Source organism: Pseudomonas sp. FSL R10-0056, from assembly GCF_009600105.1.
In the GTDB taxonomy this organism is placed as follows: domain Bacteria; phylum Pseudomonadota; class Gammaproteobacteria; order Pseudomonadales; family Pseudomonadaceae; genus Aquipseudomonas; species Aquipseudomonas bubulae.
In genome coordinates this window covers 1-51,833 of sequence record NZ_WIWL01000183.1, presented here as the reverse complement: position 1 = coordinate 51,833, position 51,833 = coordinate 1, and the positions used below count along the sequence as shown (strand labels likewise).

Sequence of the window (51,833 nt, the reverse complement as noted above, 5' to 3'; positions counted from 1 at the left end):
CTGGTTGCTCATGGCACCTCCTAATGGGCCTCATTTTAAGGCTTGGAGGTGTCTACGAAACTAGGGGCGATTCACAAATGCGGGGCTTTTTGTTGGAGCAGAAGAATGACGCCCGTTTTTCGCATCGTTGCCGATGGCAGCGATATCACCCGCCTGGCACGGCAGCACGACTGCGCGGCCAAGGTCGCGGACGGCCTGCCGCCGATGCATACCGATCGGCATATCCACCCGAACAAGACCGCCGCCGAACAGGCAGCCAAGGCGTGCTTGGCGGCGTTCAACCGCTCGACGGCGGGTGTGCGGCTGGAAATGCCCGGGCGATCTGATCTGTTCGCCGAACGGATGATCAACCCCCAAGGCGTCAAAAACGGGCTCGATGGCGAGTATCTGGTGGACTCCCGGGAGCAGGTATTCACCCAGTCTGGCTGGTCGACGACGATCGAGTATGCTGTTCACTCAAGGGATTTCTGCCCGCTCCCACACTTGAGCAGCGTTGCTCTTAAGTGAACTGCATTGCGCCTTGTGCGGGCTTTTTCATGAGGGCAACTCATGTCGATTACCCAGCAACAACTGCTGCAGATTCCCCCCAACGCCGGCCCGGTTGCCGGCGTTTCTGTGCCGTTACCTGCACGTTATACCCGTCGCTGATTGAGCGCGACAAGGACGGAGACGGCTGGCATCTCACTCCAAACTCGCAGGTGACGTACAAGGGTGAAGGGTCGACCGCCAAAACCCATTACAACAATAGCCACTTCGAAGATCTCAATGACCATCCACCAGCGCAGCTTTATCCCGGTATAGACGTTTTATAAAAAGGAGCAGTTCGGTGGATATCAGAAAGTACTGGTTAACGCTCGGCGAACGAGCATCAGAAGACCTGTTCGCATGGTCGGCGTTTGTCGCGCAAACGGAATTCCTGTGGCAAGACGCTACTTTGGTCCAGGACGCCGTCGCTTGGCAGGCTCTTTGGTTCGAACTGGAGATAATCAACGGGCTTGCGTTGGCCCAATGGGACGATCAGGGAAGGCCGGATGATTGGTCATGCGCCTGGAACAAAGACTATCGAAAAGATGCGGCTGCACTGGCGACTGAACTGGCAGCCATGGTTTGCGATGCAGATTTATCTGCCGTCTGATCCAGGCCGCCTGGCATCATCAGTCGGATCTGCCACTGGAATCAGGCGTGAAGGACTACGACATTTTTTTACTTCGACACGGATCTGTCCTGGGAGGCCGTGAGCGACGTTATTGTCCGTACCCGGCAGCTTTTCCAGGATCTGGACGCAAAGGTCGATATCAAGAATCAGGCCCGTGTCCATCTCTGGTACGGCGAATGCTTTGGCAGGGCTTATCCTCGGCTTGAGTCGGCGAAGCACGGAATTGAAAGGTATCTCGTTGCGGGTACCTGCATTGGTCTGGACCCTGGCACGGGTGAGGTGTATGCGCCTTATGGGTTGGATGATGTCGCAATGGGTTATTTGCGACCCAAGCCCAAAAATATCCAGCCTGACTTGTTCCATCAAAAAGCTACAAGCTATCAGTTGCGCTGGCCGTGGTTACGGATCGTTTAGTCCAGAGCATATGGCTAGGTGGGTTCGGCCCACGGTTTGATGCCCATGGTTGGCTCTCCTGACGGCTAAATTGGACTACAATCTGCCTATACACAGCTCGAGGAGGCTCAGTTCAATGGCAGTCATCAGCCTTGAGGCCAATAAAGCCTACGCAGTCAAAACGCGCCAATCCAACTATGCGGCCAGCCTTCGTCTTGAAGGGGCAAAGGGACTATTGCCGCCACCGAGCGCGAAACTGTCTTCGCATGAAGACGTACTGAAGTCTTTTACCACGACAGGGGCGTGATGTCAGATAACTACGGAGTTGGTGAAGAGTCCTATTGTTGTCTTGGCTAGCTCCTTTATTAAAGTCGAATGACTTACTTTGAATCTTTAATTTTCAAAGTGATCCATGACTCATGTGGCCTTTGAACATGTTCATGGCCTAAAGCAGCCCTTCAAGCCAGCCTTGGCGGCTTGGAAATTTAGACAGTGATGGAGTGTTTATGAAGAATAAAATGAATAAAAAGCATTATTTCACTCTTTTTCTTGTGCTGTTCGCAGTGTTTAGTTTTCTAATGGTTAACTGGGATCAGTCATTGTGAAATGGGGAGTTATCAATCTTGTCGCCTCAATCAATCCCAGGCACTACGCAGGGTTAATTGCGAATGAAGTACGTGATCGATAAACAAAAATTTCAGGGCGACTGAAACGTCAGCCCTGAAAGTAGATAAAAATAAACTGACTCAATTTTCGTTTGCAGACGGTCAATAATTTTATTATTTATTTGGCTGGTATCTTCAGCGGGCTCAAACCTAAATTCGTACAGAAATCAGTTTTCGGCGCAGGGCCTACTGGGGCTTTTTGATGATTAAGCTGAGCCTGGAACATTCTCCACTCACGGGCAATAATCGAGAAAGGGACAAAGATACTCACCCTCTTGGCACCTCTTAAACCGGACTGAGCAGCAATATCGTGCGGTGTGACCGAGTAGTAACCGGCATTAATACCCACAACACTGCCGTCACTGCCGATGACCGGCCCTCCCGACATCCCTTTGATCAGTGGGCCATCGTGGATGCCATAAAGGTCACCGCTATTTTCCTTTAAGTTGAGGAAGGGGGTTTGATACACCTTGCCCTTGCCCGTGGTGGTCATGATATAGGGGCTCATCCCAACAGCAGTTACGTCCTCGCCCAGACAGGGGGCGCGCCAGGAAGGAAGGTGGCCGTCTGCTTTGTGCTTGATAAAGGCAAGGTCACAGCCTGTACTGCAGGTGTAGGCGACATCGGGCAAGAATGGAGTATGTCGGGTCGTTACGGCGTAATCCTCGTTCCACTGCACGGCCGAGGCCGTATAGAGAAAGGGGGCTGGAAAGCCTGAGTAGACGACAAAGTATGAGTCATTAACGGGGCCCGAAAAATCAGGTTTTACGAAGCCGTTGCATCCTGCGGTGGAAAGTGCTACCAACAAGATACAGGTTATTTTGATCATTATAAATTATCTGCTCATAGAAATAATGCAGTCGAGTATGATTGTCAGTAATTTGACAGCGTAGGTGATAGCGCCTAATTATTTGTTTTAGTGGCAGCTGCATTACTTATAGTCGAGTTTTTAATAATGCGAATTACTAATTGATTTCTGGAGTACCCATGCCCGGTAAAACGCTGCGCTTGCGGATAGTCAGTGTCTCGGCGCAGAGTGCTGAGACAGGACACTAGATGGCCCGGGCAGATCGCATTCTGACTGAAAATGGCCGCTCGCTCTCAGCATGACTTTTATAGAAGCGTAAACCCGGTTGATGGCTATACGCCGCGTACCCTCAAGGCTTGCTCGCAAAGCGCCGAGCTGTTTATCCGCATGGTCTCTGTGCGGCGCGAGTAAGGAGGCACGCCTGAGCCTGCCCGCGGCTTTATCCCTGGGCTTGGCGGTCAGTGGCAGCAAAGCGCAGCCCACTACGGCGGTGATCGGAGCCTGCGAAAGCGCGGCCAGAGCCAAGTCCCCCCCAACCTGCAGATAGTGCAGTGGTGCCGGGAGTCATACGGCATTACTCAGGAAGGTGACTTATTCGCTCATCAGTCGGAAGAACGGCTCGTTGCGAAGGGCAATGCTTTGCTCATAACTGCCTTCGCGATCACTGCGTAATTCATTTCGATAGCTGGTGAACTGCCAGTGGCAAGGGCGAACGTCAGAGTCCGGGTGCTGCCCGGGTTGTATATTGTGTTCGGTCATGACCGACTCCAATCGTTCCACAAAATGACGAATGCTGTGCAGAGCGTTTGCAGTGAATCGAGAATCTGCTGTATCCGGTTTTACATATAGAGTGAATTGAGCGCCCTGGCTCACACGTGCTTGTGGTTTTACCCTTGCCATATCGGTGACCTTCCATTGATCAAACGGGCAATCTTCGGAAAACAATAGCGGCGCCAATGCATTGAAAGCCCGTGGCACCTCTTGCTGTTTCACACTGAGGTGGAATTTGTCGCCGTCAAAAACACCGGAATACTGACCCTGCTCACGATTGGCATGGATAAATGCATCTAAACCACTGTTGTTTTGCATATACCCATTGTGTGATGTGATAAACCCATTTTGCTGCATGGTTGAGTAGTTATTGGCATGCGCGGCTTCTCTGAAGTGAGGCGCCGGGGCATGCCTGATTTGCGCTTTCAGCTGATCAAAATTCAAATGCAAATAGGTTTGTGTCGACGCTTTCTGAGGGGGCGTAGTTGAAAGGCTGGGCGGTAACGCAGGAATGCTCAAAAACAAGTTGGGGCGAATACTGGGCATAATTTATTCTCTGCAGACATCGTTAAATAACATCCAGAATTCTGCAGATCATCCAACAGGTGAGTCATTCAAAAAAAGCGCCAAGGGTCGGCGGACTAATCCGGTGTCGCTGTAGTACCTTCAGTCATATGGCTTGTCGATCGACATGGAGCAGGCCAGGTTTAAGCCTGGACACACTCAGAACAGCCGCCCCTGTGCCAGATCATCCTGACGGGCGCTGACCACAGGCCTGGACGCTAAATAGCGCAGAAACGCCGCTGGCGACTCAGTGGCCTGCTCGAGGTGGTTTCTCTGTTGCAGGGAAGCGAACAGCGCAACCGAGTAAGCCTGGCAATTAATGGATTTTTGCGGGTTGAACTCAATGTCGGTGAACGCAGAGTATTCGGACAGTTGATCCGCCAGGTCTGTCCGGTGTTTCAGCGCGCTGATATACAGCCAGTCATAAAACCCTGTTTGTGGTTCCAGTGGCCATTGCACGTTGGCGAAATCAAAGCCTGTGAGCCTGCCAGAAGCACGTAGTCGCTCATCACGCTTTGCCTCGCGAGAGGTCATTGCATAGATATCGGTGAAAGGGCCGCCTTGTTCGAACACCTTGCTGCCCTGGAAAGCGCATTCGACACTCAAAGAATGGCCAAGCAGAGAGTGAGTAAAGGACAGATTGAAAGCGCTGAGGGCTGCGCCCAGTGGTTCTGTGGACTTGCTGGACACCTCCAGCACTTTATCGATGCCGGGTAATGCATGCGCTGCCTGATGCAGTGCGCCGATGGATTTTTGCTTCTGGGACAGGCTCAAACCGGCAAACCATTGGAAATCCAGGGTTCGTGTACTCACCAGTGCTTGCCCTGCAAGGTCAGGGATAAAAACGGGTCTGCTGGCCATCAATAAGTCCATCCAGTTTTGCGTGCATAAGCTCTGGCGCCGAGAAAGCCACGGCTCTCAGTGTGTAGGTGCGCAGGTTTGCCTGCTAAGCAGTCTTTATACGTTTGCAGGCTGTGCGGGTCACTGAAAACCACGCCGTTGATAAGCTCGGGCGGCAGTGTATCGAAGACTAAAACCTCGGCTTGCACATCGGTAGGGTCGTAGGGCAACAGTCTGCTTTCTTCTCGAGAGGGCAGGTGGCTCAGCGGCATAAACAGGTTGTCGAAGGCTGCCAGGGTTTTAAGGTCACCGAGGGAGCGTTGGCGAATGCGGTGATCTGCAGCATTGTGATTGCAGAATGCCGTATCCAGAGACCATAAAACGCTGCGATCAACCACCAGTACAGCCCAGCCTTGCTCGGGGCTTTTCCAGCGGTAACGGGCGAACATTTTGTCATTGGGATGGCCGATAGACAGGCAAATGGCATGGGGCTGCCCCTCAAGACGTAAATGATCGTTAAACCTGAAGTCGATCTGTTGGTCATTCAGGGCCGTGATGGAGCACAGGCCATGCTGCATGATCGAAGGCAGGTTTTCGACGCGGGTGAAATGAACCAGATAGGGGAGTTGCAGCGCGCGCACGCGTGTCTCGAGCTCCTATTTGAGCAGGCGTCTAGGGAAATAGCCTATTGATACAGGGCTGAGCAACACGGGCGCGTGACCATCAGCCGTTGACGCCTGCACCTTGCCCAGTACCGCGCCGAACGTAAGACGCGCTGGGGGTTTGTGGGCCTGCGCCGCTGTGCGGGAAATGCACTCCCAGGTCTTAAGGCCGCCCATCTTGCACAGCTCATCAGCCATGGCTGTGCGAAGGGGCACGTTAGCCCAGACTTGCTCAACAATATCGCTGAAAAACTTGTCCCGCTCGCTTTGCAGCTGGCGCTTTTTGGCCTCTATGGCAATCGCCAGAGGGGTATCAGCCTCCCCGAGTGCGCGGGAAAAATCGGCAAGCCTCCACTCAGGTGCAGGCGTGGCCACGGCGACGCTGGTACTGGGCTCGAGCGCTTTGCTGTACATGGCCTGCGCTTGCAGAAAGTGCGCCCAACCTTGCTCGCCATGTTCCTGGCGCCAGGCCGCCAGCTTTAAAGTAGCTTGCGCGCGCTCCAGGGCCTTTTCCGTGCCAAGTTTCTCAGTGAACACCACGGCTGCGAGCGAGGCAGTGGCATTTTCAACCTCAAGGCTCAAGCAGACCGAGGCATTAAAGGACGAGACTGCAGTGTTTAGCGTATCGAGTGAACGAAGAAAAGCGCCCCCCGCAGGCGGACTTTCAATGGGCTTCTCGGCTGCAGGCGCTGTGGCAGGCGCCTGCGCGATGGTGTTTTTTTTGCGCCTAAAAAACCAATAACAGGCCCAGATAGTTATCAGCTGGAGCAGGATTAAACCAGGGAGAAACGCGTTTGCAAGGGTAAATAAAGACCATGCAGCACAGGCAATAACCAATGACTTTTTACCGACGAGGCTCGCGAGGTAAAGAGTAAAAATAATTAAAATCTGAAAATAAAGAATGGCCATCCATTGCACCTGACGAACAGTGTGAGGGTTGCCCTCGGCACCCAGAGTTATAGAGGGGGCCAACTGCCGGCAAAACTGCTGGCGTGGATAACCGGCAGTGGTTAATCGACAAGCTCCGGGGCGGCCTGTGTAACAGTTTTTGCCGTGGCCTGTGGAACGGGCTCAGGTGTAGGGGGAATAGCCTGGGTATAAGGCGTTAGATCCGCCGATTGCCAGCGCTCGAGCCGCTGCATTTTTGCCCTGAGCCACAGCCAATAGCTCAAGCTCAGGAGCGCAACCCCCGCTCCGACCTGCAGGCTGAGGGTTTCCAGCAAGGGCACACCCTTTTGCGCATTGGCGCCATACCAGGACAGCACAGGGATCGCCAGCAAGGCCCAGGTGGCGAACCAGGCCAGCAGACCGGCAAGCAAGGTTCTGAACAGCATTTTGTAAGGGCTGCTGATTGCGCGATTGCGCAGCACGTTGTGTGGATGGCCGGACGGCTGTACAGCAGCGATAACCAGCGCTTTATTGAACCCCGGAGCGTAAAACCAGACCCGGCTTTTGGCACTGCGGTCAGCGCCCATCAGGTGGTGATAAAGCTTATGGGTCATGGCCAGGCGCTTGGCCGTGCGCCCATTAATGCGCGCAGTAAACTCATCACGGTGAAAGTCTATTTGTTTAAGATCGCTTATTGCGCAGTCCGTATAAAAGAACTTCGGCACACAAAACATCCTGTTTGGGTGGGGGTTGCTTATCAGGTGATATCATATCGCCATGCATGTTGTATGTCGAGGAGGTGGGGTTGTTTTGTTGTGTGGTTAGAGTGGGATAATTGGAGGATATATTGACGCCAATTAAATGGCTGTCCGCTGGGTCTATGAGTAAGCCATAAATGATGGGGTTTTAACTTTATGCGTTGGGCTAAATAAATCTGAAGCGCAGCAGCGGGGTGGGTGGCGTTTTAAAATAGAGGATTAGGAGCGCTTAGCAAACTCCTTCCCGGGGGCGCTCCTCGGAATCGCTGCACACCACGGCTATCGCAAGCCTCGTCAAAAGGACGACATGTAGATCCCGCTCAAGATAGTGCCGACAGGCATGAAAAAATGACGTTGGCATGATGTCCTGAGAAATACGCCCGCTAAATCTATTAGCCTTTTAATAGATATTCCGACTGCAGCTCATAGTGCGGGTTGGGAGAGCAATTTAAATGCGAAACACACCGAAACCCATGTTTTATTAAAAAATACCACCCAATGAATCCGGAAGCTTGACCCTGGCCCACTACATGACCACCCCGCACACTAATGTGCAAGTGCTTCATTTTACAGTAGAACTTTGTACTCTGTGCAATCGCCGATCAACTGCAGAGCCCCACGGCCCGCTTGGGCTGCAGATTCGTTTGCAGTACATCCGGATTTGCACAAAAAAAGGCGTAAGGCCCGTATGCGGGAGGGGGATAAGGGCTTTTTTCAGGTTGTATTTATTCATATCGCCCTTATTTTCGCTATCGCGCTGCGTTTTATGCCAATCACTGGCGTACATACTTACCTGTCAATCCCCGCGTACAAAAAACCTCCATTAAGGGAGCAGGTCTCCGCGAGCTATGTTAGTGGCTGAAACGCTTTCATAACACGACGCTTCAACGTATTCTTACTCTGTGCCCGACACGCTGTCTGCTCGGTCGAGTTTGTGGATGGTTTCAAAACACCTCTTGACTGCGGCGATTCGTCGACGTAGCGCATGACTAACTAGTAGAATGCTACATTGCTCAATCCATAATGAGACTTTGAGGCTGTAAATGAGTACAATTCTATATATAAAAAGCGACTTGTTTAGATATCACGGCAATTATAAACTTACGTCATTCCTGAAGTCGTTCTTTTTAAATCGATCATTCATATATAGTTTTTGGTTTCGACTCTCCAGACATCAAAACCCTCTGGTTAACAGATATGCAAAATTTATCCTGAAGCTTAAATCATTGAAGTATGGCATTCAGATTCCGCCACACACAGACATTGGTTATGGGCTTTATATTGGTCACGGCATGGCAGTTATAATTAACCCTACAGCAATAATCGGCAATAACTGCAATATATCTCAATTTACAACGATTGGGAGTAATCACGGTAAAGCAGCAGTCATAGGTGATAATGTCTACATTGGCCCTAATGTGTGTATTGTGGAGGACGTAACAATCGGCAATAATGTTACTATAGGTGCCGGAGCGATAGTTGTTAAAGATATACCAAATGACGCTACATCCGTTGGCTCACCATCAAAAACAATCAATTATGAGAATCCTGGACGATATATACAAAACAAATGGCAAACACACTAGGTATCCTGTCTCGCAATTACTGATCCTTTTTGACGGCGTCTGTTGTCGTCATGCTGCGTTGCCGCTCCTCCCCATAGCCAACTATGAGTCGTCGCGGCGCCTTGCTTGACAACAACAGCCACTCGTCAAAAAAGGATCGTATTTGTGAGACAGGACACTAGTGTGCAGTCTCTGAAATAAGATCTCCACCTGACTGGCTATCTTGTGCAGTCAGCCAGCACTCGGAGATTGCTCGTGAACTCTCAAGACATCATCCTCGCTCCAGAGGAGTTTGCCGAACTCAGCCGTCAGGTCAGATCTGTCACCATTCACCAACGTGATGGTAGTCGAGCGCGTGTAATTTTATTAGCCGCGCAATGTTGTTTGCGTATCGAAATAGCGCGCTTGGTGAGGTTTTCATTGCGCTCAGTGACAAGAGCTGTGCAGACAAGCCAGGACGTGGAAAACCCTCCTCGTTACCAGCAGATGCTTTGGCCCGTGTGGTCGAGCAAGTGGTTAAACCGTCCATTGGACAACTTCGCTGGAGTTGCCGAAGCATGGCGCGAGCCGCAGGTACTTCACCGGCCAGTGTCCAGCGTATATGGGCTGCGATGAGAAGAGCCAGGTTCAGGCGCTTGAACGTACCCATCCTGGTTTGCCTTTGGGCATCGGTCATATCCGCACGCAATCACACGATTTTGTCTGGCACGGCACGGTCACTTTGTTCACTGCGCTGGACTATCTTCAGGGTCGCTTGATCAGCACCATCGAATCGCAGCATCGACATAAGGAGTGGCTGGAATTTCTGAAAAAATCGAGAAACGCCCAAGGGTTTCACTGGCGAGCAGGGTCAATAATTCTGAGGTAGCACACTGGAGTGACTTCCAGTCGGTCTGTGGCATGTTTAAATAGTATGTTAAGAAGCTATCCTTTGTTTTTCACGATAGAAGCAAGGGTTCAAGATAGATGGTTTCACTGTTTAGTTATTTTTTTGATAAGGTTGCTTGTCACAAGCTCTTTAAATTCTCGGATAACGGTTGCAGATGAAAAGTAAATAGTCGTGATATATATCAATAGGCAAGTGCTGGCCACTGCAATCATATTCAGTATTTCACTGGATGAGGTAAAATAGTAACGCGCGATCCAGCCGGCGAGCACCATTGGCGCGACATGGAGCGTAGGAATTAAAATGCTCCTCAGGTAGTCTATTCCTTTGACGCCAATGCTTGGCCTTAACAAGAAAAAATACCCGCAGATTGCATTCATCACTTGAATGATTAAAAAGCCATAGACGATACCTATCAGCCCTGCTTTATGCCCAAGTAACCAAGTGAGTGGTATGCCAACAATGAGTTTGGCAACACCGAGATATAAATTTCGGTACATCTGTGCTTTGACTAAAAGCACTGAAATGACTGGGGTGTCTAGGGATCTAATAGCGCCTGCTGCGCAGAGTACCTGGACGACGGGGACGATAAACTGCCATTTAGAATCAAAAAAAACATCGATCAATGATGGTGCAATAATCATCATGCCAAGTAACATTGGAAAGTTAATCATGGCTGAGTAAGTCGTTATTTTTAATAAGGCCGATCGTAACTTTGAGTCATCGCCTCCGATTTTTGCTAATGCAGGGAATAATGTATGTGAAAGCACGGGGTTGAGTTTTTCGAATAAACCAATGCTAATGCTGTAGGCGATATTATAGCCGCCTATGGCGGAGAGGCTAATCAGTCGGGACATCAATACGGGATAGGTATTAATGCTAACCTGGTTGATCATGGAGTCGATAACGAGTTGTATGCCATAACGGAAATGTTTTTTTACTGCGGAAAGCCGGAATTGTAAGTCGTAAGTTCTTAGTAGTCGTGCGGCATAAGTGGAGAGAAAAGTGTTTGCTGTTGCACTAATCAGAAATGCCAGCGCTATGCACCAAGGTGAGCGATAGATCCAGGCGAGTAGGACAACAGATACAAAGTTGATAAATGTGCTGGCGATTGTAATTTTTGCAATCGCGCCAAAATTCATCTCGCGGGTGAGTAATGCTTTAGCTTGCAAGCCAAATGATGAGATCACAAACCCGATAGACATTATTTTTATTTGGGTTGCTAGCATGTCGTCAGCTTTGAACAGACCTGCAATTTGCTGGCTGAATATAAGTGCTATCAAACAAGCAATAACGCCTAGCGCGATATTGATTACATACAGTGAGGAAAGTTCAATTTTTTCTAGTTCTTTGCTGCGGATAATTGAGTTGGATATTCCGAAGTCAAGCAGTACGGTAAAAAAGGTACTAATTATCAACGCGGCACTGATGATTCCATAATCTTGTGTAGTTAATAAATGAGACAGGAGCCACAGCGAGATAAGCCCAAAAATACTAGACAGCACGGTAGCAAGTAGATTCCACTTCACGGCAAGGACTGTTTTTTCTCGTAAACTCATTACTATCCCAAATAAGTATAGGTTGCGAAATGTATAAAAATGGTTGGCGCGCTATTATAAATAGTGACTGCATAACGAGATCGAAGGCTAGTCACTGCAATCCTCGTCTGATATGCGGTATTTGAGAGTTGGTATGTATAGTTAGTAAATATCTTTTGAGATCAAAGTCAGCGGGGTCTTGATCATGATTTTTATATCGAGCCACAGTGACCAGTTGTTGATATAGTCGAGGTCGATTTCAACCCGTTTCTGCATTTTTTCAATGGTGTCGGTTTCGCCACGGCAACCGCTGATTTGCGCCAGGCCGGTAATGCCGGGTTTGATCCGGTGGCGGGCCATATAAGCGTGAATCTTGCCGGTGTAATAGTCGTTATGGGCAACGGCGTGAGGACGTGGTCCCACTAATGCCATATCGCCATGTAACACATTGAACAGTTGCGGCAGTTCGTCCAGCGAAGTGCGGCGGATAAAGCGGCCAACAGCGGTGACGCGTGAATCGTTGCGGCTGGCTTGTTTGACGTGTTTATCATCATGAACTTGCATGGAGCGGAACTTCCACACTTTGATGACCTTGCCATTCCAGCCATGGCGATGCTGTTTGAACAGAATCGGGCCAGGGGACGATAACTTCACGGCAATGGCAATCGCTGCAAGCAACGGGCTCAGGCAGATAATAGCGGCCAGGGACAGCGAGCGCTCCATCAAGGCCTTGCTCAAGGCAGCAGTTGGATAGCTGGTAAGCGGGCTTTCATTCAAATGGATAGCCGGGCGGCCGCCAATTTCACTGACCGAATGGTTAAGCAGCATCATGCTGTCCAGGTCGGGTACCCAGACAACGTCGACGTTCAAGTCAAGCAGGTCGATATAAAGTGCTTCAATACGCTGGGCTTCTTGCAGGGACAAGGAAATATAAAGTCGGCGGATATTATGTTCAGTAATCAGTGAGCGTAATTGGGTTAGTTCTCCCACAATAAGTGGGGAATTGGTGGTGTCTTCAAAGGGCGAAGCGCTGACTACCCCAACCAGCGGAAAATGATTTTGCTGAATAAAGCTGTCGGCCAGTTTCAGGGCAACACCATCAGAACCAATAATAAGGCTGTTGTAATGATGGTTATTGCGCTGGTGATAGAACCTGGACAGGCGATGCAGGATCAAATAGGGCGGCAGTTGAATCAGAAAGCCCAATGTGGCCCAGCTGATCAGGGTTTCCCGGGAAAACAGTTCGCCGGATTTGGTCACAAAGCCGATGGTGCTCAGGCATGCCAGGGTCAAGGTCCATCCCAGAAACAAGCGGATGCAGCCATTAAAAAGAGTGTGCCTTTTATAGTAAACATGGGTGGCGGAATAGGCGGGCACGGATACAAGCAAGGTCAGCACGGCGAGGATGCGGTAATGGAAATCGATGGTGCCAAATTTGGTGTAGACCAGTGCCATCAACAAGGCGCTGACAAAGGCCATGGCGACAGCCCACTGCCCCCAAAAAGTCAGCCCTCTGGCCACGGTTTTACGATCTAAACGTGTATGAATCAAGGTAGCAGCCTTGTGATAAGTACTTGACTATAGGGTGGTAACTGACAGGAATAAATCACAGCACTCTTCCATGTGCAGGCGTTATGTGGCGCTATATCTGAAAAGGCATTGGCCACACGAAACGTTGATAATAAAGGTTATCAGTAGCAAGGGTTCGACGTTTTATAACAATGTGTTATTCGAGTGTTATTTTCAATAGAGCAAAAAACGATGGCGTGCAGTGATGTCGATATAATAGCTAACTGCCGCTATCTATTAGTTGTGTGATTGCTTTATGCCATTTATTTGGCAATTTGCACATCTTGTACCAGGCAATAACCACGATTACGTACCGAGCGAAACAGGCGCTCACCAAATACACTTTTGAACTTGTTCTGCAGTCGGCTCAGGCACATTTCCAGGCCACTATAGCTGTATGTGTCTTTGTTGATGCCGATAATAAGTTCCTGCTTGCTGCAAATGCGTTCATCTTTTTGGGTCAGTGTCTTGATCAGCAGCGACTCAATGGCGGTAAGCGGAATGCATGAGGTGTTGTTGCACAGATGTTGTGCCACAGAGCAAAACAACCAGGTATCAGGGCTGTCTGAATACTGTGCAGTGGAGGCAAGAGCTGGAGAAGTCGGGGTCGTTTTCAAAGTAGGAATAACAGTCAGGCCCATGGAATAGGGGTGGGTTTTCAGCAAGTAAGGTTTTCTTGCCGTTATCTGGCTGGCTACTTCGGGCACATACGGGTGTGCAACTGCCAAGCCGCGTTGCTCATTGATCCAGCTACCCCAGGGCGCCAGGTGTGGTGTACGCCACAACGGATTGCTGCGCTCGCAGGCCTGCTGGCTCGTAGCGCGTGGCTTATGGGGTGCGCAGTGCAAGCCATAGGCATAGGCAATCGAACTGTTATTGGCTGAGGGTATATAAGCTGAAAATCTAAGTGTTACCTTCATGCTTCAACGTCTCCATTCGTCGGTGTCAGGATGATGCCAGGTGGCGAACTACAACGGTCTGCAGCGCAGCTCATGAAGTAATAGTTTTATCGAGCGGTTATTCCAGGATGGTGCCCCGGCGTAGTCGATAACCGAAGGCGCGAACACTAAAGATCAATTCCAGATAATAGGCTTTTTTAATCTTGGTTCTTAAGCGGCTAATAGTTTTTTCCAGGGCCCGCGGGTCATAAAATACAATATTGGGGTCCAGTGTTTTAGCGATACTGTCCTGGCTCAGCACATGCTGCGGTGCTTTTACAAGAGCATCGATAATAGTCATTTCGGTATATGAAATTTCAATTTTGCGAGTGGCGCTGCACAATAAAAGTCGTGTGCGGTCAAGGGTCAGTCGGGTGTTGGTAGCCCAGTGAGAATTCTCGAAAGTACGTGACAGCAATGCCTGCTTTTCCAGCGGATCAACCGGTAACTTAATACAGTGGTCAGCGCCGGCAAGATAATAATTGATACTGCTAAACGACTTGTTATGGGTCACCAGTATATAAATACAGGCGGCCTGATTGATTGTGCGGATATGCTTGAGCAACTCCAGGCTGTCATTAACGGCTTCAGGAGCATTAACCTCAATAAAAACGGCTTCTGTGCTACTAAAATTACAAGCCATATTCGCCAGGGTATCGCAGGCGTCAAGATGCCTCACCTCAGCAGTGACAAGTTGTTCTATATCATCGACCAGCGCTTTGCTGTGGACAAAATTAAGCGCTTTGGGGGCCTGAAAATCGGTATTCCATCCTGCGGCAAGCATATCACCTAACCCAAGTACTTAGAGGCTGTAGGATTTTGCCATATAAGCCAATACTTAAGCAGACATTTTATAACATTTGCCACATTTAGTGTTATTTTCACTGGCAATTTTTCAGCTTATAAATATCGAAGGTCGATTTGTCGAGATGAACCGCATTGCCGGTAGCAATAATAGCCTGCGCTACCATTGTTGCACAATTTATTCAATAGTGACTGGCATGGCGCGAGCAGCACCATGCCGCTGCCAGACCGAGGGCCACCCCGGCAGTATTGGCAAGCGCATCGTAAAACGACGCCGTGCGCAAGGGCATAAGGGCCTGGGCATATTCAATCAGCAGCCCTGCCAGCACGCAGCCAATGGCGAGCCAAACTAGCCGGATATGCAAAAATGCAAGGCGGCAACTGAATGCCAGGGTAAAAAAGCCAATAAAGTGGTGCAGCTTGTCTTCCTGGGCAAAAACCTGCGGAATTGGCCGCGCGCGCAAACCGGTAAACAGCAGGCCTGCGCACACGGCCAGAAACAGCAGTGCGCGCAGCCAGAAGGGCAGATCAACCAGGCGTTGAATCAGCTGCCTCACTCGGTGATCTTCTCGAAGTTCTCATAGAAGGCATCACGATTGCGGCCATCGGTCATGGTGTGCAGCGAGTACTGGCGATGCAGCATGGCGCCACCGTCTCGCGTCAGCGGTGCCCAGGCGATATTGGCGCGGCTCATGGTCGACACACTCATCATCTCGTCGAACGGAATCGAGATATAGATGCCCTTGTCGAAACTACCTTCGCCATATTCTTCACTGGATGCCGTGGTGCGGGTTACCCAGCCACCGAACTTCACCCCATTGGTAAACTCGCGGGAGATATCGATGGTGGTACCCCAGTCCCGGGCCAGATAACGACCTACGCTGACTGCGGCGTCCAGATCGAACGGCAGCTTGGTGTAAGAGGTGATATGACCGGTTACTGTCCGGTAGTCACGCAGGCCAAAGCCCTGGTCAAATTCCCGTTGGCGTACATAGTTTAGATCGGCGCCGATCGACCAGCGTTCACCCATGGGGCGATACAAGAGTTCGCCACCGACACCGGCATACATCGACTCAAGATAACCACCATAGACCATGCCATACAGATCCTGGTCCAGGCGTTTTGCCTTGTTAAGTTGTAAGGCGGGCATGGTGATATCGGAGGTGGTGACATATTGGCGCAAGTCAGTACGTACGCGCGGCATATTGCTGGGTGCGTCATAGGTGAACTTGTCGAAATTGTTCAGCAGGTTGACGCTGACCCCGCCACTGGCCCATGTATTTGGGGTAAAGCGATATTGCCCTTCAGCATAGGCGCTGATCTGATACAGCAGGAAACCGTCAGGCCCGCCCAGATTTTGCTGGTAGCCCAGACCAAAGCCATAGGTAAAGGGGTCAGGTTTTTGCTGATACAGGGTTTTGTCATAGTGGGCCGTAGCGCGATTGACCTCTGTGGTTCGGTGCAGGTTGACCAGATCCTGTTCTTTATTGACCACGTCGCGAAAGGTCGAGCGCGGGACGCTGATTTCTTCCACTAGCATGTCATAACGCTTGTTGACCATGGTGAACCACTGGATCTGATCGTTGGCGGTATTGTCCAGAATGCGGCTGGCCCGGCCTGCGCCCTTGGCGGTGTAGAAGTATTTGGATTGCTCGCCATATACCATCAGTTCAGAGTCGCGCTGGGCAATACGTTCAACTTTATAGCCCGCGTTTTTTTCCAGCTGTTGCGATACCGCAGCCCAGTCTATGTCCTCCAGGGGAGCAACCGGTACTTGTACCGGTAACGGTTGGGCGGGCGGATCATAGCTCTTGACCGGAGCTTTGCGGCTGACAAAGTTTGTATGCAGGGTAATGCCGAACAGGGCGGTATTGCCGCGTTCCCAGCCTGCGGTCAGATCGATATTGTCGTTCAGCTTGTATACTGCGCCGATGTTGATTGGCGAATCTTGAGGTAGCATATTACGGTCTGTATTGCTTTGATATTCACTCTTATAGTCGTTACCGTCGTACTCAAGTTTCAGACTTAAGGGTGCCCATGGTGTTTGATATGCAATCCCGCCAAATAAAGATGTAGGGCCTCTGAAGTACGAACTAGTATTGACGTCCCCTGCTCCGGTTTTTGCGGGGCGAGAGTCAAAGCGATCATCGATGTACCCCAATGGGTTGTCAAAGTCTCCGCGATTGCCGATATAGCCCCACGCAATCCCAAGGCTAAAATCCAAGTTCTTATAGCGCTTGCTGGCAACAAAGTATTCGCTGGAAAACAGGCCTGTACCGCCGACGTCTCTAAATCCAAGAGAAACTTCCGGCAGCCAATGACTTTCTTGCCAAAGCCGAGCTTTAACATCGACGGCCTTGTCCTTATAGCTTTGATTGCCGCTAAATGAGTCAGGTCCGTATTTTAAGTCGGTAATAGCGGTGTAACGAAAAGTGCCCTCCAGCCAATCAAGAGGCTGCAAGGACAGGCTATAACGTGAATAGGGCTCTGTGCGGTTGGCGTTCAGGCTCAATTCGCCAGCAGGCGCCATACGGGCGGTGGGAGTTTGCAGCAGGCCCACACCACCAAAATCATTCTGGGTATAGCGCGGCTCTGCATGGGCCAGGCTATAAGGTAACAAGGCGACAACAACAAAACGTAACTTCAAGGTGCAACCTCAGCCAGCGGTTGGGTGGCGAGGAACTGCGCCAACTGCTCGTTTAAATCAGGTGTGGGCAAATCGGCATTGTCATTGCGCACGGGCACCAGAATCTTGCTGCCCGCCACGGCATAGATGCCGTCCTCACGGTTCCAGGCAGCAATGGCAACACGCTTAAAAGTGCCGTCAGGGTGAATCAGCCACAAAAAATCTGCTTCTGCCTCTTTCAGTCGCGGGCAGCTGTCGAGGTAGTCGCGTACTTGCTGCAGAGGCTGATAGGGCAGGGTGCAGTCGTGCTCCACGGCGCCCAGTACGGTCACGCTATTGGTGCGCGCCGGGTAAGTAACCTTGTCGCCATCGCTAACCAGATAGTTGTGGGCAAAGCCGACTTCCAGCGCGACCGGGTCCAGATTAACCACCTTACGGCCAGTGACAGGCAGTTGACTGATGTCCTGGTGCAGACGTGCTGCAACCGCCGCGAGGCCGTGGTTGTTATTGAGCAAGGCACCGCGCTGCAGCATTTTCAGATCAAACAGCACCCCTACCTTGAGCCGCGTTTGCTTCTCAACTTCCGGCTGATGCAGCCATGCGGCTGCCAGCCAGTAACTTTCCGGATTGGGTTGGGCCTGGCTGATTACATCCAGCAAACGCATGCCGGGTTTATAAGCCACGCTGATGGGTTTAAGCACATCACCGCTGACAGATACAGCGGCCTGGCTGATTGCGGCATGACTAAGCAGCACGCACAGGGCCAGTTTTTTCAAAGAGATCACTGGGCAGCCTCCCAGTCAGGGCGCAGATGGACAATGCGTAGTTCAAGCCCTGGCGTAACATATTGCTCGCTTTGCAGGATCACCCCGTCTTCGGGTCGCACCCAAAAATGGTTGGTGCCGCTAAAGCCCAGGGCCGGAATTTCAAACTTTTCATCGATACGCTGCAGCACATAAGGCCTGTCGAGAATGGTCACGGTTTCCAGGCCTTTGCGCACAAAGCGGCTGTTAACCACCAGGTCGACCTGTTGACCCCGATACATATCAATCCAGCGCGTACTGCGTTCGCCATCCGCCACATGCTGCAAACCGCGCTTGAACGGCGACTGCCCGTCGAAACGGGTACCGTCCAGAGCGGGCTGCAGCCCGGTGGTACGAACCACCAGGCCGTTACGCATCAGCAATACTTGCTTGCCCGAGGCGACCCAGTACTGCAGGTCACCCTGCTGGCGAAGCCTGGCCATAACACCTTCACTGGAAGGTGTGGTCACCAGGATTTGCGCATAAGGCACGGCCGCGACGTCGGCCGCTGTCAATTCCAGCGGCTCGACGCCTTGTACGGCGGCCTTAAAGGTATCGAGCGAGCCCTGCATCAGCGGGCTACAGCCACACAGCAACAGGCACGCCACCAGGCATGAGCGGTTACGAAGAGTTTTCAAAACGGCTCAAACCTTATCGGCTGTTGGCTTCACTGAGGTTGTTACCGGCTGCAGCGCCTGTACCCAGAATGGTTGCCGATGGCAGCAACTGGCTGATCAGACGGTTCCAGCGGGTGACCTGCGCAGGGCCAACGTAAACGATGTCCTGAGGCTTAAGCTCGAAATGGCTGGCAATCGCAAAGGCAGTAGGCGATTCGGCATCCAGCTGGAAAACCTTGGCTGGTTCGGTCTCGAGATTCTCGGCTCCGCGAATCACATATAGGGCATTGCCGTTGGAGGTGGTTTGATTCAAACCGCCCACCGAACCGACTACATCAGCCAGATTCATATGCTTGGTCTTGAACCTGACCGCTTGCGGCGCAAGGACTTCACCCATCACATAAATCTTTTTGCGATCGTTGTACGGCAGGTACAACTGGTCGCCATCCTTGAGGAAGACATTGTGCAGCTGTGCACCCTGACCGTTGAGAGAGTCCAGATCGAGGATGTACTCACGGCCATCGCGGGTTAGTGTCAACCCGGACAGGTCAGCATTCAGCGGTTCAATACCCGCAGCACCGATAGCTTCAACCACGCTCATCGGCGAAGTCGTAATCGGCATCGGGCCTGCTTTCAATACAGCTCCGGCAAGAATGGCCTTTTGGCTGGCAAAGCGCAGCACACTCAAATCAACCTGCGGGCTATCCACGTACTGCGCCAATCGCTGGGCAATGGTGGCGCGCAGTTCTTCAATGGTTTTACCTGCTGCATCAAGCTTGCCGATATAGGGGTAGAAAATAGTGCCGTCCGGTCGCACCAGGCGACCGTTGGCGTCAATCTGTTGTTGGGCGCCGGAAGGCGCCGTCAACTCGGGATGGTCCCAAACGGTGATATACAACACATCGTTGGCACCGATCCGGTAAGCCTGTGGCTTGAATGCCAGCAATTCTGCCGGCACCGAGCTTGAGACGTATGTCGCCGCGTTTTGCGCAATCAGCTTGGGAGTGATAGGGATCAGCTCGATCCGACTGCTTTCTGGCGAGCCTTCAGTTCCGATCTCACTGGTATCCAGGTACTGACCGGGCGCAAACATACAACCTTGCAGGGCGAACCCTGCAAGTACCGCGAGCGACAAACTACGAATCATCATTGGGGACACTTGTAATGGAAACACATCAAAATCAAATGCCTGGAGTGCTCCAGGTGGTTTGGTGCGAGTAACCGGGTTGGCTACTTAACGAGTACCGGTGGTGCCCGTGGTACCGGTAGTGCCGGTAGTACCAGTAGTGCCGCCATTACCGCCGCCGCCGCCACCACCGCCGCCGCCCGAAGCAGCAGCTGCAACGCCCGCAGCTGCGGCAACACCCAGACCAATTGCGGTGGTGGTGCTAACGCCACCCAATACGCCAGTGGTGGTTGCCAGGGAGGTGCCCGAGGTAGTACCGGCAGCGCCCGCTTCAGCAGCAGGTGCTGAGTCCGTGGCTGGAGCAGGGGCAGCAACAGGCTCGGCAGCAAATGCAGAAGCGCTCAAAGCCAGGGCGAGGGCAGAAACGATTAGTTTGTTCATGAGAAATCCTTTTGATAAATAGTCTGTATTAGCTGTAGTACTTGAGTATGTGTATCTAAGGTTACAAAACTCACAGCTCAAAGTGCGCGGGCTCTGCATGATACGACAAGCGTTTCACTCAAGTGATCTCGTTACAGGCATTTTATTTCACAATACCGGTTCAAGAATACCCGCGCAGAGCGGGTTCGGTTGCTGACCTTTTATAACGCCGACGTTATATTGCCTAACGGAACAAGCGCTTGCACTTTTCTTTTATAAGCAGCCAGGCGAATTTAACGTTGGTGGTGAGGTAGCGTTTCCACATGCGGCCGGGTTCCTGAATCACTCGATACAGCCATTCCAGGCCGTATTGTTGCATCCACTTGGGCGCTCGTTTAACTTTGCCGGCGACCACATCGAAGGTACCGCCTACTCCCATCACAAAATCGACGCCCAACTGGTCTCGCCAGCGGTTGATGAAGTTCTCCTTCTTGGGCGAAGTGATTGCGACAAACAGCAGCTTTGCACCCGAGGCGCGGACCTTCTCAACCAGAGCCGCCTCATCATCCCAAAAGTAACCATGATGATAGCCGGCGACCTTGAGCCCGGGATACAGCGCCAGGACATTACGGGTGGCCTGCGACACTACGTCGTCCTTGGCCCCCAGCAAAAATACCGAGAACTGATTGGCCTCGCTCATTTTCAATAATTCATGGAACAAATCTACGCCAGCCACTCGCTCCGGCACCGCATGCCCAAGAAAACGAGCGCCTAACACGACACCCATGCCATCAATATTAATGATATCGCATGAGTGCACGGATTCTTTGAGTTGCGCGTCATCGCGCATATTGACCAGCTTGGCGACATTCACAACCACATGCTGGGTGAACTGGCCTGCAGTAATGGCACTGCGAATGGTTTCGACGGTGTCATCCATGGAAGCAACGTCCATGGGGCAGCCCAACACTTCAATTCTTTGCATGGTTAATCTCGGCGCGGTATCTGTTGTAAAAAGCCATGGAGCAATAAGCCCAGGCTTGAGTCCAGCGTGTGTAGTTGATCCGGTTGGTCACCCAGCGCGTTTGTTGATACACAAACTGGCCTTTATCAGGCAGATACAGCAAATCTATGGCGCGCTGAACCACCTTGTCGCACAGTTTTAAATCCTCAGCAGTGCTGCCCACTTTAAGCAAGGTAAATACGGCCTGAGCAAAACTGTGCATATCAATGGGGTAGACATTGTTGTTGTAATAACGGGCGGTGCCATCTTCGGTGAAAAAAGTCTTCACATAATAGGCATAGCCTTCACGAATACAATGATCGAACTCGTTGCTTGCGGTTGCTTCACGAAGCAGGCAGAGCGCTTCGAGGTTATAGCCCGTATGGAAGCCGTCGATAAACTGGTGATGATGACGGGCGCCATAGACCCAGGAACCATCAGCCGCTTGTTCCCGTACCGATTGACGAGCCACCTGCAGTGCTTGCGCTATCAGTGCTTCGTCGCCCAGTTGTGTGCCGGCAAAGGCGCACCAGGCCGCCCCCCACAGGCTGGCGTTATGCACAAACGCCTGCTCGCCAGGAATATACGCATAAAAACTGCGGCCCCCGGACTCTGTATACAGCTGTGTTGATATAAAGCGCGCAGCATCCAGGGCAACATCAATCAAGGCCTGATCAGCCGTCAATGTGCCTAATTCGTGCAGGGCCCGTGCAACATAGCAAGTCGTAATGATATTGGGCTTGCCTGCAGGTACATAAAATGCCCGAGCCTGCCAGTCAAAATGGTAACCCCAGCAACTGTGCTGCCACTGCTGCAGATCACTGCGCTGAGTCAGCAGCCATGCCGCCAGTTCTTGCGCCTGGCTCAGATATTCGGCGGCACCGGTACGGCGATAATCCTGCAGCAAGCCAGAAATAAATAAGCCAACACCTTTGGGATTGCGCTTTTTAGGTACACGCAGCAAGGGGCGTAAATTAATCGGTGAACGTTTGCCAAGTTGCAGCCATGCCAGGCGCACCCATTCATTGCGGTACAGGGGAGTGGCTTGTAGCAACGTGCTATTGAGAGAGTCGAAGGGGTCGTAGCCCGCGAAGTCATCCGCTTGAATAGAGTGCAGAAGCTTCGAGTTTAGTGCAATCAGGTCTTCCATATCGGCTACAGGGGCATTGCTGCCCCTTGATCCATATTATTCTGCGGCGGTCAGAACGTCAGTGTCGACAGTCAGAGATACGCCTAGCGCAAGTGATTCCACGGCCATCACCGTTGCTAGGCTGGTTGCCATCAAACAGCTGTAATCCACGCAAGGCTTCCCGGATTTCAGGCCCTCAAGCCATGCGGCGATCATGCTCTTCTGGCCCTTGTCCTGAACACCCAGTTTGTGATGCTTGACGTTGGCGTCGCCACTGAACAGCGTGACTTCTTTGAAGTCATTGATCTGTGCGCTAGAGCCGCCACCGAACACTTCGATGTACTCCTTGGGCATGGCCTTGGAGCCGTCGGCGGTATAGGTGATATTGGCAATGCTGCCATTATCAAAGGTCAGTGACAGGCACAGGTTGTCGTTTAGCATGGCCGACTTTTCTGCCTTGCTGGTGCCCACGGCATAAACTGTTTTTACCTTGCTACCGACCAACGCCGAAGCCAGGTCAATAAAATGGCAGCCTTCGCCAATCATACGACCGCCACCCACTTGCGGGTCTTGAATCCAGTGATTACCAGGGATTGCACCGGCGTTAATGCGGATATTAACAACCAGCGGGCTTTTTACCGAAGCGAAGTGCTCAATAACCCGTTGAGTAGCAGGTGCAAAGCGACGGTTAAAGCCGACCATGACCTGGCACTGGCCTGAGCGCTGGTAAGCAGAGTGGATCTGCGCCAATTGCTCGACAGTCAAGGCCAGAGGCTTTTCAACATAAACATGCTTGTTGGCATTCAGTGCATCACGTACCGCGACCCCATGAGTGTCATGACGGGTAGTGACCACGATGGCATCGGTATCGCCCTGCAGCAGCTCTTCATAACTGCCAGCACAGAAGGCAAAGCCGAATTGTTTGGCCACACCTTGTGCCGAGCGGCCGCTGGCGGTCACCAAACCGCTGAATACCACCTGATTGCTCTGCTGTAAAGGTGGGAGCAGGCTGGCAGTGGCATAGTTGCCCGCACCGTAGAAAGACAGTTTGACCTTATCTGCGCTTACAGCGGCAGGTTTAACGCTGATACGCGATGTCTCATTGAGCTTGAGCTCAATCGGGTTGTACTGGAGCAAAATGCCCAAGTAGGGTTCTGTCTTGTTACCTTCAATCAACTGGTAAGCGTGGTCTGCTTCATCTACCGAGAAACGGTGGGTGATCAGCCCCTTGATATCCAGTCGACCTTGAGAAACCAGGGTCAGGAAGGTTTCCATATTGCGTTGTTCGGTAAAACGCACATAGCCAAATGGGTAGTCATTGCCGCTTTCTTCATAGAACGGGTCATAACGGCCCGGGCCATAAGAGCGAGAGATCACCACGCTGATTTCTTTTTTGAAGTAATCCTCGCGCGGGATATCCATGCGCACAGCTCCGACCACCACCACCCGGCCTTTTTCACGGGTGACCGCGCCGCACATCTCGATAACGGCATTGCTGGAAGTGCCTGCGCACACCAACACACCATCAACGCCATGCCCGGAGGTCAGCGAATGGCATATACCTACCACATCCCCACCCGGCGCAATGGCAACGGCGCCATAGCCTTCGGCGCGGGTGACCAGTGCAGGATCAAGGTCGGTACCAATCACATTGCAGCCATTGGCCTTGAGCAGTTGCACGGCAATTTGCCCGAGCAAGCCCAAACCTACTACCAGGAAGGTTTCGCCCAACAACGGCTCAGCCAGGCGCACACCCTGCAGCGCAATGGAGCCTACAGTGGTGAATGCCGCTTCTTCGTCAGAAACGTTATCCGGGATCTTCACCACAAGGTTTTTGGGTACGGCTACAAACTCGGCATGGTTTGCATAATCAGCGCCGCCGCAGGCAACCCGATCACCTGGCTGGATACCTTCAACCAGGCCGCCGGCCGCAACCACAGTGCCTGCGCAGCTATAACCGAGCGGGGAAGGGGAGTCGAGTCGCGAATTGACGGTTTGCAGGGTTTTCTTTAAACCCTCGGTACGGATTTTGCCGATAACCTGCTTCACCAAATCCGGACGCGCCTTGGCTTTTTGCAGCAGGCTTTTCTTGCCCATATCGATTTTGGTTTTTTCAGTACCAGCACTGATCACGGAAGTGCTGTTGCGCACCAATACAAATTTATCCGTAAGTGCAGGTACCGGTACTTCGTTGATTTCAACGAGGCCGGTACGGAGAGTTTGAGTTACTTGCTTCATATGTTATTCATTCATAAAGTTGTTGATAAAACTCCTCAATGTGGGTGGCACATTGGGAGTCATGAGTTAAATCTGCAGAGTGTTCGAAGCAGTACGCTAGCTTTTGTATCAGATCATCTGATGAGCGATTTTTAAAGAGAATAGCTTCAGGCGGTCGCCCAACGCAGTCAGATGCTATGCAGGGGACTTTAAGGAATATGGACTCTCGAACTGATAGAGCATCACCATCTGTATTTGTAGATCGTATAGACACGTCAGAGATGGTAAGCAGAGCGTAGAAGTCTATGGCGCCCAAGTAAAAAAGTATATTGTGTTCAAGTTTGTTTTTATGTATGTGTTCTATATAGTGATTTATTTTTTTCTTGTTAGTGGATGTGTCGGAAACTATGAATATTAGTGAAGCCTTATCGGCTATATCTGGATTGCTGAAAGCCTGTAGGCATAAATCAAACCCATACAAGTCTTCATCATTGAATTCAACTATTCTAAATGCGTTAGAGACAACGATCTTCTTGCCGCTTAGCTTGTTATTATTTATAAAATTGGTTATGGTTTGGGGTAGTTTGCTTGGCGATGGTGGTGGCGGTATAAAAGCAGGAAAGACTATTTTTTTTGAAGGGGTTACATCCAGACGCAAGGCTGTTTCAGCGCTTACAAAAACAATCTTATGGCAAAAAAAGGACAGAACTCTGGACCATAATTTGTTTTGGTATTCTTTTTTTCTCCAAGAGTGGATTGTAACAATTATTTTTTTATTGAAAATCTTAGAGGTTAAGATGTGAAATAGTCTAAGAGTGTCAACGGAGGAGTGGACATGGATAATATCAGATTTTGATAGTAGTCTTATGTAATTTAATATATTTAGATTTCGAATGTTGTAAATGGAGTCTTTTCTTTCTTTAGACTCGTCGCAGTATACAACATCTACCCCTTGGCCCTCTAATAAAATTCCTAGTCGTTGAATGTGTATAGATACACCTCCTAACGGGGCCGGATAAGGGCCGCAAATCATAACAGTAGGCATTTATCATTTCCAGTGCGGGGGTATGGAGAAGAATCAACAGTTAGCTCGACGAAAACAGATCTAGATTAATTTAGGGTATATGATAAATCCCTTAAAATATCGGCACCATGAACATTAGGTGTACACGAGTGCAAAATGGTATGAATTTGCTGATGAACATTCAAAGGTTGAACGCTTTACTTTGGCGTGGTTTGACTAGATGTGCTCGAGCGTTTTGGTCTTTGCTTATCGGCATATCAACGGATTCACGATTCACGATTGGCGACTGCGGAGCTTCGATCAGATGGCCAAGTGTCTTCATATTCGATTGAAGTCGCAGTGATTAATCAATCTGGAGACCAGAATGATCGAATCCACAGCTGTGCGAGGACACCCACGGCTCATAGTGATTCAGAAAAAGGGGGTGAAGAACCTCAAGACCATGTGTACGGACGTCGCAGGTACGGCCTGAAGGCCAAGATACAAACACGGTAAGGCGTTGATAGTGCGCCGCTGCGCATTATGCTTTCTAGCGGACAATCCATAGATAATGATTATTTCCAGCCATTGTTGGATGAGGCTTGTGCCAGCAGCACGCGCGAGTACTTTCGTGAACACAGTCTTATAGCTGCTGGTCAACAAAGGTCATGGCGCTGAAGCTCTGGGCAGGCACTTTGATTTCATATCGAATGCTGCCTGTGATCAAGCTACACGACATGAAGCGAAAATCAAATAGGCTGATTGATAGGTCAGAATATCTACAATGTAATAACCTTGATCGAATGTTAGGCTAGCAACGGAATAACCATCATGTGTTGTATGCTTCGATAAAACTGCAAAAAGCTTTGCGGCCATGCTCTCATTCGCCTGTGCCATGCTGTGCTTGCAACGAATATAGTTAGTAAAGAGCCTAGGGGGATTTAAATTTTCTTTGATTCAGATGTTGGGGATAGTTGTAAAGGTTTTCATACAAGGTGACGATTGACGATGGTGTGAATCTTTTCTCTAGGGAAGAATAGGGCGTTTTCCCATGGTTATTATTGTAAGAATTTATAAAGTTGATCACGGGTTCAATGCCAGCTTTATCGTCGTAATAATAAACGCCGTTTTCGGAGAAAAAGCTTTTTTCTTCAGCAAGAATTCCAACTGGTGTTGCGATGACAGGTAATCCGGAAGCCAGCATTTCTAACGGGGCCAAACCGAAAGTTTCCTCCTCTGAGAGGAATATGCCTAAGTCAGAATCTTGATATATATTAGCAATATCAAAGGGGTCTCTTCTGCCTAGAAAAGTAATGCGATGTTCGAGTTTACATTCTTTTATTTGATTAATGAGCTTTTCGTAATATGACTTGTTGTTAGTAGGGCCAATAATTGACAGTTTTACATCTATATCACGAGCTACCAGTCCAGAAACCAAGGATATCACTCGATCTAGACGTTTGCGTGGAGTAATTACTGAGCAGGTGACTAAGTTGATTGATGTCGACAAGGGTCTGTGGTGTTTGGTGAAAAAGACCTCGTTGATTGGGTTCTCTATCGTATGTATTGGTTTGGTTGTGTGTTTCTCTAGATCTTGTTTTATTATATTTCCTACGCAAGTGTATTCGTCTGTAAAAAAATCAGATATTCCTGGTAAGACTTTGACATATAAAAAATCGTTAAGTATCGATACTTTTTGTCGGCATATCCATTTATAAGCATGGAGGGTAGCTATTCGATGACGACGCTTGTTAACGGCAACCAACCAAGGGGATACATGTGAATGTACCACATCTGGATTATAATCATTGATCTGCTGTTGAATCCTTATTATCTGGCTGATCAATCCAGGCAGCGGTATATAACAAATTTTTTCGTTGGCAGGAGCAGTCACAACTGTAACGTTGGCTGCTAATTGTTGTGGATTGCCAGTATAAAATACTTCGGAAAATGGATCGAAAGCCAAGATTCTGTATTCAAAGTCTTGAGAGTTTTGCTTAATTATTTGTTTCAGGATTTCTTGGCATACAGAGTCCACGCCCCCGGCATTTTTTTTTCCGAAATCTAGTGTGGACATTGGCATAATCAAAAGAACTTTCTTCTTCATTAATATTTACGCCGCAGGAAATTAGAGGTGAATGGATTGTAGTTCATGCTTTTTTTTCTATTCTGCGAAGCAGGTATATGGTTAATATGAAAACTGCCAGCGCTGATGTTTTGATGGATAATGAATTGTTTGTACTGGCGGCTATAACAAAAGCAAAAATCACTATTTTGAACTGTATGGATGAGTTTGCAGCAATCCATCTGATAAGGTTGGTGTATCCATACAGCAAAATAAAAAACATGGGTATGCCATATATTACTATATGCTGAATCCAGAAGTTTTCAATAACTGAAACTGCAGAGCTTTCGGAGGTCAAATCTGTAAAGCCACTCGGGCCAGTCCCAAGAAAATAACGACCTATATTCAAACTTGTGAAAAAAGCTATTGCATCTGTACGCGCCAAGGCTGAGTCATCAACACTAGTTCTTGATGATATACCAATACCAAAATCAGTGAAGAATATCGCGAAATAGAACGCGAGAGAGAGAAAAACAATAAGAATAGGCGTGCTAATTATGTACAAGGCACGTGTGCTCTTGCTTGCTTTTGCGGTAAACGAATATGACCAGATTATGAAAAATACAGCAGCGCTGTACATTACCAAAGAGGCTCTGGTTGCAAATGCTACGATGCCTAAAAACACCAAAGCATTCATTCCCCAACGCCACGTCTTTTTTAAAGGACTAATGAGCACTGCTAAAGCAACTGGCAGTGTAACTAATGCATTATTTAAGGGGTGGGCCATTAAGGCATTGGCACGAAATAATGCACTTCCCGTAACCGGGTTAGGTACGACATGAGTTTTAGTGAGGTATTCAAAGATCGCAATTAAACTGTTTACTGTAACAATAATAGCGATGAGTTTGAATAACTTAACGCACTGTATGCGGTTAAGGTGTGCTGCCAGTATGAGACATAGTATTGAAAATAAATAGGTGTCAACTAAATATGCTGCGCCATTAGAACCCCATAAAACCAGCGTATAAGCCATTAGTGCACAAGTGGCTAGGAAGGCAATACCTATAGGCTTACTCTTGTTGCTTAGGTCGTAAAGCAATCTTCCATAACCACGAGCAAACCCGAACAACCCCACGCAAATGAGCAGTAGCCATGTCCCCGGGTGAATTTTTAATAGCGGATTGCCACCTTCGAGGGTGTATGAATAGAAATTGTCAAGAATTCGGTTGCCTAGAATGAGGCGTAATGATATGGATAATGAGAGTGCTAGATAAGCAAATCCTGAAGCGTTCATCGCAAATTTATTCGGTTTCAAAGTATGTCCTCGTTACAGACATTTTTTGGATAATATCCGGATGCGTGTTAGGATTTTCTTTAATAAACTTCTAGCGAGTGTTTTTATTGGCAAATTGGAAATATCCCTAGAGCGGCAACATAGTAATCCTAGTCCCTGTGGGTATATATGCTCAATTGCAGTTATTGCTTCTCGTAAGTGCATTGCATAGTGCTCGTCTAAATATCTTAAATCATCTACTCTATATGGAAGGTCATCAAGCTGCCTTCTGTACATTGAAGTGATGTGGAAAATTGATTCAGCATCAAAGGTTTTATATATACGCAATGCTAAAGCGTAAGCGCGGAATGTGTTTACATATGCTGTGATGTCATTTTGTTTTGCGGTTACACTATCTGCACTTGCCACAGACTCATGAAGGATGTCCTTCATCAAATACAAAGATTTGGCTTTGTGAAACGCGCCTATGTTGGTTATTAGGTCTTCATTTATATTTTGACGCCATGGAAGATTTTCGAAGTCTAAGTCTTTCAGTAAGTTAGATCGGTATAGTTTGTTCCATAGTGCGCCGTCTCCGAATTCAAAACAGCAAAAGCGTTCGAATATTTTATTGTCAATTCGTTGGTTATTTCCAAAAAAAGCTCTTTTCCTTATTTTTTTTCTTTGGGCGTTGGTTCTGTAGGAACCACACAGCGCAATATCTACGTTCTCTTGGGTTGCTGCGTCGAACATAAATCTGAACATGTCTGGCTGAGCAAAGTCATCAGCGTCCAGAAACCCTATCCATGGGGCTGAAGCTCGTTTAATACCAGCAAGGCGTGCCTCGTGCACACCCTTGTTTTCTAAAAAACAAATGCTAATTATTTTTTCATGTTCGGCTGCAAATTTTTTTATAATTTCGCCGGAGTCATCCGTGGAGGCATCGTCCACGATAATGATTTCAATTCGCTCTAAGGTCTGTGCTAAAAGTGAACGAAGTGTAGGCAGTAGGGTAGCAGAAGCATTAAATACTGGAACTATAACCGATACATCCTTTGGGCTATTCAAAGCGAGTACCCTTCAAAAACATTGTTCTTCGGGAACTCTTTAGCTGCATGCACTCTCGTCGTTTTAAGTTGGTTCACTCGATGGCAATTAATTTTCACTTTCATAAGACCTTAATTTAATTCATTAGCCGTACTAGGTTCTGTACGAGAAGTAATATCGTAAACACCGCATTGCACATGCTAGCGAGACCATCGCCGCATGACTTCTCGCAAGCTTGTCGAATCGCGTAAGATGCGGCGGATTTCTTTCAACAAGCCAAATATACGTTAGATGATGTTGCGTTGCCGATACTAGGATCGATCAAAGAACCTCGGTACCCCGGTTTTGGTTTGCGCTTGATGTTGCGCAGAGGAGATGCCGGCTACATTCGATAACGGTCGCAATTGCGGCGTAACGCTTCGGCGTAATAACCTTTATCCTCGAGCAACCATCTGCACCGTTTACGGGGGGCGATCGCGCAAGCCGGGTATATAGGCTTTATAGGGCAACGGCTGAGCGTAAGCGATATCGCGAGCTTGCCCGCCCGATAATAGAAACTTCAGGGGCACAGCATGTGAATCTTGGTCGTCAGACCGCCCCGGCTGCGCCCGGGTGCATAAACTTGCGGCTCTTCAGGTCCCCATTTTTCCGGAGCCAGAAGAGGTCCGGGTTGCTCGTACTGCTGTGCAGCCAATCATCCAGGTCTCCAGATCAATTAACCCTTGTTCGTTGAGTTTGATATGGAGTCGCTTGAGCATCAGGTCAAATGCCCCGCGATTACGCCAGTCACTGAAACGGTGATAAACCGTCGACCACGAGCCGAAGTGCTCCGGCATGTCGCGCCAAGCGGCGCCCGAACAGAGCCCCCAAAGTATACCGTTGAGCACCAAAGGATCATTTGTTCTCGGGCGCTCGCTAAGGATAGATTCGATAATCGAAGCCAAATCCCAGGCTGCATCTGGGAGTTAGTATCGTTTGGTCATCGTGGTCTCCTGCCTTTGATGGTCTCGGACTTTACTGGACCTTGATACTTATGGTTTCAAATTGATTTCGTACATAACCTAAGTTGCAGGGTCGTAATTAGTATAACTAAAACCGCGTTGATTATGGTTGGAATATACCGCGGGTATCAACTATTAATTGTTTTTTAATTTCTGAGTTTGTGAGGGCTTTAAACTCTTTGTGGTCTACAAGTAGTACTATTATGTCTGATGTTTCAAGTGCAGTACTTATAGATGAAAGATGTATTTTGTTTTGAATGGTTGCAGGTAGTTTATTTATATTGGGGTCTACAGCTATTGTAGTGCCTGCATGATTTTCCGCTATTTTCTGTGTTATAGTTAATGCAGGGCTTTCCCGTATATCATCAATGTCAGGTTTGAAGGCTAAACCAAAGCACGCAATAGTAACTTCTCGTGCTGTCTTATCTGGATTAGCTTGCAGGAATTCAGCCACTGCCAGTTTTACTTTCTCGATAACCCACTGCGGCTTGCTGTCGTTTACTTCACGAGCAGTGCGAATTAAGCGTGCCTGTTCAGGCGTTTTACTCACAATAAACCACGGGTCAACGGCAATGCAGTGGCCGCCCACTCCAGGGCCCGGTTGAAGGATATTTACGCGTGGGTGGCGGTTGGCTAGGTTGATTAGTTCCCAGACGTTGATGTCCAGCTTGTCACAAATCATCGACAGCTCGTTGGCGAACGCGATACCCACATCACGCGAGCTGTTCTCAGTGAGTTTGCACATTTCTGCTGTGCGGGCGTTGGTGACGATACATTCACCTTGTACGAAGATCTTGTACAAGGTTATAGCTAGTTCGGAGCATTTTGGGGTCATGCCGCCGATTACGCGATCATTTTGTACCAGTTCACGCAGTACATGGCCGGGCAGCACACGCTCCGGACAGTGAGCGATCCGGATGTCAGAGTTTTCGCCATGGGTCTGCGGGAAGGTCAGGTCCGGGCGTGCTTCAGCGAGCCAGGCGGACATTTGTTCGGTAGCCCCGACAGGGGAGGTTGATTCCAGAATAATCAGATCTCCTTTCTTCAATACTGGGGCAATGCTCTTGCTGGCCGATTCGATATAGCTGAGGTCCGGTTCATGGTCGCCCGTGAAAGGCGTAGGTACTGCAATCAAAAAAGCATCAGCGGGTTCTGGTTGAGTGCTTGCGCGCAGATAACCCTCAGTGACTGCTGCATGCACAACCATATCCAAATCTGGTTCAATAATATGAATTTGTCCGCGATTGATGATATCGACGGCATTCTGATTTACATCGATACCGATTACTTTTTTTTTGCGCGAAGCGAAAACTGCTGCGGTAGGCAAACCGATATAGCCGAGACCAATGACGGAGATAGTTGTGAAAGGCATGGAGCGTCCTTGACTTAGATAGGGTGCTTGAATTTCGATCAGATATTAATTAAGAGCAGCAGCCACTTAGCGGGAGTGGCTGTCAATTAGTGCTTCGAGAATGCGCTGGCATGCATTGCCATCGCCGTACGGGTTATGGGCATAGCTCATATCGCGGTATGCGGATGTGTCTAGCAGCAGGCGGTTCATTTCTCGGACGATATCGGCGGTGTTGGTGCCTACCAGTTTTACCGTGCCAGCTGAGACGGCTTCCGGGCGTTCTGTGGTGTCGCGCATTACCAGCACAGGCTTACCCAGTGATGGAGCTTCCTCCTGAATACCGCCAGAATCGGTCAATATGATGTGGGAGCGGGTCATCATATGGACAAAAGGAAGGTAGTCCAGTGGGGCAATCAGGTGGATATTGCCAATGCCATTTAGCAGACGATTGACCGGCTCGCGAACATTAGGGTTGAGGTGTACTGGATAAACGATATCAACATCAGGATGTTGCTGTGCAACTTCCATTAGCGCTTGGCAAATGCGTTCGAAGCCGTCACCAAAGCTTTCACGGCGATGGCCAGTTACCAGAATCAGTTTACGGACTGGGTCCAGAAAAGCTGACGGTGCAGAGGCTTGTGCCAATAGCTCCGGGTCTTGCTCCAGGCGTTTGACTACATCCAGCAGGGCGTCAATGACTGTATTGCCAGTGACCACGATACTCTCGGTGCTCACACCTTCACGAAGAAGGTTGTTGCGCGAGTTTTCAGTCGGAGCGAAGTTCAGTTTGGCCAGGGCACCGGTTAGTTTGCGGTTGCCTTCTTCGGGCCATGGTGAGTAAAGGTTGCCCGTCCGCAAACCTGCTTCTACGTGCGCCACCGGAATCTGCTGGTAGTAGGCGGCAAGACTGGCTGCAAATGTTGTAGCTGTGTCACCGTGAACCAGCACAATGTCAGGCTTGAATTCACTCAGTACACCTTTCATGCCTTGAAGGATGGCTGTAGTTACATCGGTCAGATCCTGCCCAGGCTTCATGATGTTCAAATCGAAGTCAGGTGTTATGGAAAACAACCCCAGCACTTGATCAAGCATTTCACGGTGCTGGCCGGTAACACAAACTTTTGCTTCAAAACGTTCGTCAGCTGCCAGTGCCAGTACCAGCGGGGCCATTTTAATGGCTTCAGGACGAGTACCAAAAATACACAAGGTCTTCATAGAACGTTCCTTTTATATGTTCATGAATAAATGTCGGGAGTCTTTGAACGATTTGATGGCATTTTTTGGGCAAGATTTAAATAAAGGGGCTAGCCAATGACTTGCTTAATCCATTATTGCTTATCTTCAAGCCTGTTTAGGCACGCTACCGCCCCAGGATTACTCGCAAGTCCCTGAAAGCGGATAAATAGGTTGAGGTTTCGTGTTTTAGGTTGCTGATACAGCAAAAGAACGCCCTTGAATAATCAAGGGCGCCCGGTAATTATTTTAACCGTACTGTTATTAAACGCTGTCCGACTTGTATTCGTAGTTGTAATAACCATAGGCACCATAGCCATACTTTGCCGAGGCGCGCTTTTCAACGCCATTGAAGATGGCGCCTTTGAGCTCAATGCCATTTTGGGCAAAGCGGCGCATAGTCAACTCAACTTCACGGGCCGGGTTCAGCTCAAAGCGGGTCACAATCAAGTTAGTGCCCGACTGGCGGCCGACGATTGCTGCATCAGTAACCGCCAAGAATGGAGGTGTATCGAGAATGACTTGGTCGTATCTAGCGCTGATTTGCTCTAGGAATTCGCTAAAGTTTTTATGCATCAACAATTCGGATGGATTTGGCGGAATTTGCCCACGGCCAATAACATCGAAATTTTCAATTTCAGTTTTATGAATGGCTGTATCAAGGTCGCAGCGCTTGGCCAGTAAATCGGACAGGCCATTCTCTACAGGTATGCCAAACATTTTATGGATATAACCTTTACGCATATCCACGTCTACCAGCAGCACTCTCTGCCCCGATTGTGCAATAACTGCTGCAAGGTTAGCGGAGACAAAGGACTTGCCAACCTTGGGGCTTGGGCCGGAGATCATCAGGCGATTGTTGTTGGCTTCGAGCATTGCAAAGTGCAGGCTGGTACGAAGGCTGCGCAACCCTTCAATTGCCAGATCAGTTGGGTGGCTGCTGGCCAGCAGTGGGGTAACACGAGTGCCACGGCCACCAGGGCTTTTTTCATCTTCGACTTTTTGCAGTGAGCTGAATGGAATAGAAGCATAGACCGGCAGGCCTAATTTTTCGATATCGTCCGGATTTTCTACGCCACGGTTAAGCGCCTTGCGGAATAGCACATAGCCGACTGCCAAGAAACCACCTAGCAGGGTTGCGATCAATACGATCAAGGTTTTCTTCGGTTTGACCGGATTGCGAAGATCTACATCAGCGGTGTCGATCAAGCGCACGTTACCCACAGCACCGGCCCGCATTACATCCAGCTCTTGGGATTTATTGAGCAGTTGGGTATAGATTTCAGTGCTGACTTTCAAATCTCGTGTAAGGCTTAGCAGTTCCTGCTGAGTTGACGGCAAGCCTTCAACTTGCTTGGCTAGGCGTTGTTGTTTGCTGCTCAGTTCGGCCAGCTGGCCCATCAGTGCACGGTAGGCCGGATGCTGTGGAGTAAACTTTCGGTCCATTTCGGCTTGCTGAAGCTTCAAGGTCGATATTGCAGTGTCCAAAGATACGATCTGATCGAGAATTGCTTTAGCTTCAAGGCTGATATCAATCGATTTGCTACGGATTTGGAATGCATTCAGCGCGTTTTCAGCTTTTTCCAGATCTTTACGTACTTGCGGCAATTGATCTTTCAAGAAGCCCAAGCTTTGAGCTGCTTCTGCGGATGTGCGTTCAATATTTTGTTGAACATACAGGCGAGCGATTTCATTCAGGATCTGGATTGCGGTAGCAGGTTCAGTGCTCTCAAGTGCCAGGCCGACCATGCCGGACTCTTTACCTCTTTCGGAGACATCCAGTACTTTCTGATAATTTAGTATAGTAGTCAGGCGTGGGCTACGGACCACGCTAAAATTTGTGCCTGGGTTGGCCTGCAGGGTTTCGACCTGCAGCTTTATGCCATTCTCATCGATGGCCTGACCGACCTTGCCATTGACCAGAATATTGTCATCGTCATCCAACAGGGTAAAACTACCTTGCTCGCCGCTGACCAGAGTCAATTCTTTGCCCAGCAATTCTTGAGGCAGCTCGAGCTCAGCAAGTTTCAGCTGTTCGCCTCCCCAAGCGAAGCTGTTCATTCCGAACACTGGGGTAGCTACGCTGTTTTCCGCATCGGGTTTAAAGCGACGAGCCATAAATTCGCCGATCAACGGGAAGTAGTTAGGCTCTACTTTTATATCCAGCTTCAGATTATCTACTGCAGCACCAATATTCCTGCGCGACTTGATCAGCTCGATTTCTGTAGCAGAAGGCGATTCCTTACCCAGCATGCTGCCGATATCGGAGAAGCCCAGCATGTCATTCTTCTTGGCTTCCACCTGAATCAACGCATTCGCCTGATAAACCGGTGTAGCCAGGAGGGCATAGGCAACGCCTGCCGCCATAAACACGCCCGTAACGCTGGCAATCAGCCATTTATGGTCGATCAGCGTACCCAACAACCCCATCAGGTCGATTTCGTCGTTGTCGTCATCTTGTTCATGGGGCTTTGTCACGGGTGCTTGCTGCATAAGTCGATTTCTTATCTTCACAGGTAATTCGAGGGATGACTCAGCGTTTGATCCGCTGGGCCCATGCATTTACGGCGGCGTCAAGCAGTGCGTACGCATGCACAAAGGCAGGCTTGCCCTGGCGGTACGGGTCGTTGATTTCGCGGTTGTCTTGCCATTTGCCCAGCAGGAATACTTTGCCCCGTGCCTCTGGAGCGAGGCTTAGGACACCATTAATATGATGTTGTTCCATGACCAAAATAAGATCAGCTTCATTTATCTTGGCGGCAGTCAGCTGGGTGGAGATGTGTTCGGGCACGGCGTGGCCATGTTCTTCTAGAACGGCCGCCGCGGTGGCTTCGATGGGCTTGCTTTTTACGGCGCTCAGGCCTGCGGAGCTCACGACGATGTCGGAGGGCGCAAGGGCGACCCGCAAGAGGTGTTCGGCGGTAGGGCTGCGGCAAATATTGCCAATGCAGACAATCAAGATTCGTTTAAACAAGGCAGCTTCCTTTGTGCCAAACATGCTCAGCCGGCGAGAGCACTTAACGAATCGTCACGACCATTACTCCCTGTCCAGGGAGTGGCTGTGCCTATCAATAAAGGCTGCCGGCATCAGTATGATGTGGCGATGGCCTGGGCAGGAGCACAGTTACTCCGGCTTTATTACAGATAAAGGGTCGGTACGAAGTTGAACGGGCAAAATATTAACTGCGAACCGATTGCAATATCAACCTTTAAATCCCCTGGCGATTTTATTTGAGCTATATAGGTGTTTTTCAATAGTTATTAATCGACAATAAATAACATTCCGGCCGTTCTCGACCAAAAATAACTCCGCCCAATGGCAGGTGTCTTGAGCATGGCCCTGTGCTACCGGGCGTTGCCCCGGACTTGGGGGCGGCCCTTGCCTGGGCCGTGTTCGGGCGGGAGGTTTTGCGCAGGCCGGGGTTTTTTGGCCTGAAAACGAGTGTTTTTGCAGCAGGTTTGCTGCGCTCCGGGTTCCTGGGGCGCCGCTGTGGGGCAATAGTGGCATTGTGATATAGCTGTGTAAATAGTGTTTTTTTAACTTGATGGGCACTGCTGGGTATATGGGCTTATGTGTGGAGTGTTAGTTATGTCTATAAGGTTAAATGTATTAAATAGTTGCTTAGTTAGTGATTTAAGTTAGTGCATGTTTGTCAGTGTGTGTTTCAGTGTTCTGACCACAATGGTGATTGCGGTCGTGATACGGTCTGTTTTGGTGCAGCTGTTCGTGGTTTGGTTTTTTGTGGGGTCTGAGTTTTCGGGGGGCTTTTCAGTGTTTTAACGGGTTTACCGAGTTCTGCAGTCGTTCAGGTAAATCCCGGGCTACGGATTTACGACCGCTTCGCGCTCGAACGCAGCCTTCGTTCCTCGGCAGCTGCTACAAGACCGTGGCTGGCATTTGGCCTTTAATCTCAGGCATTTCGTACGACGTTTCGCTTTCATTGTCGTGAATCATCCTAGAAAATCCTGCTGGCTTGCGCCTGCCCAATTCGGGGAATAGTCTCGGCCCATCGCTGCCTATCAGCGGTCGGGTTTAGTAGCCCGACTGGTAAACTTGGCGCAAAGTGCCATCGCTATGGTGGCCGTGCGTAGGGCACCTTCGTGTGCGCCGGTTTCCAAGTTTTCCGGTCTACTAACCTGCGTACGGCTGCCTCCCCATTCGTTTAGTAGCGATAACGGGCAGCTCCATAAATTTGGAGAACCCCATGAAAAAGATCACCCCCGATCCACCCGTGTTACCCCTTGATGCTGCTGACAGTCACAACCCGTTGCTGGACCGTGCCGCCACCGAGCGCGCGCTCAATTACTACCTGCAAGGCCATAAGCCGGTTCGCCCTTTGGCCACGGCGATGTTTGCCATCCCGCACAGTGTCAATTCAGAAGCGGCTTTGGCCCAGGCGTCAGACTTGTTGCGCTGTGCGGGTGCCTGCGCGAATGAGGCGGGGAATGGCTTGAGCGGGCCCGCGCGCGATTTGGTGTTGTCGACTATGCACTTGGTGGAGCTGGCCAAAGGTTATGTCGACAAGTCGCTGGATACGCTGGTAACGCACTGAAGCAGCACGCGCCTGATTGGCGACAGGCGCGTTATTTAGGCTTTACGGTCGCTTCGCAACCGATCGCAGCCTCGTTCCTTCGCCAGTGACTAATCAGGTGGCGGGGGGGCGCCTGTCGCCTATGCGCAAAAGCACAACACTTCATGCGTAAAAGCCGGATAATGGGCGCCATTATTTGTCTGGTAATTCTGGTAATCCCGCATGGAAATCAAGGTCAACTTTCTCGACAACCTCCGACTTGAAGCCAAGTTCGATGACTTCACTGTGGTTGCCGATCAGCCCATCCGCTACAAGGGCGATGGTTCGGCTCCTGGTCCGTTCGATTACTTTCTGGCTTCGTCGGCGCTGTGTGCGGCTTACTTTGTGAAGTTGTACTGCTCGACACGCAATATTCCCACCGAGAATATTCGCCTGTCGCAGAACAATATTGTCGACCCCGAAAACCGCTATAACCAGATTTTCAAGATTCAGGTCGAACTGCCGGCCGATATCTCTGAAAAGGACCGCCAGGGCATTCTGCGTTCCATCGACCGCTGTACCGTAAAGAAGGTGGTGCAGGCCGGCCCCGAGTTTGTGATTGAAGAGGTGGAGAACCTCGACGCCGATGCCCAGGCCCTGCTGATGCCTGCGTCCACCAGCGAGGGCGGTACGTTTATCGCCGGCAAGGACCTGCCCCTGGAGCAGACCATCGCCACTATGTCCGCCATTTTGGCGGGCCTGGGGATGAAGATAGAAATCGCTTCGTGGCGCAATATCGTGCCCAATGTGTGGTCGCTGCATATCCGCGATGCGCAGTCGCCAATGTGTTTTACCAACGGTAAGGGCGCCACCAAGGAGGGCGCGCTGGCGTCGGCCCTGGGCGAGTTTATCGAGCGCCTCAATTGCAACTTCTTCTATAACGATCAGTTCTGGGGCGAGGAAATCGCCAATGCCGAGTTTGTCCATTACCCCGAAGAGCGCTGGTTCAAGCCGGGGCCCAAGGATGAGCTGCCGGGGGAGATTCTCGACCCGTACTGCCTGAAGGTTTATAACCGTGAAGGTGAGTTGCGCGGCTCCCATCTGATCGATACCAACTCGGGCAATGAAGCGCGCGGTATCTGCTCGCTGCCGTTTGTGCGCCAGTCCGATGGCGAGGTGGTGTATTTCCCGTCCAATCTGATCGAGAACCTGTTTCTGAGCAATGGCATGAGTGCCGGTAACTCCCTGGCCGAAGCCCAGGTGCAGTGCCTGTCGGAGATTTTCGAGCGGGCGGTCAAGCGCGAAATTATTGAAGGTGAGTTCGCCCTGCCGGATGTGCCGCAGGCCGTGCTGGCCAAGTACCCGTCGATTCTGGCCGGGATCCAGGCGCTGGAAGAGCAGGGCTTCCCGGTGCTGGTCAAGGATGCGTCGCTGGGCGGTGAGTTTCCGGTGATGTGCGTGACCTTGATGAACCCGCGTACCGGCGGGGTGTTCGCTTCGTTCGGGGCCCACCCAAGCCTGGAAGTGGCGCTGGAACGCAGCCTGACCGAGTTGCTGCAGGGGCGCAGTTTTGAAGGGCTTAACGATCTGCCGCAGCCGACCTTCGAAGGTCAGGCGGTGACCGAGCCGAACAATTTCGTTGAGCACTTTATCGATTCCAGCGGTGTGGTGTCGTGGCGCTTCTTCAGTTCCAAATCCGATTATGAGTTTGTCGAGTGGGATTTCACCCACCAGGGTGAAGACTCGAATGCCGAGGAGGCCGCGACTCTGTTCGCGATTCTCGAGGGCATGGGCAAGCAGGTGTATATGGCGGTGTACGAGCATCTCGGGGCCAAGGCCTGCCGCATCCTGGTGCCGGATTATTCGGAAATCTACCCGGCTGATGATCTGATCTGGGACAACACCAACAAGGCGCTGTTTTTCCGCACCGATATCCTTAACCTGCATCGCCTCGATGAAGAAGAGTTGCAGGGGCTGGTTGAGCGGCTGGTGGAAAGCGAGCTGGATGATTACACCGATATCACCACGTTGATCGGCATCGAGTTTGATGACAATACCGCCTGGGGCCAGTTGACCATCCTGGAGTTGAAGCTGCTGATCTGGCTCGCCCTGGAGCAGTATGAAGAGGCGAAAGAGGCGGTGGAGATGTTCCTGCAGTACAACGACAATACGGTGGAGCGCGGTTTGTTCTACCAGGCGGTGAATGCGGTGCTGGAGATGAAGCTGGATGAAGACCTGGCGCTTGAAGACTACGAAGCCAATTTTCGGCGCATGTTTGGCAATGAACGCATGGACGCCGCCATCGGCTCGGTGGACGGTAGCGTGCGTTTCCATGGTTTGACCCCCACCAGCATCAAGCTGGAAGGGCTGGACAAGCATCTGCGCCTGATTGACAGCTACAAGAAGCTGCATGCTGCACGGGCCAAGGCAGCGGGCCTGGCGGGCTAACCCGCAGCGTCGACAAAAAAGCACCTGAGGGTGCTTTTTTTGTTTTTGCCGTTCATGGTGAAGTGCCGGTATCGGTGCTTTACTGGATCTTTAAACGGGCACGAGCCGCTGGCCAGGGAGGCTGGCAGATCAGGCACCTAACAGCCTCTTATTTGAGCGCGCTCCATGTCCAATACAGCTGCCACTCTCTTGATCGTGGATGACGATGTTCATGTTCGCGAGTTGCTCGAAGCCTTGCTGCAAGAGCAGGGTTACCACACGCTGACGGCCAGTTCGGGGGAGCAGGCCTTGAGTATGGTTGCGCTACAACAGCCGGACTTGATTTTGCTCGATGCGATGATGCCGGGCACTGACGGTTATGCGGTCGCTCGCCAGCTCAAGGCCAATTCTTCGACGGCCAATATTCCGATCATTATGTTGTCGGGGCTGGGCGAGCAGAGTGCGCGCCTGCTGGGGCTGGAAGCGGGCGCAGAAGACTTTCTGTGCAAGCCTGTGAGCGGTGACGAGTTGTGGTTGCGGGTGCGCAATCTGTTGCGGCTTAAGGCCTTTGGCGACTATCAGGCGGTGCATACCCTGATGCTTGAGCAGCAATTGGAAAAACGCACCAGCGATCTGGAGCGTTTTCGCACGGCGATGGGCACTGATGAGCGGCTGCTGAAAATGGCCAATTATGACCCGCTGACCGGCTTGCCCAATCGCGACCTGTTTTACACCACCTTGCAGATGGGCCTTACCCAGGCGGTGCTGCGGGGCTGGCAGCTGGCGGTGGTGACGGTGGGCCTCAATGATTTCAAGAATATCAATCTGACCTGGGGCCATTTAATGGGGGACAAGGTGTTGGCCGAGTTCAGCCAGCGCCTGTCCAACTGTTTGAATGTGAGTGACACCCTGGGGCGCATGGACGGTGACGAGCTGGCCTTGATCCTGATGATCCGCAAGGGGCAGCCCGGCCCGCGGCAGATGGTTGATCGGATCCGCGAGGTGTTGCGCGAGCCTTTCAGGTTGCATGGCCACGATACGCCGATGACGGCCAGTTACGGGATTGCTCTGTATCCGGACGACGGTGCCGAGGCGCACCGCCTGATCAAGCACGCCAATACGGCCATGGGCCTGGCCAAACAGGCGGGTAAAGACACTTACCGTTTTTACACGGCACAAATGAATGTCGAGGTGCTGGCCCGGCAAGAGCTGGAAACCGCGCTGCGCGATGCGGTGCGCAAGCAGGCGTTCGAGGTGTATTACCAGCCCAAGATCAGCCTCAAGGATGGCAGGATTTGTGGTGTCGAGGCGCTGTTGCGCTGGCACCGGCCGGGGGTTGCCACGGTCTCGCCTGGGGTTTTTGTGCCGCTGCTGGAAAGCCTCGGGCTGATTTCCCGGGTGGGTCAGTGGGTGATTGACCGGGTATGCAGCCAGATTGCCCAATGGCAAAGCGCAGGCCTTGGTGGGGTGGAAGTGGCGGTGAATGTGTCGGCGCAACAGATTTGTGAAGGCGATCTGGTGAGTGATATCGAGCGCTCGCTCAAGGCCCATCAGCTGGATCCGCACTTGCTCGAAGTGGAGCTCACCGAGGGCTCGCTGATGGAGAACACGCCCCATACCGTGGCCAGCCTGCTGACGCTGCGCGATATCGGGGTGAAAATTTCTATTGATGACTTTGGCACGGGGTATTCGAGCCTGGCTTACCTGAGCCGTTTTCCCATCGACAAGCTGAAGATTGATATTGCGTTTATCCGTGAAGTTACCTTCAGCCCTCAGGATGCGGCCATCGCGCGGACGATTATCGAGTTGGCGCACAGCCTCAACTTGCAGGTGATTGCCGAAGGCGTAGAGACCCGTGAGCAGCTGGAGTTTTTGACTGAAAACGGTTGCGATCAGGTACAGGGTTATCTGTTTTGCCGACCTTTGCCCGCGGTGGAGCTGGAGGCCTTGTTGCGCGAACCGCGCAGTTTTATCTGACCGCAGCAGCAGCCTCGTTCCTTCGGCAGTTGCTACGCAGACGGATTGCCAGCAGGCTCAGGTAGCCGTGATCACTTACTCTGTTGTAGATCAAGCCCTATTGTGGGAGCGAGCCTGCTCGCGAACGACCTTCGCGAGCCTGCTCGCTCCCACAGTTGCAGTTTTTTCCTGCAACTGCCGAAGGAACGAGGTTGCTGCTACGCAGACGAATTGCCAGCAGGCTCAGGTAGCCGTGCAATCACTTACTCTGTTGTAGATCAAGCCCTATTGTGGGAGCGAGCCTGCTCGCGAACGACCTTCGCGAGCAGGCTCGCTCCCACAGTTGCAGTTTTTTCCTGCAGCTGCCGAAGGAACGAGGTTGCTGCTACGCAGACGGATTGCCAGCAGGCTCAGGTAGCCGTGCAATCACTTACTCTGTTGTAGATCAAGCCCTATTGTGGGAGCGAGCCTGCTCGCGAACGACCTTCGCGAGCAGGCTCGCTCCCACAGTTGCAGTTTTTCCTGCAGCTGCCGAAGGAACGAGGTTGCTGCTACGCAGACGAATTGCCAGCAGGCTCAGGTAGCCGTGCAATCACTTGTCACGGTTATGGGTTGCACCGCTGATTTAACCTATCATTACGCCTTTCCAACAGGTGATTGATTAATGAGCGACTCAAACCAGACCTTGCGCACAGCCCTTGAAACCAGCGATATGCTGGTGATTGACGGGCTGCATGCCTGGGATTTCTCTCTGGACGATGTGCAATTGCTCATCAAGTGCATGGACGGGCGTGCTGAAAAACGCTGGCACTTCACCGCGGCGCAGATTGACGCGGCCGTATTTGACCAGGGTCTGCAAAGCTGGACCCTTATTGGCGATTCGGGTGAGCATCGCCTGGTTTGCCTGAGCGCTTTGAGCGCCAACAACGACGACGATGAAGCCGAGGCCGAAAATGAAGTTTAAAACCCTGCCGATGCTGATGGCGCTGAGTGTGGGCGCGATGTCGGCCCAGGCCGAGTCCCGCGATGACGTCGAGCTGTTGGTGGGTTCCTACACCCAGGGCAAAAGCCAGGGCATCTACCGTCTGCAGTTTGACAGTGCCAAGGGGCGTATCACTCCTGAGCCGCTGCAAGTGTTCAAGGCCGCCAACCCGTCGTGGCTGACTCTGTCCAAGGACCAGACCCGGCTGTTTGTGGTCAATGAAAACGGCCAGGGCCAGGCCGATGTGGTGGGGCGCGCCAGTAGCGTGGCCATCGACCCGAAAACCAACGCGCTGACCCTGATCAATCAGGTCAAGACCCTGGGCGAAGAACCGACCCACTCCAGCCTGAGCGCAGACGAACGTTACCTGTTTGTCGCCAACTACGGCGTACACGCCGACCCTGGCGGCAGCCTGGCGGTAGTGCCGATCAATGCCGAAGGCCAGTTGCAGCCTGTGACGCAGATGAGCAGCCACCCGGCCAGCCGGGTCAACCCCGAGCGGCAGCTGTCGGCGCATGTGCATTCGGTGGTGTCCTCGCCCGATGGCCAGTTTGTCTTCGCCAGTGATCTGGGCGCGGACAAGGTGTTTGTCTACCGCTACGATCCGGCCGCCAATCCGGAACACCCGCTGGTGGCTGCCGAACCCGCATTTATTGAGTTGCCGGCAGGCAGCGGGCCGCGTCATCTGTTGTTTTCCAAGGACGGCAAGCATGCGTACCTGACCACTGAAATGAGTGCCCAGGTGTTTGTGTTCGACTATGCCAATGGCCAGCTCAAGCAGCGTCAGGCGGTGGAGCTGGCGCACGGTTTGCCTGCGCAAAACCGCGCCGCCGGTGCCGTGCATGCTTCCTCGGACGGCAAGTTCCTGTATGTCAGCAACCGTGGCAAGGCCAATGAAATCCTGGTGTTTGCGATTGATGCGGGCACTGGCGAACTGACTGAAATCCAGCGCCGTTCGGTGGACGGTGATCACCCGCGTGAGTTTGCCCTGAGCCCCAATGGCAAGTTTTTGCTGATTGCCAACCAGATGAGCAATGCCATCGTGGTGCTTGAGCGTGATCCTGCCAGCGGCAAGCTGGGCAAGACCGTGCAGTCCCTGGCAATGGATGCACCGTCTGATGTGAAGTTTATCAACCGCCCGTAATCAAGGGCGTGCAGCTACGCAGAAATACCTGCAGCAAAGCGCCCATTTTTATGCGGCTCTGGATCATAAAACCCGCTCTTGAGAGCACGCTATCCGTAGCAGCTGCCGAAGGAACGAGGCTGCTACGGAATCCTTGTGCGCCGTTTACAGCTTCACCGTCTCCAGCAACCCGGCCGGGCCGACCATGGCGTAGTTGTAGCCAGGGCCGGACCAGTACTGGGCCTGCAATTCGCCATCCTGACGGTTACCCCGTGGCAGCAGGCTGTTGTGCGGGCCCGGCGGGCGGATATAGAAGCTGATCTGGCGTCCTTGCTGATCCTGGTACAACACCATCGCTGCGCCGCCCTGGTCGGTGGTCAGCAGGCGACTGCTGACCGGTCTGAAGCCTGCGCCCGTCAAATCCGGCAAGCGTTCGGCACGGCTGAAGTAACGGTCAACCCAGCCTTGCATCTCGTTGCCTGGGGTGACTTTGTAGTCAGCGGGCAAAAAGCCCTGTTGGGCAAACATGCGATGGGCTGCCAGTGCGTCGCTCATGGGCAGGTTGTCGGGCTGGCTGATTTTTCGTGCCTGCCAGCCACCCAGCCCGCCCACACTCACGGCAATCAGCAGCACCGCCGCACTGGCCCACTGGCGCCGTGAATGCCGGCGCTGGCGCTGGCGTATGGCCGTCGGGTCGAGTGCCGGGTTGGCCGCTTGCAGCAAGTCTGGATGCAGCGCAGAACGCAGGTTTTGTGCATCGCGCTGCCAGGCCCCGAGCTGCGCGGCGATGTGCGGGTTGGCTTGCAGATAAAGCTCAACGTGATGGCGTTCGGCATCGCTGAGCGTGTGATCGAGGTAAGCGTGCAGATCGTGTTCACTGGGCGGGAGGGTGGTCATTTGAGTCTCCGCAGGGCAGGGCGGATGATTTCGCCCTCGCTGAGTTGGCGCAGGGCGTTGCGCGCTCTTGAAAGGCGCGACATAACGGTACCGATGGGGACGTCGAGGATCTCGGCGACTTGCTTGTAGCTCAAGCCCTCAACCGACACCCAGAGCAGCAGGGCGCGTTGCTCGGTGCTCAGTTGTTCGAACGCGTCGAGGGTTGATTGCGCAAGCACCGTGCGTTCGGTTGAGGGTTGGGTGTCATCGCGGCCGGTAAAGAATTCCAGCATGCGCGCATAACGCCGGGACCGCCGGTGGTTGTCGACAAACTGGCGATAGAGGATGGTAAACAGCCAGGCGCGCAAGTCACCTTCGGGGCGTTTTTCGGCAACGCTGCCAAGGGCCCGCTCCAGGCAGGTTTGCACCAGGTCGTCGGCATTGCTGGCATGACGGGTCAGCGACAGGGCGAAGCGCCGCAGACGCGGGATCAGTTCACGCAGTTGCTCATCAAGTGAGGTCATGGTCTGGCCAATTGACTGGGTGGGTGCAGGCAAGACGTTCAGGATCAGGCCTTATTCCCTGTGTTGTCGAAATAAATTAATCGTACACCGGGGGGAATAAGCCTGTGCGGCCTGCGTCCTATAGGCTATCTACCTGACGGTCCTGTGGCCCGGAGTTTTTTATGCTTGATCAATTGCCGCCTGTGCGGCCCGTCACACCGCCGTTAAGCCCTGCCAGTGTGGTGTTGCGCCTGGCCGGTATCGGTGCCGTGGTGGCGGTTATCCTCGGTGGTTTTTATTATGTCAACGGTACGCTCGACCCACAGCGTTTGAGCCCCGATAAGTTGGTCAATGCCCTGGAGCACAATAACGGCGTGCATCCGGGTTACCGGCGCAATCATGCCAAGGGCGTGTGCGTGGCGGGTTATTTTCAGGGCAGCGGTGCTGCGCAGGGGTTGTCTTCGGCGCAGGTGTTCGGTACTGGGCGTACGCCGGTGGTCGGGCGTTTTGCCTTGCCCAGTGGCAACCCCTATGGCCCCGACAGCAGTGTGCCGATCCGTAGTTTTGCCCTGCGTTTTACCCAGGCCAATGGTCAGCAATGGCGCACAGGGATGAACAGTATGCCGGTGTTCCCGGTGGGCACACCCGAAGCGTTCTATCAGATGCTGCAAGCCGGTGCGCCGGACCCGGCCACGGGTAAGCCCGCGCCCGGTGCCATGCCGGCGTTTTTTGCGGCGCACCCGGAAACGGCGGCGTTTTTACAGTGGGTCAAAACCGCGAAACCTTCGGCCAGCTATGCCACTGAGCGCTACAACGGCATTAATGCGTTTTATCTGGTCAACGCTGCCGGGCAGCGGCAGGCGGTGCGCTGGGGGGTGGTGCCGTTGGGGCAGGATGCGCCGGGTGCTGCGGCGCCCGACGATGCCGATTATCTGCAGCAGGATCTGGATAAGCGCCTGGCGGCAGGGCCTTTGAAATGGCAGTTGAACCTGATATTGGCCGAGGCGGCTGATCCGACTAATGATGCCAGCAAGGCCTGGCCTGAGGCGCGCCAGGTGGTCAATGCAGGCACCCTGGTATTGGTCAGCGCCCAGGCGCAGAACGACGGCGAATGCCGCGATATCAACTATGACCCGCTGATTTTGCCCAGTGGCATAGAGGGTTCGGATGACCCCTTGCTGGCGGCGCGTTCGGCGGCCTATGCCAGTTCCTATGTACGACGCACCAGTGAAGTTGATCAGCTACCCAAGGAGGCACGACCATGAGCGCACCCACTTCACATTTCGCCCCGGTGGGGCGTTTGCTGCACTGGCTAATGGCGCTGATGATTATTGCCATGCTGTTTATCGGTGCGGGCCTGGCGGCGTCGGTGTCGCAGCGGCATGAATGGCTGCTCGATCTGCACAAGCCCTTGGGGATCGCCATTTTGTTGCTGGTGGTGGTGCGCTTGTTTGTGCGTTTTGCTACCCGCCAGCCGCCATTGCCTGCGGACTTGCCTGTAGTGCAGGTGTTGGCGGCCAAGATGTCTCATGTGTTGCTGTATGCCTTGATGCTGGTGTTGCCGCTGGTGGGCTGGGGGATGATTTCGGCGGCGGGGGATCCGGTGATGCTGGGCAGTGCATTGCAGTTGCCGGGGCTGTTGCCAGCCAACCCTGCGCTGTTTGCGTTATTGCGCAAGACGCATACCTACTTGGCTTACTTGCTGTTTTTTACCGTGCTGGCGCATCTGGCGGCGGCGCTGTTTCATGGCTGGGTGAGGCGCGACGGGGTCCTGGCCAGCATGGTGCGCGGCGATGATAGTAGTCGCTGAGTAGCGCAGCGACTACAAGTGGCCAGGGAGGCTCTTGGCCATCACCGAGATAAACAACTCTGAAGCCAGAAACCGCTCCAGCCAGGCATTCAACTGCGGCAACGGCGCTTGCGCGAACCACTCCCGGTCCACATGGGCAAACTGCCGCACAAAGGGCGCCAGGGCCACATCGGCCAGGCTTAACGCCGGGCCGCTGAGGTAGGGGTGGTGTTCCAGCCGCTGTTCCAGACCTTGCAAAAACGCGACACCCTGGGCCCGGTAATGCTCCATCGAATGCTCCGGATAGCGAATGGCGTACTTGTAGCGGTCCAGCAGTACTTTGAAGGTTTTGTCGTTGTCTTCGATCAAACCCGCGCTGTGCGCTTGCAGCCAATCATCAGGATCATGTTGGCCCAGCGCCCAGTGCATGATTTCCAGGCTTTGTTCGATCACCCGGCCATCCGCACAGACCAGCACGGGCACCGTGCCTTTGGGCGAGGCCGCGAGCATTGCCGGCGGCTTGGCCTTGAGGCTGATCTCGACGATCGATAAGGGCACGCCGCTGTAACGCAAGGCCATGCGCGCACGCATGGCATAGGGGCAGCGGCGGAAGGAATAGAGTACGTGTTGCTTCATTTCACCTCCACGGTGCTCAAGCCGTTGCCCTGGCGCTGCACCTGGATTTGCACCGGGATGCGTTCATGCATTTCCTGTACATGGGAAATCACCCCCACTTTGCGCCCTTGGGCCTGCAAGCCGTCCAGTGCGTCCATGGCCAGTTGCAGTGACTCGGGGTCGAGGCTGCCAAAGCCTTCGTCGATAAACAGCGATTCGATTTTCAGGGTGCTGGAGGCCATCGAGGCCAGCCCCAGGGCCAGGGCCAGCGACACCAGGAAGGTTTCTCCCCCCGACAGTGAATGCACTGAGCGCAGTTCATCGCCCATCTCGGTGTCCATCACCAGCAGGCCAAGCATGCTGCCGCCACGTTTGAGGCGGTAACGGCGTACCAACTGACGCAGTTGCGCGTTGGCGTGATGCACCAGCAGGTCGAGGTTGTAGGCCTGGGCGATTTTGCGGAATTTATCGCCGCTGCTCGAGCCGATCAGTTCACTGAGGCGCGCCCAGCGTTGCCATTCGCTGTCGGCTTGGGCGATACGCTGCCCCAGCGCCTGATTGACGTCCTGGCGCCTCTGGTCTTCAGCCTGTTGCGCGCGCAGTTCGGCGATCTGCTGTTCGCTGGCGGTGATCAGTGCAGTGAGTTCGGCCAGTGCCTGGTTGAGTGCGTCGGCGTCCAGGTTGCCATTGGCTTGCGCTTGGTGTTGGGCCAGGCGCTGTTCGCGCTCGTGCAGCAGTACGCGGGCTTGCTCGACGGCTTTTTCGCCGTTTTGCAGTTGCTGGCGCAGTTCGCGCACCTGTGTGTCGTCGTAACTGAGTAACTGTTGCAGTTGGTTGTCATCAAGTTCGCTGTGTTGCGCGCGCCACTCTGAGAGTCGGGCGCTGAGGTTGGCGTGTTCCTGCTGCAAGGCATGCAGGCGCTCCTGAGCGGATTTGAGCTCGGCGGTCAGTTGCAGCAACTGGTTGGCGGTGACCTGCAAGGTCTGCCCGGCCTGGGTCTGGACGGTGCGGGCCTGTTCGACTGCCTGCTCCAGGGCCTGCTGCCAGTGTTCGGCACTGCTGTAATCACCCAGCAACGCCTTGAGGCTGTGCTGGCTTGCCTGTTGCTGGGCCTTTAGTTCGCTGACGCTGCGCTGCAGGGCATCCAGTTCCTTGCTGCGATTGGCTTGCTGGTACTGTTCACGCTCGATGCTGTTAACCCGCTGCGCCTGCTCCGCCTGCTCGTCGCGCTGCTGATCGAGTTGGGCCACTCGCTCAGCCACTTGCTGGTCGAGGCTTATAAAACAGGCGGATGCGTTGTCGCGCAGGGCATTGAGGGTGGCCGGTGCCAGCAGGCTGGTAAATTCGCGCAGTTCGTCCTCAAGGCGCTGGCTGTCGGCATTGAGGTGTAATTGCTGCTCTGCCAGTTGCTGGCCAGCGAGCTGGCTGGTCTCGCTGCAGCGCTGCACTTGTTGCTGCAGGTGGGCCGCTTCCTTTTGCAGGGCAAGCAGGACGTTCTGGCGTTGCTCGTCCTGGCTGATGCTGTGCTGCAACTGGTTCAGGCGCAGGGTCAGCCATTGTGCGCGCTTGGCCGGGTCCTGGGCCAGCCACTGTTGATACAGCGGATGCGCTTCAAAACTCGGCGCGAGGGCCTGTTGTTCTTCAGTAATGTGTTGATGTTGCACACGCAGTTCCTGGATCTGCGCTTTCATTGCGCTGAATTTGTCGCGCAACTGATCCAGTGTTTCTTTGAGCTCGTCTACGGCTTGACGGGCGTTGCTTTCTTCCCGTTCATCGTGGCGGGACAAGCTTTGCAACAAGGCTTCGGGCTGGTGGTACGGGTGTTCGTGGCTGCCGCACACCGGGCAGGGCTGATCGTCCTGCAATTGCTCGCGAAGCTCTTCAACGCTGGCGCTACGGGCCAGGCGCTGGCGCTCCAGGAGCTGGCGGGTGATTTGCAGGGCCTGCTCAGCGGCCTCGTACTGACTTTTGGTCTGGTTGCCTTGCTCGACCAATGTTTCGCGCTCGGCGTGCAGTGCCTGCAGTTTGGTTTGTAAGGCCAGCAGGCGGCTGTCGAGGGTCTGTCGGGTGCTGCACAGGCGTTGCAGCTCTTCAAAGGCGCGCTGCTGTTGGCGGTTGTCCTGGAGCAGGCTGCCCAAGGTCTGGATTTGCTCGTTGACCGCATGGGGCTCGGCGCCCGCTTCCTGGAACAGGATTTCCAGGCTGTTACGCAGCTCGGTCAGTTGTTGTGTGGCCTGTTGGGCGCGCTCTTCAAGGCCGGGCAGTTCCTTGCGCCCGGTAGTGAGGTTATTGCTCAGCCGCACCAAGTGTTGCAGCCGGGGGCGATAGGCGTCCCAGGCGTTGGCCAGTGGCGCCAGTTCGCTGCTGTGTTCGAGTTGTGTGGCTATGTGCGCCAGGCGTTCGGTGCCTTGCTGCTGACGCTCAAGCAGGGCATTGAGTGTCTGCTGCCCTGTGCCGCAGGCCTGCTCAGCCTGCTGCTGGAGGGCTTGTTGGGCGGTCAGGGCCTGGGTCAGGCGATCGCAGTTGGCTTGTTCCAGAAGGGCTTGCTGGACCTGCGGTGCGGCCTCCCGTTGCTGCGTCTGTGCCAGGGTTGCCGCCAGCGTGGCGCTTTGCACCTGTGCTTGCAGCTGGACCTGGCGCTGGCTCAGTTCGGTCTGTTGCTGCAACTGGACGCCGATTTGCTCGGCCAGCGGGTTCAGTTGCCCATTGAGCTCGGCAAGGCGGGCAAATTGATGACGTTGCGGTGCCAGTTGCTCAAGCAGATGCAGGGTCTTGCGCTGTCCGGCCTGGCTGTCGAACAGGGTGTGTGCCTGTTGCAGTTGCTCGGCCGCGCTCTGGCGCTGGGCTTGTAGTTCGCTCAGGGTGTTGAGCCAGGTGTGTTGCAGCTCTAGCTGTTTGAGCTGGCCCTGCCGGTTTTTCAGCTGTTGCTGCGCTTCGTTGAAGTGACGGTCCAGTTCGGCACGGGCTTCGGGTTCCAGAGGGGTAATGCCCACAGCCTGGTCTTTGAGTTGCTTGAGCGCTTCCCTGGCCTCTTTGGCCTTGTCGAAGGCACGTTTGCCCAGGCGCGTGTAAAGCGCGGTGTCGGTGAGCTTTTCCAGCAGTTCGCTGCGCTCGTTGTCATCGGCCTTGAGGAAGGCGCTGAATTCGCTTTGGGCCAGCATCACCGCACGGGTGAACTGTTCGAAGTTCAGGCCCAGGCGTGCTTCGAGCTGGACTTTGTAATCGCCTTTCTGGCTGGCCAGCAGTTGGTCGCTGTCCAGGTCACGCAGGCTCTGGCGGCTGGCCTGCAGTTTGCCGGTGGCTTTCTCGCGGGCGCGGTTGGCCTCCCAGCG

Annotated in this window: 42 protein-coding genes and 5 pseudogenes; 16 read left to right on the top strand and 31 right to left on the bottom strand. The window is 52.4% G+C overall.

Features of this window, described 5'->3' with window-relative positions; translation table 11 throughout:
• Positions 1 to 189: 189 nt before the first annotated feature.
• From GHO42_RS14560 to GHO42_RS14540, 5 genes and pseudogenes are all read left to right on the top strand, one after another.
• Positions 190 to 444, top strand: a pseudogene (locus GHO42_RS14560) (late control protein); the annotation flags it as partial.
• 105 nt (positions 445 to 549) lie between these two features.
• Positions 550 to 639, top strand: a pseudogene (locus tag GHO42_RS26320) (glycoside hydrolase family 19 protein); the annotation flags it as partial.
• Positions 640 to 826: 187 nt separating this feature from the next.
• Positions 827 to 1,135, top strand: coding sequence for a hypothetical protein (locus tag GHO42_RS14550; protein ID WP_178126984.1), 309 nt, complete (start codon positions 827 to 829; stop codon positions 1,133 to 1,135).
• Positions 1,108 to 1,570, top strand: a pseudogene (locus tag GHO42_RS14545) (nucleotidyltransferase family protein). The gene GHO42_RS14550 and the pseudogene GHO42_RS14545 overlap by 28 nt, the downstream one beginning before the upstream one ends.
• A gap of 115 nt (positions 1,571 to 1,685) precedes the next feature.
• Positions 1,686 to 1,856: a YhfG family protein gene (locus GHO42_RS14540; protein WP_153328054.1), complete on the top strand. Its 171-nt coding sequence runs from the start codon at positions 1,686 to 1,688 to the stop codon at positions 1,854 to 1,856.
• A gap of 476 nt (positions 1,857 to 2,332) precedes the next feature.
• Here GHO42_RS14540 and GHO42_RS26125 read toward each other — a convergent pair whose 3' ends face one another.
• Complete coding sequence (locus GHO42_RS26125) at positions 2,333 to 3,043, bottom strand: serine protease (protein ID WP_256670594.1); 711 nt, start codon at positions 3,041 to 3,043, stop codon at positions 2,333 to 2,335.
• Between the two features lie 258 nt (positions 3,044 to 3,301).
• Here GHO42_RS26125 and GHO42_RS26120 point away from each other — a divergent pair, with 258 nt between their 5' ends.
• Positions 3,302 to 3,433 carry a hypothetical protein gene (locus GHO42_RS26120; protein ID WP_256670593.1) on the top strand — a complete coding sequence of 44 codons (132 nt, stop codon included), beginning with the start codon at positions 3,302 to 3,304 and terminating at the stop codon, positions 3,431 to 3,433.
• A 180-nt stretch (positions 3,434 to 3,613) separates the two neighbouring features.
• Here the strand turns inward: GHO42_RS26120 and GHO42_RS14530 are convergent, their stop codons facing one another.
• The 5 genes from GHO42_RS14530 to GHO42_RS14515 all read right to left on the bottom strand — a co-directional run bounded on the left by GHO42_RS14530 (position 3,614) and on the right by GHO42_RS14515 (position 7,361).
• Positions 3,614 to 4,339 carry a type III effector phosphothreonine lyase gene (locus tag GHO42_RS14530; RefSeq protein ID WP_153328053.1) on the bottom strand — a complete coding sequence of 242 codons (726 nt, stop codon included), beginning with the start codon at positions 4,337 to 4,339 and terminating at the stop codon, positions 3,614 to 3,616.
• A gap of 177 nt (positions 4,340 to 4,516) precedes the next feature.
• Entirely contained in the window at positions 4,517 to 5,218 is a 702-nt protein-coding gene (locus GHO42_RS14525; protein WP_153328052.1) for a hypothetical protein, read from the bottom strand.
• The gene (locus GHO42_RS26115; protein ID WP_368668063.1) at positions 5,218 to 5,838 is read right to left on the bottom strand and encodes a DarT ssDNA thymidine ADP-ribosyltransferase family protein; all 621 of its coding nucleotides are present in this window, start codon (positions 5,836 to 5,838) and stop codon (positions 5,218 to 5,220) included. Before GHO42_RS26115 ends, GHO42_RS14525 begins: the two co-directional genes overlap by 1 nt.
• A 15-nt stretch (positions 5,839 to 5,853) precedes the next feature.
• The gene (locus tag GHO42_RS26110; RefSeq protein ID WP_256670592.1) at positions 5,854 to 6,768 is read right to left on the bottom strand and encodes a hypothetical protein; all 915 of its coding nucleotides are present in this window, start codon (positions 6,766 to 6,768) and stop codon (positions 5,854 to 5,856) included.
• A 101-nt stretch (positions 6,769 to 6,869) separates the two neighbouring features.
• Positions 6,870 to 7,361, bottom strand: a complete 492-nt coding sequence (locus GHO42_RS14515; protein ID WP_153328051.1) for a hypothetical protein — start codon at positions 7,359 to 7,361, stop codon at positions 6,870 to 6,872.
• 1,187 nt (positions 7,362 to 8,548) lie between these two features.
• On the opposite strand from GHO42_RS14515, the gene GHO42_RS14510 reads away from it, so the two are divergent.
• Together GHO42_RS14510 and GHO42_RS14505 are read left to right on the top strand one after the other, a co-directional pair.
• The gene (locus tag GHO42_RS14510; RefSeq protein ID WP_153328050.1) at positions 8,549 to 9,091 is read left to right on the top strand and encodes a serine acetyltransferase; all 543 of its coding nucleotides are present in this window, start codon (positions 8,549 to 8,551) and stop codon (positions 9,089 to 9,091) included.
• A gap of 234 nt (positions 9,092 to 9,325) precedes the next feature.
• A pseudogene (locus tag GHO42_RS14505) lies at positions 9,326 to 9,884 on the top strand (IS630 family transposase); the annotation flags it as partial.
• Positions 9,885 to 10,042: 158 nt separating this feature from the next.
• On the opposite strand, the gene GHO42_RS14500 reads toward GHO42_RS14505, so the two are convergent.
• The 13 genes from GHO42_RS14500 to GHO42_RS14440 form a co-directional block, all read right to left on the bottom strand.
• A complete protein-coding gene (locus GHO42_RS14500; protein ID WP_153328048.1) occupies positions 10,043 to 11,515 on the bottom strand; it encodes an MOP flippase family protein in 1,473 nt (490 codons plus the stop codon).
• A gap of 141 nt (positions 11,516 to 11,656) precedes the next feature.
• On the bottom strand, positions 11,657 to 12,973 hold the full coding sequence (locus GHO42_RS14495; protein ID WP_256670591.1) for an undecaprenyl-phosphate glucose phosphotransferase: 1,317 nt from the start codon (positions 12,971 to 12,973) through the stop codon (positions 11,657 to 11,659).
• Positions 12,974 to 13,326: 353 nt separating this feature from the next.
• Positions 13,327 to 13,983: a helix-turn-helix domain-containing protein gene (locus GHO42_RS26105; protein ID WP_256670590.1), complete on the bottom strand. Its 657-nt coding sequence runs from the start codon at positions 13,981 to 13,983 to the stop codon at positions 13,327 to 13,329.
• A gap of 97 nt (positions 13,984 to 14,080) precedes the next feature.
• The gene (locus tag GHO42_RS14485; protein WP_153328043.1) at positions 14,081 to 14,785 is read right to left on the bottom strand and encodes a winged helix-turn-helix domain-containing protein; all 705 of its coding nucleotides are present in this window, start codon (positions 14,783 to 14,785) and stop codon (positions 14,081 to 14,083) included.
• A 202-nt stretch (positions 14,786 to 14,987) separates the two neighbouring features.
• Positions 14,988 to 15,362 carry a VanZ family protein gene (locus GHO42_RS14480; RefSeq protein ID WP_178126983.1) on the bottom strand — a complete coding sequence of 125 codons (375 nt, stop codon included), beginning with the start codon at positions 15,360 to 15,362 and terminating at the stop codon, positions 14,988 to 14,990.
• The gene (locus GHO42_RS14475) at positions 15,359 to 17,452 is read right to left on the bottom strand and encodes a YjbH domain-containing protein (RefSeq protein WP_153328041.1); all 2,094 of its coding nucleotides are present in this window, start codon (positions 17,450 to 17,452) and stop codon (positions 15,359 to 15,361) included. Before GHO42_RS14475 ends, GHO42_RS14480 begins: the two co-directional genes overlap by 4 nt.
• Positions 17,449 to 18,216: a capsule biosynthesis GfcC family protein gene (locus GHO42_RS14470; protein ID WP_178126982.1), complete on the bottom strand. Its 768-nt coding sequence runs from the start codon at positions 18,214 to 18,216 to the stop codon at positions 17,449 to 17,451. The genes GHO42_RS14475 and GHO42_RS14470 overlap by 4 nt, the downstream gene beginning before the upstream one ends.
• A complete protein-coding gene (locus GHO42_RS14465; protein WP_153328039.1) occupies positions 18,213 to 18,872 on the bottom strand; it encodes a YjbF family lipoprotein in 660 nt (219 codons plus the stop codon). Before GHO42_RS14465 ends, GHO42_RS14470 begins: the two co-directional genes overlap by 4 nt.
• Before the next feature lie 13 nt (positions 18,873 to 18,885).
• Complete coding sequence (locus GHO42_RS14460; protein ID WP_153328055.1) at positions 18,886 to 19,998, bottom strand: polysaccharide biosynthesis/export family protein; 1,113 nt, start codon at positions 19,996 to 19,998, stop codon at positions 18,886 to 18,888.
• Between the two features lie 87 nt (positions 19,999 to 20,085).
• Positions 20,086 to 20,418, bottom strand: a complete 333-nt coding sequence (locus GHO42_RS14455) for a hypothetical protein (protein ID WP_153328037.1) — start codon at positions 20,416 to 20,418, stop codon at positions 20,086 to 20,088.
• Between the two features lie 223 nt (positions 20,419 to 20,641).
• Positions 20,642 to 21,337, bottom strand: coding sequence for a WecB/TagA/CpsF family glycosyltransferase (locus GHO42_RS14450; protein WP_306106496.1), 696 nt, complete (start codon positions 21,335 to 21,337; stop codon positions 20,642 to 20,644).
• A 31-nt stretch (positions 21,338 to 21,368) separates the two neighbouring features.
• Positions 21,369 to 22,550 carry an aspartate-semialdehyde dehydrogenase gene (locus GHO42_RS14445; protein WP_153328033.1) on the bottom strand — a complete coding sequence of 394 codons (1,182 nt, stop codon included), beginning with the start codon at positions 22,548 to 22,550 and terminating at the stop codon, positions 21,369 to 21,371.
• 36 nt (positions 22,551 to 22,586) lie between these two features.
• Positions 22,587 to 24,767: a bi-domain-containing oxidoreductase gene (locus GHO42_RS14440; RefSeq protein WP_153328031.1), complete on the bottom strand. Its 2,181-nt coding sequence runs from the start codon at positions 24,765 to 24,767 to the stop codon at positions 22,587 to 22,589.
• Between the two features lie 386 nt (positions 24,768 to 25,153).
• On the opposite strand from GHO42_RS14440, the gene GHO42_RS14435 reads away from it, so the two are divergent.
• Complete coding sequence (locus tag GHO42_RS14435) at positions 25,154 to 25,549, top strand: hypothetical protein (protein WP_153328030.1); 396 nt, start codon at positions 25,154 to 25,156, stop codon at positions 25,547 to 25,549.
• A gap of 1,131 nt (positions 25,550 to 26,680) precedes the next feature.
• Here GHO42_RS14435 and GHO42_RS14430 read toward each other — a convergent pair.
• The 8 genes and pseudogenes from GHO42_RS14430 to GHO42_RS14395 all read right to left on the bottom strand — a co-directional run bounded on the left by GHO42_RS14430 (position 26,681) and on the right by GHO42_RS14395 (position 36,717).
• On the bottom strand, positions 26,681 to 27,856 hold the full coding sequence (locus GHO42_RS14430; RefSeq protein ID WP_153328028.1) for a VpsD family glycosyltransferase: 1,176 nt from the start codon (positions 27,854 to 27,856) through the stop codon (positions 26,681 to 26,683).
• Between the two features lie 43 nt (positions 27,857 to 27,899).
• Positions 27,900 to 29,129 (bottom strand): VpsF family polysaccharide biosynthesis protein, encoded by a 1,230-nt coding sequence (locus GHO42_RS14425; RefSeq protein WP_153328026.1) that lies wholly within the window; start codon positions 29,127 to 29,129, stop codon positions 27,900 to 27,902.
• Positions 29,130 to 29,141: 12 nt separating this feature from the next.
• Positions 29,142 to 30,155: a glycosyltransferase family 2 protein gene (locus GHO42_RS14420; protein WP_153328024.1), complete on the bottom strand. Its 1,014-nt coding sequence runs from the start codon at positions 30,153 to 30,155 to the stop codon at positions 29,142 to 29,144.
• A 132-nt stretch (positions 30,156 to 30,287) separates the two neighbouring features.
• Positions 30,288 to 31,078 (bottom strand): annotated as a pseudogene (locus GHO42_RS14415) (IS5 family transposase).
• A gap of 160 nt (positions 31,079 to 31,238) precedes the next feature.
• On the bottom strand, positions 31,239 to 32,507 hold the full coding sequence (wecC, locus tag GHO42_RS14410; protein ID WP_153328022.1) for a UDP-N-acetyl-D-mannosamine dehydrogenase: 1,269 nt from the start codon (positions 32,505 to 32,507) through the stop codon (positions 31,239 to 31,241).
• 66 nt (positions 32,508 to 32,573) lie between these two features.
• Positions 32,574 to 33,701: a non-hydrolyzing UDP-N-acetylglucosamine 2-epimerase gene (gene wecB, locus GHO42_RS14405; RefSeq protein ID WP_153328020.1), complete on the bottom strand. Its 1,128-nt coding sequence runs from the start codon at positions 33,699 to 33,701 to the stop codon at positions 32,574 to 32,576.
• Between the two features lie 282 nt (positions 33,702 to 33,983).
• Positions 33,984 to 36,212 carry a polysaccharide biosynthesis tyrosine autokinase gene (locus GHO42_RS14400; RefSeq protein ID WP_153328018.1) on the bottom strand — a complete coding sequence of 743 codons (2,229 nt, stop codon included), beginning with the start codon at positions 36,210 to 36,212 and terminating at the stop codon, positions 33,984 to 33,986.
• 40 nt (positions 36,213 to 36,252) lie between these two features.
• A complete protein-coding gene (locus tag GHO42_RS14395; protein WP_153328016.1) occupies positions 36,253 to 36,717 on the bottom strand; it encodes a low molecular weight protein-tyrosine-phosphatase in 465 nt (154 codons plus the stop codon).
• Positions 36,718 to 37,924: 1,207 nt separating this feature from the next.
• Here GHO42_RS14395 and GHO42_RS14390 point away from each other — a divergent pair.
• From GHO42_RS14390 to GHO42_RS14370, 5 genes are all read left to right on the top strand, one after another.
• Positions 37,925 to 38,272: a DUF6124 family protein gene (locus GHO42_RS14390; protein WP_153328014.1), complete on the top strand. Its 348-nt coding sequence runs from the start codon at positions 37,925 to 37,927 to the stop codon at positions 38,270 to 38,272.
• A gap of 201 nt (positions 38,273 to 38,473) precedes the next feature.
• The gene (locus tag GHO42_RS14385; protein ID WP_153328011.1) at positions 38,474 to 40,678 is read left to right on the top strand and encodes an OsmC domain/YcaO domain-containing protein; all 2,205 of its coding nucleotides are present in this window, start codon (positions 38,474 to 38,476) and stop codon (positions 40,676 to 40,678) included.
• Positions 40,679 to 40,843: 165 nt separating this feature from the next.
• Positions 40,844 to 42,634, top strand: coding sequence for a bifunctional diguanylate cyclase/phosphodiesterase (locus GHO42_RS14380; RefSeq protein WP_153328009.1), 1,791 nt, complete (start codon positions 40,844 to 40,846; stop codon positions 42,632 to 42,634).
• Positions 42,635 to 43,277: 643 nt separating this feature from the next.
• A complete protein-coding gene (locus GHO42_RS14375; protein WP_153328007.1) occupies positions 43,278 to 43,577 on the top strand; it encodes a DUF5629 family protein in 300 nt (99 codons plus the stop codon).
• Positions 43,567 to 44,739: a lactonase family protein gene (locus tag GHO42_RS14370; RefSeq protein ID WP_153328005.1), complete on the top strand. Its 1,173-nt coding sequence runs from the start codon at positions 43,567 to 43,569 to the stop codon at positions 44,737 to 44,739. The genes GHO42_RS14375 and GHO42_RS14370 overlap by 11 nt, the downstream gene beginning before the upstream one ends.
• A 144-nt stretch (positions 44,740 to 44,883) precedes the next feature.
• Here the strand turns inward: GHO42_RS14370 and GHO42_RS14365 are convergent, their stop codons facing one another.
• Positions 44,884 to 45,615: an anti-sigma factor gene (locus GHO42_RS14365; RefSeq protein WP_153328003.1), complete on the bottom strand. Its 732-nt coding sequence runs from the start codon at positions 45,613 to 45,615 to the stop codon at positions 44,884 to 44,886.
• The gene (locus tag GHO42_RS14360) at positions 45,612 to 46,118 is read right to left on the bottom strand and encodes a sigma-70 family RNA polymerase sigma factor (protein WP_153328001.1); all 507 of its coding nucleotides are present in this window, start codon (positions 46,116 to 46,118) and stop codon (positions 45,612 to 45,614) included. Before GHO42_RS14360 ends, GHO42_RS14365 begins: the two co-directional genes overlap by 4 nt.
• 161 nt (positions 46,119 to 46,279) lie before the next feature.
• On the opposite strand from GHO42_RS14360, the gene GHO42_RS14355 reads away from it, so the two are divergent.
• Together GHO42_RS14355 and GHO42_RS14350 are read left to right on the top strand one after the other, a co-directional pair.
• Positions 46,280 to 47,362, top strand: a complete 1,083-nt coding sequence (locus GHO42_RS14355; protein ID WP_153327999.1) for a catalase family peroxidase — start codon at positions 46,280 to 46,282, stop codon at positions 47,360 to 47,362.
• Positions 47,359 to 47,907: a cytochrome b gene (locus GHO42_RS14350; protein ID WP_153327997.1), complete on the top strand. Its 549-nt coding sequence runs from the start codon at positions 47,359 to 47,361 to the stop codon at positions 47,905 to 47,907. Before GHO42_RS14355 ends, GHO42_RS14350 begins: the two co-directional genes overlap by 4 nt.
• A 12-nt stretch (positions 47,908 to 47,919) precedes the next feature.
• Here the strand turns inward: GHO42_RS14350 and GHO42_RS14345 are convergent, their stop codons facing one another.
• Together GHO42_RS14345 and GHO42_RS14340 are read right to left on the bottom strand one after the other, a co-directional pair.
• Positions 47,920 to 48,522 carry a glutathione S-transferase gene (locus tag GHO42_RS14345; RefSeq protein WP_153327995.1) on the bottom strand — a complete coding sequence of 201 codons (603 nt, stop codon included), beginning with the start codon at positions 48,520 to 48,522 and terminating at the stop codon, positions 47,920 to 47,922.
• Positions 48,519 to 51,833 (bottom strand): SbcC/MukB-like Walker B domain-containing protein (locus GHO42_RS14340; protein ID WP_153384158.1); only part of this gene is annotated, 3,315 nt, incomplete at its 5' end. The genes GHO42_RS14340 and GHO42_RS14345, both read right to left, overlap by 4 nt.

Bases quoted from the DNA above. Each gene is read 5' to 3' on its own strand.
- GHO42_RS14365 (WP_153328003.1), bottom strand. From the start codon at position 45,615: ATGACCACCCTCCCGCCCAGTGAACACGATCTGCACGCTTACCTCGAT.
- GHO42_RS14435 (WP_153328030.1), top strand. From the start codon at position 25,154: ATGAATATTAGTGAAGCCTTATCGGCTATATCTGGATTGCTGAAAGCC.
- GHO42_RS14500 (WP_153328048.1), bottom strand. From the start codon at position 11,515: ATGAGTTTACGAGAAAAAACAGTCCTTGCCGTGAAGTGGAATCTACTT.
- GHO42_RS14485 (WP_153328043.1), bottom strand. From the start codon at position 14,785: ATGCTTGCCGCAGGATGGAATACCGATTTTCAGGCCCCCAAAGCGCTT.
- GHO42_RS14495 (WP_256670591.1), bottom strand. From the start codon at position 12,973: ATGGCCTTTGTCAGCGCCTTGTTGATGGCACTGGTCTACACCAAATTT.
- GHO42_RS14370 (WP_153328005.1), top strand. From the start codon at position 43,567: ATGAAGTTTAAAACCCTGCCGATGCTGATGGCGCTGAGTGTGGGCGCG.
- GHO42_RS14380 (WP_153328009.1), top strand. From the start codon at position 40,844: ATGTCCAATACAGCTGCCACTCTCTTGATCGTGGATGACGATGTTCAT.
- GHO42_RS14440 (WP_153328031.1), bottom strand. From the start codon at position 24,767: ATGAAGCAAGTAACTCAAACTCTCCGTACCGGCCTCGTTGAAATCAAC.
- GHO42_RS14515 (WP_153328051.1), bottom strand. From the start codon at position 7,361: ATGACCCATAAGCTTTATCACCACCTGATGGGCGCTGACCGCAGTGCC.
- GHO42_RS14430 (WP_153328028.1), bottom strand. From the start codon at position 27,856: ATGAAGAAGAAAGTTCTTTTGATTATGCCAATGTCCACACTAGATTTC.
- GHO42_RS14385 (WP_153328011.1), top strand. From the start codon at position 38,474: ATGGAAATCAAGGTCAACTTTCTCGACAACCTCCGACTTGAAGCCAAG.
- GHO42_RS14510 (WP_153328050.1), top strand. From the start codon at position 8,549: ATGAGTACAATTCTATATATAAAAAGCGACTTGTTTAGATATCACGGC.
- GHO42_RS14460 (WP_153328055.1), bottom strand. From the start codon at position 19,998: ATGATTCGTAGTTTGTCGCTCGCGGTACTTGCAGGGTTCGCCCTGCAA.
- GHO42_RS14375 (WP_153328007.1), top strand. From the start codon at position 43,278: ATGAGCGACTCAAACCAGACCTTGCGCACAGCCCTTGAAACCAGCGAT.
- GHO42_RS14540 (WP_153328054.1), top strand. From the start codon at position 1,686: ATGGCAGTCATCAGCCTTGAGGCCAATAAAGCCTACGCAGTCAAAACG.
- GHO42_RS14445 (WP_153328033.1), bottom strand. From the start codon at position 22,550: ATGGAAGACCTGATTGCACTAAACTCGAAGCTTCTGCACTCTATTCAA.
- GHO42_RS14400 (WP_153328018.1), bottom strand. From the start codon at position 36,212: ATGCAGCAAGCACCCGTGACAAAGCCCCATGAACAAGATGACGACAAC.
- GHO42_RS26125 (WP_256670594.1), bottom strand. From the start codon at position 3,043: ATGATCAAAATAACCTGTATCTTGTTGGTAGCACTTTCCACCGCAGGA.
- wecB (WP_153328020.1), bottom strand. From the start codon at position 33,701: ATGAAGACCTTGTGTATTTTTGGTACTCGTCCTGAAGCCATTAAAATG.
- GHO42_RS14450 (WP_306106496.1), bottom strand. From the start codon at position 21,337: ATGGATGACACCGTCGAAACCATTCGCAGTGCCATTACTGCAGGCCAG.
- GHO42_RS26120 (WP_256670593.1), top strand. From the start codon at position 3,302: ATGGCCGCTCGCTCTCAGCATGACTTTTATAGAAGCGTAAACCCGGTT.
- GHO42_RS26110 (WP_256670592.1), bottom strand. From the start codon at position 6,768: ATGGCCATTCTTTATTTTCAGATTTTAATTATTTTTACTCTTTACCTC.
- GHO42_RS14355 (WP_153327999.1), top strand. From the start codon at position 46,280: ATGCTTGATCAATTGCCGCCTGTGCGGCCCGTCACACCGCCGTTAAGC.
- GHO42_RS14525 (WP_153328052.1), bottom strand. From the start codon at position 5,218: ATGGCCAGCAGACCCGTTTTTATCCCTGACCTTGCAGGGCAAGCACTG.
- wecC (WP_153328022.1), bottom strand. From the start codon at position 32,507: ATGCCTTTCACAACTATCTCCGTCATTGGTCTCGGCTATATCGGTTTG.
- GHO42_RS14350 (WP_153327997.1), top strand. From the start codon at position 47,359: ATGAGCGCACCCACTTCACATTTCGCCCCGGTGGGGCGTTTGCTGCAC.
- GHO42_RS26105 (WP_256670590.1), bottom strand. From the start codon at position 13,983: ATGAAGGTAACACTTAGATTTTCAGCTTATATACCCTCAGCCAATAAC.
- GHO42_RS14530 (WP_153328053.1), bottom strand. From the start codon at position 4,339: ATGCCCAGTATTCGCCCCAACTTGTTTTTGAGCATTCCTGCGTTACCG.
- GHO42_RS14360 (WP_153328001.1), bottom strand. From the start codon at position 46,118: ATGACCTCACTTGATGAGCAACTGCGTGAACTGATCCCGCGTCTGCGG.
- GHO42_RS14395 (WP_153328016.1), bottom strand. From the start codon at position 36,717: ATGTTTGGCACAAAGGAAGCTGCCTTGTTTAAACGAATCTTGATTGTC.
- GHO42_RS14390 (WP_153328014.1), top strand. From the start codon at position 37,925: ATGAAAAAGATCACCCCCGATCCACCCGTGTTACCCCTTGATGCTGCT.
- GHO42_RS14455 (WP_153328037.1), bottom strand. From the start codon at position 20,418: ATGAACAAACTAATCGTTTCTGCCCTCGCCCTGGCTTTGAGCGCTTCT.
- GHO42_RS14345 (WP_153327995.1), bottom strand. From the start codon at position 48,522: ATGAAGCAACACGTACTCTATTCCTTCCGCCGCTGCCCCTATGCCATG.